The following is a 57671-nucleotide window of genomic DNA, read 5'->3' as shown; positions in this document are numbered from 1 at the left end:
AGGAGCAGCTGACGGCTCTGGGCGACTTCTCCTTCGCCAACTGCGAGCAACATCCCTTCCCCGAAATATTCCTCGAGAAGCTAGCCGGCCACGTGCGCCGTCGCGCCGAGGAGCTCGCGACGCTGCCGGACGTCTCCCGAGAGGAACTGCTCGCCCGCTGCTAGTGCTACTCCGTTCAGCTCGTGACGCTTTGGCGCGGTTGCTGGGGCAGGCGGCAGGGTGGGGCGGCGGTCGTGGTACACTTTTGCGGTTGAAAGCGAGTGGCCCCTTGGCGGTCGTTCGGTCGTTGGCGTAAGGCGCGGCGGCCGAACGGCGGCCCCAACCTACGAAAGCGAACCCATGGCTGATTTCATCGAAGGCAAGCGTCCGGTTATCGAGGCGCTGCGCACCCATGTGCCCCTGAAGTACATCCTCATGGCCGACAACTTGAGTCAGGCCGATTCCATCGTGCGCGACATCCAGCGCAAGGCGAAGAACCTGGACGTGCCCATTAAGAAGGTGTCGAAGAAGAAGCTCGATGAGATTTCCGAGCGCGGCAGCCATCAGGGCGTCATGGCCGAGGCGGCCCCGTTCAACTACGTGAACGTGACGACGATTCTGGATGCGGCGAAGCAGTCGTCCGCCGAGCATGACGGCCGCGCGCTCGTCGTGGTGCTCGACCACATCACTGACGCCGGGAACCTGGGTGCTATCGCGCGCTCGGCTGAGTGCGTGGGTGCTTCCGGCATCGTTATCCCCAACAAGCGCGCTGCCCGCGTGACCGCCGCCACCTACAAGAGCTCGGCCGGGGCCATCTCGCACATTCCCGTCACCCAGGTGGCGAACCTCGTGAGCACCATCGAGCGGCTGAAAGACGAGGGCTTCTGGGTGGCCGCCGCCACCGAGCACGCTTCCGATCTCATCTGGCAGTCGAACCTCAAGGGCAAGATCGCGCTCGTGATGGGCAACGAGGGCGAAGGCGTGTCGCGCCTTGTGTTGGAGAACTGCGATTTCGGCGTGAAGCTGCCCCAGGTGGGGGAGATTTCCTCGTTGAACGTGGCCCAGGCTTCCACCGCCTGCATGTACGAGTGGCTGCGCCAGAACTGGGAATAGGCCGCAGATCGCGTCATGGCCAAGCAGCGGAAAAAGCTCCTCATCGTTGACGGGTACAACGTGCTGCGGTCGGGCAGCCGGTATCGGTGGCAGCCGCGGGCCGATGAGGACTACACCGATGATTTCTTCAACGCCGCCCGCGACCGGCTTATCAACGACGTGGTGAACTATGCCGGGCGCGACATGGGCGCCATCATCGTCTTCGACGCCGCCGACAACGAGTTGTCCCAGGGCAGTCGCACGAAGATCGGCGGCGTCCAGGTGATCTTCTCGCCGGCGGGGCAGTCGGCTGACAAGGTGATTGAGAAGCTGGCCTATGACGCGGGCAAGCGCGGCGTGGAGACCATGGTGGTCACGAGCGACGCCGCCATCCAGGACACGGTGTTCGGCGGCGGCGTCGATCGCATGAGCGCCGACGGCTTCTCCCATGAGATGGGCGAGTACTACGAGGACGCGCGCCTGGACGACAGCCCGAAGGTGGCACGCAAGAACACTGTCGCTGAGCGCATCCCCGCCGACACGCTGGCCCGCCTGAAAGCGCTGCGCGACGGCCGCTAGCGAATGCGAATGCCGTCGTGCGTGCGGTGATCACTGGGGCATTCTCCCAGTTCATCGTCGCCGCAACCAATAATTGCGGGAAATGACAACGCGAATTGGTTCCGTGGCGGGGGAGTTTTCGGTAGGCTCCAAGGCGTTTTCGGAAAGCCGTCGCAGAAGAAAGGCAGCACATCATGAACGTGGAAATCGCCGAGCGCTTGGCCGCACGCCGGAAGCTTGCGGGGCTGTCGCAGGAGGCCCTGGCGGAGAAGCTGGGCGTGTCGCGCCAGGCCGTTTCCAAGTGGGAGCGCTCCGAGTCGTCGCCCGACACCGACAACCTCATTGCCCTGGCGAAGCTCTACGGGGTGTCGCTGGATGAGCTTCTGTACGTGGACGAATCCATTGAGGACGACGTGGCCTTCGAGGCCGCCGACCGCGCGGAGGCGCGCGGCGCGGGCGCTTCCGTCGTCGTCGCAGAGGGGGCCGCTCCGCCAGAGGCTGCGGAAGTGTGCGAGGGGGCGGGCGGTGGCGGTGGCTCCGACGCCGATGCCGACGCTGCTGCCAATGCCGGCGCTGCCGGTGCCGGGGCTGCCGGTGTCGGGGGTGCCGAAGGCATCGACTTCGAAAAGGAGGGCCGCGGCAACGTGCATCTCGGTCCCGACGGCATTCACGTGGACGACGGCAAGGACCATGTGCACGTGTCTTGGGCCGAGGGCGTGCACGTGGTCGACCGCCACGGCGAAGAGGTGCACGTCGGTTGGGACGGGGTGCGCGTCAACACCGCGGACCCTGATGCGGCCGACCATATCTTTACACGCGATAATCCCTTCGGGGCGCCGTTCGACGGCTTCGATGCCGAGCGAGCTAAGAAGTGGCTGAGGTTTCCCTTCTGGGCCTTGGTGATTGTGGCGTATCTCGCCTTCGGCATGCTCAGCGGCATCTGGGGGCCGACGCTGTTTCTGCTGTTCCTTATTCCCGTGTACTACCTGGTGGCCGCAGCGGTCGTGTCCTGCCGCATCGCTCCCATGCTCTGCGGGCTGTATCCCATTGGGGCCATCGCGTGGTTCCTTTGGATGACCTTTGTCGATGTTCACTGGCACGGCCCTGCCTGGGTCATCTTCCTCACCATCCCGCTCGTGGAGGTCATCATCGTCCAGCTCTCCAAATGGTGGAACGGCCGCAAGAGCGGCACTTTCAAAAATAGCGCCATCTAGGCTCCTGCGGTACACTAAGCGGAATTTTTTGGCGCGCCTCTACCTATCTCTCCAGAGATATCCGTGCTATACTCTGGGAAGTATCTCTGGAGAGATAGGTAGACTATGGAACCTATGACATTATTTCACGGTTCGCCTCAAATAGTGGCTCACCCCTTCTATGGCGGTGGCAGGCCCTATAACGACTATGGCCGCGGATTCTATTGCACCGAGCATATTGAATTGGCGCGCGAGTGGGCCTGTTCAGAGGAAGGCTACGACGGCTATGCCAATGAGTATCGCTTCGACGGCCGTGGCTTTAAGGTTCTCGAGCTTTCCTCTCCGGAATATTCGACGCTTCATTGGCTGGCGTTGTTGCTGGAGCATCGCAAAATCGATCTGCGCACTCCGGTGGCTCAAGCGGGCAGCGAGTTTCTTCGTGCCCACTACCTGTTGGATGCGGAATCGTTCGACGTCATCGTGGGGCACCGCGCCGATGACAGCTACTTTACCTTTGCCCGCGCCTTTTTGCGCAACGATATTTCTTTGGAGCAGCTGACGCGCGCTCTGCGTCTTGGTGATTTAGGCCAGCAGATTGTGCTTAAAAGTCCGAGAGCATTCGAAGCCATCGAATTCGTTGAAGCCACGGTGACTCCCAGTGCTGTTTACTACCCCAAGCGGAAAGAGCGCGACGAAAAGGCGCGAGCGCTCTATCGCGAGGAGGCTGCCCGGCAGGGCATCGATGGCATTTACCTGCGCGACCTTTTGCGAGATGAGGTGACCGATCTTGCGGGCCTATAGCGAAGACTATCTGTTCGATGCCATGGAAGTGCTGGGAGAGGCGTTCGATTGCGCGGCCAACCGTGCCGGCCTGAGACTCGGCCAGTTCTTCGAAATGTTCGTAGCGACGGGGGTCGCCGATGCGTTCGGTGCCGGCGCTCCGCGCTATGTGAGCGGTTCGTCGGGCATCGAGCTGGTGCTTGACGTATGCTATCGGGCCGGGTTAGATGTCGGCATTCCCCTCGCCGATATGACGGCCGATGGGGAAGGTCCCGACTATTGGTGCGGTTGGGTTCTAGCTTACTGGCAGTGGGAAACGGGGCGCCCTTTCCGGACCATAGGACGCGTGACGACCATGGAGGAAATTCGTGCGCTATACTGGCCACTTCACGAAGCAGCCGAGCAGAAATTCGTCGAAGTGATCGAAGAGCGTGTGGCCCGGCGGGGCGCTCCTCTGAAATCGTGGCGCGAGCAAAGGGGTCTTTCTCAAGTGGCGTTGGCGGAGAAATCGGGCGTCTCGTTGAGGGCGATTCAGCAGTATGAGCAGCGATGCAAGAACATCAATCACGGCCAGGGAGTATCGCTCTATCGGCTCGCCCAAACGCTGGGTTGCCGCATTGAGGATCTGCTCGAGTATCCGTTGTGACCGATGGCGTTGATGACTTGCATTGCGAAGGGAGCGCAGATGGGTCGGATGATTCGTTGCAGGCTCCGTAAATTCCCTGTTCGTGGGTGGGGCAACCGGTGGTTGTCGGGGATTTTTTGCTCGTTTCTGGTAAATTGACCACATAAGGTGCTAGTGCAACCAGGGTTGAAACCATAGGGTGAAAGGCGAGATGTGACGAACAAGACGCGAAAGGGAACCGTGATGAACGTCGAAATCGCCCAACGCCTTGCCGAGCTGCGCCGCGAGCGCGGCTTCTCCCAAGAGGGGCTGGCCGAGCAGCTGGGGCTGTCGCGCCAGGCCGTCTCCAAGTGGGAGCGGGCCGAGCCGGCACCCGATATGGGCAACCTCATTGCCCTGGCCGACTTGTACGAAGTGACCTTAGACGAGCTTTTGCGCGTGAGCCCCGAGGTGGCCGACGATGTGCGCTTTGAGTCCCAGGAGCGCGCCGAGTCGGTGGAAACCGAAGCCGCCGCCGCGGCTGAGGCGGCGCTGGCAGCTGCGGCGCGGGCCGAGGCGGCGGCCGCAACGGCAGCCGAGGCGCCTGAAGCGCCCAAGGTGGTCGTGGAGGTGAGCGCGCCGGGCCATCGGCCACCGAGTGCGGGCTATGGCCCGGGTGTGCTTCCCCACGGTTCGCCGGCATCGCCGCAGAGCCCGGGTGCCTGCCCTCCTGGCTCCTGCCCACCGGGTTCCATTCCGCCAGCGTCTTCGGTGCCCATTGCGCCGCCACCGACGCCCCAACCGAAAGATCCGCTGCAGTCGTTTCCCTACCCGCTTCTGTGCGCGGTCATCTTCCTGCTTGCCGGCTTCTGCTTCGGCTGGTGGCACCCGGCCTGGGTCATCTTTCTCACCATTCCCTTCTACTATTGGGTGGTGAACACCTTGGAGGCCGACCCGTCTTACCAAGCTTGGTTGGCCGAACGCCAGGATGTCGCGGCGAAAAGCGATTCCTCCTCCGAAGGGGGTGCCCGATGAGGCTGGAGCGGAGTACCTATGTGAAGATCGCGCTCATCGTGCTGCTTTGCCTGGGGGTTTGCGGGTTCTTCGGCGGCTGTCGCGGCATCGTTCCCGGAGGCGGCTCGCTGTTTGCGCCCGGTGGCTTGATGGGCTGTGTGGGCTGGAACGCCATGGGCGAGATCGCCGGATACGCGGGGGATGCGGTCGGCGAGATGGCCGACTATGCGGGCGATGCCGCGAGTGAGGTGGCGGATGCGACGCTGCACAGTGGCGTGCGGGGCGGCGTCGCAGCGACGAACGAGGGCAGCCATTTCGAAATCGATGCCAGCGAGGTAAACGCCATCGATCTGAACTGGCTCGCTGGGTCGGGCTCCGTACGCGTGGTGCCCGATAGCGAGACCGGCGGCGCAATTGTCGTGAACGAGACCATGCACGGCGGCCCGCAACCCGTTATGGCCTGCAGCACGAACGACGGCGTGCTTTCCATCGACTACATGGAGGGTAGCGGTGGCCTGTCGGGATGCTCGCTTGGCACGTGGGGCAGCAAGGACGTAGAGCTGCTTATCCCTGAATCGGCGGCGTCTCTCGAGCGGTTCGTTCTTGAGGCAGCCTCAGGCGAGTACGGCATCGACGGAGCGGATGCCGTGCTGTGCGGGAAGATGGAGCTCGATGTCGCCTCGGGTTCCGTCTCGGTTAGCCGTACGTCGGTGACCGACCTCGAGCTGAGCCTCGCAAGTGGTAACGTCGCTTACGAAGGATCCGTCGCCAAGACGCTGCGCATCGATCAGGCGTCAGGCGAGTTTCGCCTTGGGCAGTGCTCGCCTGCTCCAGAAACCATTGCGGGCTCCCTCGCTTCGGGTCATATCATCCTGGAGCTTCCCGCCGACACGGCACTGAAGGCCAACGTCAACAAGACCTCGGGCAACTTCACGAACGACTTTGCCGAGTCTGCGGGCGACTCCTCCCAACCCTGCGACCTTTCCTTCGACATTATAAGCGGCAACTTGGAGGTGCTCGGCGTCGAGTAAATGGTGTGCAACCCCATAGCCTTCAACAGAAAAGGGGCGACCTGATGGTCGCCCCTGCTGCGCGCAAATACCTCATGGGGTACTGCATTTGTGCGATGCGCTTATAGTCGGGCCTTTCTATCATCCATTGGCAGAGAAATTTGGAGGATGATAAAGAAAGGCGGTAGCATGGCTGACTTTGAAGCCATTGTCGTGGGGGCTGGGTGTGCCGGTTCTGTCGCTGCATACGAGTTGGCCCGATCGGGTAAGTCTGTGCTTCTTATCGAGCGCGGAAACTATGCAGGGGCGAAGAATATGACCGGAGGGCGCATCTATTCTCACTCTTTGGCGAAGGTGTTCCCGGATTTTGAGCAGGAAGCTCCCTTAGAACGCAAGATAACCCACGAGAAAATATCCTTGCTCGCGCCCGATGCCTGTTTTACCGTCGATTTCTCATCGGAAGCGATGCTTGCCCCGAATTCCGATTCATATTCGGTGCTGCGCGCGCCTTTCGACCAGTGGCTCGCGTCGAAGGCGGAGGAAGCGGGAGCGGAGGCCATCTACGGCATTGCTGTCGAGAGTCTTGTGAAAGATGAAACCGGCAAAGTGATAGGCGTGAAGGCGGGCGAGGACGAAATTACGGCTGATGTTGTTCTGCTTTGCGATGGAGTGAACTCTCTGCTTACCAAGCAGGCGGTTGGCGCCGCGCGGCCGCCCGCGAGTGGGATTGCTGTCGGCATCAAGCAGACCATCGAGCTGCCTCCCTCTGTTATCACTGATCGAGTGCTTTCGGGCTCAGATGAAGAGGGAGCAGCGTGGCTGTTCGCGGGAGATGCGACAAAGGGGACATTCGGAGGCGGTTTTGCCTATACGAACAAGTCGTCCATCTCCATTGGCTTGGTTGCAGGGATCGAAGCGACGATGAACCATGGTCGAGCGCCGGTTTACCAGATGCTCGAGGACTTCAAGCAGCATCCGGCGATCGCGCCTCTGATTGCCGGCGGCAAGGTGGTTGAGCACTCGGGGCATATGGTTCCTGAGGGTGGCTTGAGCATCATGCCCCCTCTTGTGGGAGATGGCGTGCTTCTCGCGGGGGAGAGCGCCATGATGTGCATCAATTTGGGATATCAGGTTCGCGGCATGGATTTCGCCATTGCAGCTGGCATGCACGCCGGCCGGGAGGCGGCGCGCGCGTTAAGCGCCGGAGATACTTCCGCGCAGGGGCTGCAGGGCTATACGGCGGCCCTCGAGAACTGCTTCGTCATGCAGGACTTGCGCCAGTTCTCGAAGGTGCCTTCTTTCATGGAAGGCTTCCATCGCATGTTCGATGGGTATCCGCAGGCGATTCGAGACATTATGAACACCATGTTCGTGGTTGATGGCGAGCCGGTTCGGCCTCTGAAGAAGAACCTGAAGCCGGTGCTGGGGCAAATCGGAGTTGTCAATATGGCCCGCGATGCGATGGGAGCGATGAAGGCATTATGAGTGTGCAGCAAATTACGGTGAACGTTGACGGCTATCTGGCGTTAAACAAATACGAGGTCGATGAGGCCAACGCTCATATCGAGCTTGTCGAGGATCCCTCTGACGAGGAATTCGACAAGCTTGTCATGGTGTGTCCGGCGGCCCTGTACAAGCGAGAGCCCGACGGAACGACAAGCTTCGATTATGCGGGTTGCCTCGAGTGCGGCACATGTCGCATCGCCTGTGGGGACACCATAATCGCTCGGTGGGAGAACCCTCAGCCCACCATGGGAGTGGAATACCGTTTCGGTTAAGTCTTTCTTTAGGGGAGAAAAGGGGCGACGTGAACATGCGGAACACCACTAAAGGTTGGCTGTGCGTTTCGGGAGGCATGATAAACCTCTCCCTCTCGTACTTTTCCTATACGCTCGTTATTCTGTTTCTCCCCCTGTTGGCGGAGCAGCTTGGCTGCTCGCTTGCGCAGGCGTCTCTGATTTTTACTACGTCAGCGATTGCCAGCATGGTAGCGAGTATGTTCTTGGGGCCTATTGTGGCGGACCACAACCCTAAAGGTGTGTATCTCTTCGGTGCCGCCGGTACGGCGGTAATGTTTCTGGCGATAGCTTACGCTCCTGCCCTTGAATGGGTGCTAGCTGCGTCCATTCTGTTTGGCGTGGCCAATAAGTGCAATGGTACGCTCTCGTACCAGGTGTTGGCTACGGAGTGGTTTCGGGTGGGCAGAGGTACCGTTGCCACGATGGCCACGGTAGTGTCGGGGCTCTCGAACACTCTTCTAAGTCCGGTTGCTGGAGCTGCGGTTATGCACTTGGGGCTGAGACAAGCTGCTTTGGCGGCGGCAATGCTGCTTCTCGTGCTGACGGCGGTTGTCACGATGCTTATGATTTGCCGGGGGCCGTCATATTACGGCATGGAGCCGATCGACTTCAATTTCGTCATGGGGAAAACGAGGAAAAGGGAGCGACTGCAGAGGGTTGCGGCGTCTTACGAATTCGCCATGCCCACTTCGCGTCTTCTGAGGATCCCGCTTGTGTGGGCGCTTCTCCTCTGCCCGATGCTGATGCTTATGGCCGAGCGATTCTTCTACACCAACGAAGCGGCGATTTATGCCAGCATGGGGTTTGATGTGGCCCAAGCGTCCATCATGCTTTCGGTGGTCTATATCGGGTCGATGATCGTGGTCCCGCTATTCGGCTTTCTCAGCGATCGCTTTGGGCCGAAGAGAATATTGCTGACCTATTGCCTCATCGGGGCCGTAAACATGTTCCTCTTTCCTCTTTGGTGCCAAACAGGATTTGTTGGAGGCGCGATTCTTGCCTTCTTCTACAACGTGGGCACGGTAGGCCTCTATTTCGGCTCGGTGGTCACTACGCCCTTGTTCGGTCTGGAGAAAAGCCCAGTGCTTATCGGGTGGACCCAGGTGGTCACCTCGGCGGGCTCTGCCATTTCTCCCCCGCTGGCCGCTGCCATGTATGAGTGGTCGGGCTCCTATGTGCTTCCTTTGGCCGTGGCCGGTCTGTGCTATCTGGCGGCATTCGCCATCGCGTTCTTCTGCTTGAGCAAGAAAAGCCAAGATTACTTGGAGAAACTCGACGAACCTTATAAAAGGGATGAACTATGCAGCGAACTGAAATAGTAAGGCAAGATGACAAGAACATCATAGACCCCTTTTTGCGCCATACGAAATCGGGGCCGACCGATGTTGCGATTATCGACGGCGCTGAAGTGCTGACATACCAAGAGCTGTGGCGCTTGTCGAAATACGTTGTCCATTCGTTATGGGACTTCGGTATACGGAAGGGCGATCGAGTTGCGTATTTCCTGCCTAATGGCGTTGACCTCATCGTGCTGTATCTGGCCATTCAGGCCATGGGCGCCGTTGCGGTGCCCGTCAATTATCGTTTTACATCCGAAGAGGTAGGCTGTTTGGTCAACGCTTCGGATGCTGAGGCTCTGATCTATGCGCCAGAACACCAAAGCGTCGCCATTGATGCCCGCAAGGGCTTCGATCATGCGGTGCAGATACTCAGCAGCCAGTTTATTCGCGATGCGTTATCTGACATGCGCCAGGGAGGTCAGTCGGATTCCGCCAAGGATTTCGAGGTGTTCCAAGAGGGCGGCCCATCCCGGATTCAATTTACCGGGGGCAGCACGGGAGCGCCCAAGGGCGCCGCTCGTACCCATGCAGCGGATCTCGTCGAGATCCGCGATATCTTAGAGACCATAGGGCTTGAGGATGTCGAGCATCCCGTTGCTCTTGTTCAGGCGCCAATGGAGCATCATGGGGGGCACAGCTGGCTGCTTTCCTGTCTGAGTGCTGGCGCTGCCGTGGTGGTCGCCTCCAAGTTCGATGCCGAGGAGATACTCGGCAAAATCGAGCGATACGCCGTGACCCATATCATCTTGCTGCCCCCCAGCGTATACTGTCGTCTCTCACGCGAGGCCGCGCCCGGCGCTCGCGACCTGTCTTCGGTGCGTATTGTGCAGAGCGCCGCCGGCGCCATGACCCCCTCCATAGTGGAGGGGATATTCCAGCTGTTTCCTGCCTGCGAGATCAACTATGGTTGGGGACAAAGCGAGAGCGGCGTCGGCACTTCGATGCGATTGTCGAGGGAGGAATACGCTTCAGGCACGCCAAAAATCCATTCGGTGGGAGTGCCGATGAGATCTTTAGAAATGATGTTGCTCGATGAGAAGGGGGGAGCCTCCGATTGCGGCGAGGCCGTGGTGCGAACGCCGGCCATGATGGAGGGGTATTACGAACGGCCGGACCTTACGAGGGAAGTACTGCAAGACGGCTGGTTGAGGACAGGCGATGTCTTTGCCCGCGACGAACAGGGCCTGTACTACTTTAAGGCTCGGGTGAAGGACGTGATAAAAACAGGAGGAGAGAACGTCTACGCAAGCGAGGTGCAGGCGGTTATCCTGAGCCACCCCGAAGTGCAGGACTGCGTCGTGAAAGGTGTTCCTGATCTGGTATGGGGGGAGGCAGTGGCCGCCATCGTGCAACCGATGAAGGGAAGCGCTCTGTCGCCGAAAGCGATACAGGACTTTTGCAAAAGACACTTGGCGAGCTACAAAAAGCCGCAGAAGATAGGCCTGGTAGACGATCTGGGGAGAGACGAGTCGGGGAAAGTGGGCGCCGATCGGATGAACGAGCTTTTCTCTTTGGCGGAAAGCTGAGCACGCCTAGCGCGGTAGGATTCCACGTTCGCGGGCGTTCTCTACGGCCTCAACCCGCGAATGCGCATCCAATTTCTGAAGGGTGTTTCGGATGTGCGTTCTCACCGTGTGAACGGAAATATACAGCTGCTGGCTGATGGTCTCCGTGGTACTGCCACGCGCGATCATTTCGAGTATTTCGACTTCTCGTTCGCTGAGAACCGGCAACGCTTCGTCAGTGTCGGCTTTGGAGCGCTTGGGCCGGCACTCAAGGGCATGAATGAGGGATTGGGCGTAGGCGGGGTGCACGTCTTGGGCGACGGCAAGCTCGAGAAGCGGTTTGAGGATGTCGCCCGCAGCGATCACGCTCCGTACAATCTGCTCCTTTTCGGCCAGGGCGAGACTATACTCGATAGACCGGAGTGCCTGCTCGCGCTGTCCCAGCTTGAAATATATGCAGCCGAGAAGCGCCCGTGCGCTTAGGCACCATATCGCAGCACTGTTGGCATCGAAGAGCACCAAGCTGCGCTCCAGCTGCCGCTTCGCCATGTTCATGATGTCTTGACGGTTTGCGTCTTCAAGGGCGAATGCCAGCAGTGTTCGTTGGGCTATTATGAAGCTCATAAAGCTTGTGGTTCCCTGGAACGGGGTTTCGACGATCGATCCTTGCGGGTAGAGAACCTTTGCAGCTTCCGAGTGGTCTCCCTGCTCCAGAAGCACCTTTGCTTTTACCCCCTGGATGTAGGCGCTCCAGTTGCGCTCCGGGCGAGGTGCGGCATATTGCTCGGCCTCGTTGAGAAGCATGAGCGACGTGTCGATGTCGCTGCGCGCCGCTGCAACTTCGGCCAAACCGATATAGGCGAATGGCAAGTACTTGCCCTTTTGCGCGTTCGGAGACGGATAGAGCGCGGTGTTGAAATGGACTTCCGCCTCGTTCAGGTGGTTTCGTTCAAAGGCTATGAATCCGAGAATTGCCCGGGCGAGTCGCCGCTCGGCGTCAAGGGCATTGCTTTGCAGCTCCAGAAGGGCCAGACTGCGCTCCTCTGCCTCGATGAGCGAGCCTTGCAGGAGTAGGACCTCGATGTGCTGGGTCTCTGCAATGGCGGCGTGGCGATTGTCGTGGGCCTTGACGAATTCCGACCGTGCCTCGGCGGCACATTGGGCGGAAGAGCCGGCATCCCCGTTAAGGTAAAACCCAAAACTCTGAGACAAGAGGGCCGATCCTCTGAACCAATTGAGGTCGGTCGGAAGATTGTCGAGAGCATGCTTGCCCTCGTCTATAGCCAGGTCGGCTGATCCGCGATAGCGATAGACCAAGCTTCGTATGGCATGGGCTCTGCCAAGGGCCGGTTTGTCATCGCGGGCGAGAAAGGCCTGCTCGGCAAGGCGCAGCGGACGCTCTATATGGTCGAGGTCCTTAGAATAATAGCTTGAGAATGCCGCCGAAAGGCAGAGATCCGGCTCCTGTGCCAAGACCGAATCCGGCCAACTGAGGAATTCTCGATACCAGGTGAGGCGAGTCTTTTGAGGGCTGATGGACGGAGCGCTCTCAAGAGCATGGGAGTGGTAGCGATCGAGCAGAAGCCATCCGGCCGTCGTGTCTCCCGAGGCCATATGGTACTCAGCTGCCAAGAGGGGTTCTCCGCGCTTTTGATACCACGCGGCCGCTTTTTGCCAAAGGTCCTTCTCGTGGGCGAGGTCGCTGGTGCGACTGAACTGATCTCTGAGGAAAGCACGCAGGAGTTTTGGGTAGGCGAAGGTTGTGCCCTGGTCATCCACGGGGGAGATCAGCCCACGATCCTTAAGCCAAACGATGTATTCGCCAGAATCATCAGTAGAGCGTACGGTGTCGCACAGGGGGGCGGAAAATTCGTTCAGAATGCACGTATCGAGCATAAAGGTGCGAATGCGTGAGGGCAAGGTATCGTAGATGGCGTCATTGAGCCATTCTGTGATGCGGCGATCGCGGGCGCCGATGTTGGAGACGAAGTCGTCGCGATCTTCCGGATCGATGCGTTTTATTTGCAGAAGGGCCAGATGGAGCGCCGCTGGCCATCCGCCCGTGAGATCCATGAGGCGCTCCACGGATGTCTCTTTGAGATCAATCAGATTCTCCCGGAGGAGGAGGCGCAAGTCTCCTCGCGTGAAAGCAAGGTCTAGGGCTGAAATCTCGAAAAGCTGGCTATGGGCTCGAAAAGAAGACAAGGGGAACGGAGGCGTAGATTCGCTCGAAATAATAAGGTGCAATGAAGGGGGAGCCCATCGAATGAGGGCAATAACAGCCTCATGCACCTCGGGATTGGATACGAGATGATAGTCGTTGAGTATGAGGACGTGGTCTCCAGTTATATGGGAGACCTGCTCAAGCGTCCAGGCCAGGTCAAGCGACGAAGCGCCTGGGGGAGGGTCTGATTGATAATCCTGCTTCGACAGCATAGCCAAAAGAGACGAGGCAAGCTTCTGGTAGAACATGGCCACTTCGTTGTCGGACTCGTCGACTTGGAGTCACGAGACGTGCTTGTCGGTATGGTTGGCCCAGCTTGTCAGCAGCGTTCCCTTTCCCCACCCCGACGATGCGACGCAGAGCGTGAGAGGGTATTTCGTTCCTTCGTTTAGCAGGCTTAGCAGTCTGTGACGCGGCACGATGCTTTTTGACTCAAGGGATGTTGGAGGACAACCTCCTATGTTGATAACACTCAAAGTGCTCTCCTCGCGCGACGGTGCAAGCCACCAGCTTGGTTAGTGATGATATCACGAGAACCTAGGGGAGTAGCGCAAATACCTCAAGCGATACCTCATTTGTGCGGTGACCCGACGATCGTCCATTCCTATGATCGAACAGCGAGTTGAATTCGCTCGGCAGCGCATCTGCCGAAGTATCGAGGGCTTTGATCGAAGGGGCGGATATGGCTAAGTCGGAGGAAATACCCGATTTTGGTCTCCTTCACGGTGTGAAGGTGCTTAGCACGGGCACGGTGGCGGCCGAGCCCTATGCCGCCACGCTGATGGCCGAGCACGGGGCCGATGTCGTCCAGGTTGAGAATGCGCGCAGCCCTGAGGGGATGCGGAAAAACGTCGCTTTGGAATGGGCGCAGGATGCACGGTGCAAGCGCACCATTGCTCTTGACATCCCATCGAAAGAGGGGCGGGGTGTCTTCCTTGATCTCATCCAATGGGCAGATATCTGGCTGGAGTCCTCCAAGGGGGGAACCTATAAGAAATGGGGATTCGACGACGAGTTTCTTTTGGAGCTCAACCCTGATCTCGTTATTGTGCATGTCTCGGGCTATGGGGAGATGGGAGAGCCCGACTACGTGCGTCGCCCGAGTTATGACCCGATAGCCCAGGCCTTCAGCGGGTTTATGTACATCAATAGTCCTAGAGGTACGAAGCCCATGGCGGTTTTCCCGGGCATCGGCGATTTCATTACGGCGCTTTTTGCGCTCTGGTCATCGCTGGCGGCTCTCCTGCGCGCCCGCGAGACCGGTGAGGGGGATGTTATCGACTTGTCCCAGTACGAGGCGATCTTGCGCGTTTCGGCTCAGTATCCGGCCGAGTATTTCACCAAGGGCAATCAGCTGGTCAGAAATCCGGATATTGACGGAGATGTGGGCGGTCTCGGGGTCTATGAGTGTAGGGACGGCCGGTATGTGTACGTCGCCCTGAATCCCTCTGCCTTGAAAAGCGACGGGCTTGCGCTTTTGGGATTGACGGGAGATCCCGATTTTGATCGGCAGGACGCAATCGTTGCTGGGACGGCCCGGGATGAGAAGTCGAAAAGAGCGATCGAGGACTACTGTTTGTCCCATACGGCAAGCGAGGTCGATCGTGACTTCAACAAGGTCAATATCGGCTGCTGCAAGATCATGGACTACTCGGAACTGGGAGACAATCCGCACTGCCTGAAGCGGGAAAGCATCGTCGAATGGTTCGATGACGCTTCGGGACAGATGGTGCGGGGAGTGGGCATTGTGCCCCGAGTGGAGCGAAGGCCCGGCCACGTTTGGCGCGGCGCCCCCCGCTTGGGCCAGGACAACGAGGATATCTTGGAGGAGTTGGGCTACTCCTCTGCGGATATAGAAAAGCTATACGCCGAGGGCGTCATTGTGCGCGACTAGCAGGTTGCATGCGAGGCGCCCCCCAGGGCGTCGTTCTACCGCAAAGCTAGTGCCCGTTTTCGGAAGGAGATGCTAAACGCGCAATTGTTCATAGATGTATTGAAAGGAGGAAGCATGATTGAGATTCCCGAAAGTGTGGAGACATGGGAAGAAACCGAGAAGACCATCGGGGAGACCCTGCCTGTGATTTACGGGGCAGACGCGGCGACCCTTGGATGGATTCGCCAATGGAATGAGGTGATCGAAGCTGATTGTCCTCTCTATTATGACGAAGAGTTGGCGCAGCGGCTGGGATACAAGACCATCCCGGCACCTGCCGGCATGGCCATGGCGGTGGGTACGGCCTCATGGTGGGAGCCCGGGGTGGAAGAGGGTCGCGTCGGGCCGCTGTATCCCCTCGCAATGCCCATGCTCGTTCCCACTCCTCGGCACTCGCTTGGCTTTGCGACAGACACCGAAGTAGAGTTTCTGCGTCCCCTCTATCCGGGGGACACTCTTCGCCAAGTCGGGCGGTTGGTGAGCGTGACCCGAAAGCGTCTTAAGGTTGGCGACGGCGCTTTCTTCACTGTGGAAATTGAGTTTATCAACCAGAACGATGAGACTGTCGCCATTCAGCGTGTTACGACCTGGTCGGGCAATCCTGTTGAGGAGGGTGAGTAGTTATGGCGAAGTGGGACGAGCAGCTGACTTTTGAGGAGGTCAAGGTGGGGGATGAGCTTCCCGAACTGGCCCTTCCTCTCACAGTGCAGCGTCTTGTGATGGAGGCCGCAGCGAATCGCGACTTTGTGCCGTTGCATCATGATGATGCCGCGGCTCAGAGGACGGGAGCGCCGGCCATGTTCGCCAACACGTGGTACTACATGGCTCTCAGCGAGAGGCATTTGCGCGAGTGGGTTGGACTTGAAGGCGAGATTCTCAAGATCGGGCCGTTCCGCATGGGCAAATTCGCTTGTCCGGGCGTTGACTTGCATTGCGGTGCGCGCGTTGTGGAGAAAAGGGAGGAAAACGGAAAGAACGTCGTCGAGCTTGATATTTGGCAAGACGACGGCACCGATAAAAACATGTGGGGCAAAGCGTTGGTCGCCTTGCCTGCAAAGCAATCGTAATCAGGGGAAAGGTACGATTCAACTATGTCGAATACAGTAAAAGGGTGGCTTTGCGCCATAGCGGGCATGGTGACCATGGGCGTGTCCCATCTGTGTTACTCGATCATCATCATCTTGATGGCATCGATGGTTGCCGCCGTCGGGTGCTCTGCGGCAGAAGGTGCGCTCATCTTCAGCATTACGGCCATCGGCTCTCTGGTGGCATCGCTTTTCATTGGGTCTCTGCTCAAGGTGCTCAAGACGAAGTACGTCTATGTCATTGGCGGAATTCTCCAGGGCGCGCTGCTGGTGACCATGGGGCATTCCACCAATCTCATGCTCGTCTACGTCATGGCATTTTTGTTTGGCATCGGCAACAAGTTCTGCGGTGCGATGACTCATCAGATTAACGTTACCAACTGGTTTGCCTCTGGGCGCGGGACCATCTCCTCTATGGGAACTTTGGTATCGGGCCTGATTAACGCGATTATGGCCACGGTTACCGGCGTGCTTAGCTCGATGTTCGGGTACCAGACTTACTCGCTGATCGCCGGATTCGTTCTCGCAGGCATTATTGTGGTGCTGGGTCTGCTGTTCGTGTGCGATGCTCCCGAGAAATATGGCATGCAGCAAATTGTGCTGAAGGAGAAGGAGGGCAAAAAGACCCGGACGATTGGGGCGGATTCGAAGGTGTACGAGACGGCTATGCCCATCTCGAAGCTGCTGCGCCAGCCGCTTCTGTGGGCCGTGCTGGTGTGCCCCTTCCTCATGCAGTTCGCCTGCACCATCTATTACAGCAACCAGTCGCTCGTGCTGGGTTCTATGGGCCTGGACGTTGTGCAGATCTCCTATTGCGTGTCGATAGTGAGTATTTCTCAGATGATTCTGGTGCCGTTGTTCGGCGTGCTGTCCGATGTTATCAGCGCTCGCAAGACGCTCATTATCTATTGCGTTGTGGGCGCGGCCAACATGTTCCTCTTCAGTTTGACGTCGCAGATGGGTCTTATCGGCGGCATGATCATTGCCTTCTTCTATAACGCGGGCATGGTCAACCTGTACTTCGGCGCTGTTGTGGCTACGCCTCTGTTCGGCGTGAACAAGTCCGCCACCATCACCGGTTGGTGCAATGCCTCTGTGTCCGTGGCGGCCATGATCGCTCCGGTGTTTGCGGCGGGGCTGTACGGGGCAACGGGCTCTTTCGTTTTGCCGCTGGCCATTGCTGGCTGCTGCTTCACGGTGGTCGTCATTCTTGCCGCCATCGGTATGAGCAGCAAAGCGCGCAAGCATTTGGAGGCAGCCGATAAGCCCTACAAAGAGGCTGAGGCGATTGCAGAGGCGGTTGCTGCTTAGAAGCATTGGCCTATCCGTTCAATTAAAGGAGAGAAAATGGCAAAAGCAAATGATGTACCTCAGTTCGGCCTGCTCAATGGTCTCAAGGTTCTCAGCTGTGGGCAAGTGACCGCAGAGCCCCACGCGACGTCTCTGATGGCGGAGCACGGAGCGGATGTCATTCATGTCGAGAACTGCAAGTCACCCGAGATGACGCGTGGCTTTGCAATCTCATTCGCTCAGGAGAACCGCAATAAGCGAAATCTCGCTATGAACGTTCCCGAGTCAAAGGATGTGTTCGACAAATTGCTTCAGTGGGCTGACGTGTGGATCGAGTCCTCGAAGCCCGGCATGTATGACAAGTGGGGCTACACCGACGAACATGTGCTCGAGCTGAACCCGAAGTTGGTGGTTGTTCACGTTTCCGGTTACGGTCATTTCGGTGATCCGGATTACGTGCCGCGTCCCAGCATGGACGTGATCGGTCAGGCGTTTTCGGGCCTTATGGCGTTGAACGGCGAGAAAGAGCCGTCGGCTCCTCTGGTGAGCAAGCCCGGCATCTGCGACTATCTTACAGGTCTCTATGCGATGTGGGCGGCGCTCATGGGCGTCTACCATGCCCAGAAGACGGGCGAGGGCGATGTGATCGACGTCTCGCAATACGAGTCCTGCCTGAGAGTGCAGGGCTATGGGCCCCTTATGTACACAACGACGGGCGAGCAGTTGAAGCGCACGGGCAACAAAGAGGCCACCTACGCCGGCATCGATGTATTCGAGTGCAAGGACGGCAACTACTGCGTCGTTCAGGTGTCCGGTCGTCCGGCGGCAAAAGCCATTGCCGCGTTGCTCGGTCTTGACGACGAGGAGCACTTCATTGAGGGTCGTCCGACGTTGAATGGTACGCCGCAAGGAGATCGCCTCGATGGGGCTATCAAGGCGTTCTGCCTTGAGCGCACGCCTGATGAGGTTGAGACGCAGCTGAAGGCTATCGGCGTCGCATGCGCGCCCATCAACAACTACGAGATGCTCATGAGCAATCCCCATGTGATCGCGCGCAACGACTTTGTCGAGTGGTACGACGAGGCGAGCGAGCAGACACTGAAGGGCGTGGCCGTGCTGCCCCCCGTGAAGAACAATCCTGGCCAGATTTGGCGTGGCGCTCCGAAACTGGGTCAAGACAATGAGGACATTCTGGAAGAGCTCGGATACTCGAACGAAGAGATCGAGGCAATGTATGCCGAGGGAAAGATTGGAAAGGCGGAATAATTACATGGATTTTTCGTTCACTGAAGAGCAGGAGCTGTTGGCCGAGAACTTGGTGGAGTTCATGGATCGAGAGTATCCTGAAAGCCTTATTAAGGAATGCGATGAGCAGAAGATATTCCCTGTAGAGGCGAATAAGAAGTTCTATGAGGCGGGATTCGGAGCCATCGGCGTTCCGGAGGAGCTGGGCGGCGTTCCTGCAGATATGGTGACGATGTGTCTGGTCACTTCCATTGTGTATCGCTACTCCTGGGCCGGATGCACCTATAGCCCCCTGTCTATCATGAATGCCGCCGATAAGGCGAGTCCGGAAATTCGCACGGAGATGCTCGAGGGTCTTATGAGCGGCGAGAAGCGTCACTCTTTCGGCAATACAGAGCCGGGAGCCGGTTCGGATGCCGCCGGCATCAAGACGTCCTACAAGAAGGTCGACGGAGGTTATGTCATCAACGGGCATAAGATCTACAACACTTATGCCAGCTGTTCCGATTACAACATCATCACCGCAAAGGATCCCGAGATTGATGATCCTTACAAGGCGGTTACGCTGTTTGCGATTCCCAACCCGACGCCGGGCATGACTATTGTGGATTTGCCGACCATCGGGCAATGGCTTGAGCCTACTTGCGAGACGTTCCTGGAGGATTGCTTCATTCCCGATAAGTATCTGTATGGCAAGGAGCATGGCGGCTGGGTCCAGCTTATGAAGCACTTCGAGGCAGAGCGCCTTCTTTGCGCGGCCATGTACCTTGGTCAGGCCGAGACGGCGTTCGCCGATCTTTGCGCCTACGCCAATTCACGCATTCAGTTCGGTCAGCCTATTGGCAAGTTCCAGCTCATTCAGGAAAAGGTGTGCCGCGACAAGATCATTCTTGAGAGCATGCGCAATATGGTGTTCCGTACTGCTTGGGAGTACGACCAGGGCAAGTCTATCCGCATCGATGCGAATATTTGCAAGCTGCTCTGCACTGAAGGCAATTGGCAGATTTGCGACGATGGCATCCAGATCCTTGGCGGTCTGGGCTATTGCACCGACCATCGTATGCAGCGTTTGTGGCGCGATGCCCGTGTCGGCCGCATCGGTGCCGGTTCGAGCGAGATTCTCACGAAGACCATCGCCAAGGACGTGCTTCGCGAGGCTGGCCAATATGGCGGCGGCACGCGCGCGTTGGGTATCTAGGAGGGCACATGCGTATTGTAGTTGCAGTTAAGATTCTGCCGGATAGCAAAGATCTTCGTGCTGGCAATGACGGTGCTCTTGATTTCAGCCATGCTCGCAATGTCGTGTCTGAGTATGATCTGAATGCCATTGAGGCCGCGGCTCAGCTTGCTGCCTCCCAAGAAGGATCGACGGTAAAGGTTCTTTCGGTGGGCCCGGCGTCTATTGACGAGTCGAAGGTAAAGAAGAACATTCTATCTCGTGGCGTTGACGAGCTCTACTTTGCCACGAACGACGCTCTGGAGCATGCGGATGCGCGAGCGACTGCGCAGGCGCTTTCGCTGGCCCTGCAAGACGTTGGTGGCTGGGATGTTGTGATCTGCGGCGATGGATCCGATGATTTCTACGCAAAGCAGGTCGATGCGCAGCTTGCTGCGACCCTTAACGTCCCCTGCGTGAATGGCGCGACTCTTTTGCAGGCAGGAGACGGCTGTATCGTGGTCGAGCGCGTGCTCGAGGATGTGGTGGAGACGGTGGAGGTGCCTCTGCCCGCCGTCATCTCGGTGCAGCCATCGGTTGCCGTTCCTCGGACTCCGTCCATGAAGGACATTCTAGCAGCAGGAAAGAAGCCGATGCACGTAGCGCCGTTGGACGTGGCTTCCGAAGAGACGGTCGAGTGGGTTGAGTGCAAAGTGCCTGAGCCGACGCCGCGCAAGAAGCAGATCTGCCACGTCAGCGACGAGGGCGCCATTGCGAGTTTTGCTGCCAGCCTCAAAGCCGCGCTCTAGAAAGGGGAGAAACGTTGAAAGTGTTAGTTTTAGCTGAGCGTCCGGGTGCGGCAGAAGAGCTTAGCGCCGGTGCGAGGGCCATGGGTGCCGATGAGGTTGCCCTGGTGGCTTTCGGCGACATGGAGATGCCGCCCTCATGCGCTGATCTTATCTATCGCGTGACGGTTCCGGAGGGGCTTTCGCTCGATAACGCCACGGCGACGGTCAATGCGATCTTCGATCATGTACGGCCGGATGTGGTGCTGGTAGAGCCTACGCGTCATATGCGCATTCTTGCTGGCGCCCTTGCGTTCCACGGCGGCACCAGCGCTATTGCCGACGTGATGGAGCTTGACGGCGATGTGGCCTCCAGCATGTATTATGGAGGAGCCGCTATCCTAAAGCGAAAGCCCGGCAAGACCGCCATCTATCTGATGCAGCCAGGTGCTTTCGGCGATAGCGTTGCAGCATCGGGCGCCAATCAGGAAGAACCTTTTGCGTGGGTTGATCCGGGTGCCACAGTTAAGGTGCTATCGAGCGAGCCCATCGAGAAGAGCGGGGTCGACTTGCAGAAGGCCGATGTCGTCGTTGCCGCCGGAAGAGGTTTTGGACTCGAGTCCGATCTTGATATGGCCCGAGCGCTCTGTGACAAGCTGGAGGCTGGTTTGGGCTGCACGCGTCCTTTGGCCGAGGATATGAAGTGGCTGCCGCGGGAGACGTACATCGGTGTCTCTGGGCTCATGCTTGCTCCTAAGGTGTATGTTGCAGCAGGGCTTTCGGGCCAGATGCAGCATATGGTCGGTTGCGATCGAGCCGGAACCATCTTTGCTATAAACAAGGATGCCGATGCTGCCGTATTCGATCAGTGCGACTATGGCATTGTTGGTGACATTCAGACGGTTCTTCCTTTGCTGGTGAACGAGCTTTAGAAAGAACGGTAGACGTCGAAATGGGGAAGTGCCCCTGGTTTATGCCGGGGCACTTCTTCGGTTTTGGGCCGCTTTCTCTGGTATAGAGGTTCGCAATGTCGAGCAACCGGGTGTTCGCCTGTCAACGAAAAGGGGCAGCCTTGAGGCTGCCCCTGGAGTAAGGGAATCGTGGATCCCTGTCGTTGGCTGCTCAGGTGCGGGCGAGCGTGCCTCCGCTGTGGCTTAGCGCTGGCCGAACAGGTCGTCCAGGTTCAGGCCGTTGCCGTAGCCATCGCCGTAGCCGTACCCGTTGCCGCCGTCCTGGCCGTAGCCGTCGCCGTAGCCCCAGCCGTAACCGTAGTCGTTACCGTCGCCGTAGCCCCAGTCAAAGTCCTGACCCTGCTCGGGCATCTGCTGCTCCTGCTGGGCCTTCTGCTCGGCAGCCGCTTTCTGGCTGGCGGCGTCGTCGCCCAGGGTGACGGAAATCTCCTGCTCCTGGCCGTTGCGGTTCACCGTCAGCTTCACGGTGTCGCCGGGGTTCTTCCCACGCACGGCCAGCATGAGGTCGGAGGCACCTTCCACAGACTCGCCGTCCAGGGCCGTGATGATGTCGCCCTCCTTAAGGCCGGCCGCCTCGGCGCCGGAGCCCTGGGAGACGGCGGCCACGTAGGCGCCGGACTCGGCCGCGAGGCCATAGCTGGCAGCCGCCTGGTCGTTCACCGTGGACAGGCTCACGCCGAGCTGGGCGTGAGTCGGGGTCTCGCCGGCGATGATCTGCTGGGCGAGGTTCACCGCGTAGTTCACCGGAATGGCGAACCCGACGCCGGAGTAGTTGCCGGAGTACGAGGTGATCAGCGTGTTGATGCCGATGAGCTTGCCCTCGTCATCCACGAGCGCGCCGCCGGAGTTGCCCGGGTTGATGGCCGCGTCGGTCTGAATCATGTTCGGATAGATAGTGGTCTCGCCGCTGCCGCCGGACTGCATGGACTCGCTCGCGTCCATGATCTGCGAGCGGCTCGTGGCGGACACGATGCCCGTGGCCACCGACTGCTCGAGCCCGAAGGGAGCGCCCAGGGTCATGACCCACTCGCCGACGGTCAGGTTGTCCGAATCGCCGATCTCCATGGGGGTGAGGTCGCTGGCATCCTTGGCCTTCAACACCGCCACGTCGGAGGAGGGGTCGGTACCCACCAGCTCGGCGTCGTAGGTGTTGCCGGCGATGGTCACCTTGTAGGCGCTGCCGCCGTCGACCACGTGGTTGTTGGTGATGAGGTAACCATCCTCGGTCATCACGACGCCCGAGCCGGTACCCAAGCCCTGGAGCTGGCTGCCCGCATCGGCGTAGGTCTCCACGTATACCACGGACGGCAGGCACTTGGCGGCCACGGCCTCAGCCAGGGTTGCGTCATCGTTGGTGTTGATGACAGTCTGGGTAGCGGAAGGGGTGCCCGTGGCCTCGGCGGTGGCGGGGTCGATGATGGCGCCCTGCACGCCGAACGCGAGCATGCAGGCGAGCGCGGCGCCGGCGAATCCGGTGAGGAAGGAGCGGCGGCCGAACTTCGGCTTGGCGGCGGCGGTGTTCTCGACGCTGGCGGCCACGGAGCCGTCGATGTCGAACTCGTAGGTCTGGTTCGCGGCGGAGTCGACGGCGTTGTCACGGAAGGAATGCTTGCCGAAGGGGTTCGGGGTGGTGTTCAAGTTGGTCATTGGTGATCTCCTTCTGAAAGGGGGTCGGTCATGTGCTGGAGTGCACACTATCACGCCCCAGCACGTTCCCGAGACCTCGGCAACCCCTAATCACGACCGGCTCACGCAGATACACCAACGGGAGTAGTCCCCGCGGATTATGGGGAAGCCTCGAATGCACAAAACAGGGTACTTCTCGTAGGATTTTGTGCCGGGAGGGCTTGAACCGTTTGGCGTGAACAGGGAAAACTTTTCGCATTTGTCGCCAATAGCTACGAGAAATGGCTCATTTTGCACATTTCGGATCGATGGTGCTTTTAGACGCTCTTCTTCCAGTGTGATGCGCCCGATGCGGGCGGCCGGGTCATGACCGCGCTCGTAGAGCCGCAGGTTCTGGTTGCGCGTGGTGTCGCGCCAAGGCTTTAGACGGCTTGGTGGTGCGCGTCGGCTGGTGCACCAAGCGGCGCGCCCCTCCGTCGGCTTCTAATACTTCTCAACGAGATCGATGAGTTCCTGCTTGGAATGCAGGCAGGTCTTCTCCAAAATGCGGCGGGTGTGGGTGCGGATGGTGGATTCCGAGACGAAGAGCGCTTCGGCGATGACCTTTGCGGAGCGGCCGCGGGCGAGGTAGGGGAGCACCTCGGCCTCGCGACGGGTGAGGCCGTAGTCGTCGGCGAGGAGCGCGAAGACGACCTCTTCGCTGTTAATAGCTTCGGCCCCATCGATCTCGCCGGTCGCAGAAGTGCTGATGGACTCCGCAACGGGAGAGGTGCTGGCAGGGTCGGCAGCTGCTTTGTCGGTTGCCTTGACGGCTGTTGGGGCAGCTAAGACCGACGATGGATCTGAGACGCTCGAATGCGGATTCGCGTTGCCGTCGCCGGTCGCCTCGCCAATCGCCATTCTCCCTTCTGCCTCCTCGCCCGGAACCGAGCGTTTGGCGTTGTGCCAGAGAAACCATAGCAGGATGACGAGCAGATACACCGCTCCGATGCACACGCCCACTACAGCGTAGCCAGCCACTTCGGGGAGGAGCATGATCAGATACCCGATGCCGATGCCCACGAGCCGTGCGAGAATGGACAGCGCCCTCACCAGGCCCCCTATAACGAAGCCCGATACGGCGTAATCGTAGGCAGCTGTGGCTACCAGGTACCAGATGACCACGTCGAAGACCCCATGTACGGCGCTCATGATTGCGTTCAGCACCACGGGGTGAACATTCCAGAAAAACGGCAGCGCCGCGAACAGCACGATGGCGATGGGGATAAGCAGTTGGTAGACAAGCGACAGGTTTACTCGCCGCTGCAAGGCAACCGTGAAGGCCAAAAGAAGCACTGCAACGACGAAATTCAGCACGAGGGGCAGTTCATGGGCCGTGCTCGCGGAGTTCACGCTGAGCACGGCGGTCTCCCACATAAAGCCGAACAGGCAGGAGAAAACGAGGGCGGCGATGATGAGCGGCACGAGGGTGGTGAGAGCCGCCAGGTAGCGCTGAGACTCGGTTCGGTGGGGCGCGAGGAGGACCGACGGCTGGCTGCTCTCGGTACGGCAGCGCTTCAGGCAGAGAACCGAGGCTATTGGCAGGGGAGCCATGAGCGCAAGGGGCGGAAAGGGAGTGAGGGCCACGAGGGAGTCGACGGCGAGAAAGATGATGGTGGTGAGCAAGAACGACGCCGGGGCATACAGGGCCGTGCGCGAGGGATGCACGCGTCCGAGCACGTCCGCCCAGCTCCCCCATAGGTAGCCGAAGCCGACGCCGCATAGCGTCGAGCCGATCACGAGCGATGCGGAAAGCGCTGGGCCGGCAAACCATATGCCGGCGCCGCCGATAGCCGCGATGCCGACAAGGATGCATCCGCAGAAGGGCCACGGCGAGAGTTTCGCCAGATTTTCCGGCGCCCGCTCTACAAGGGCTGACACGCCTAAGAGCACGGTCATGTTTGCCAAAAACGATACGACGACGATCAACGTATTGTACTGGGGCGTGTCCGCCGCGCCGGTGAGCAGGATGGAGCTGCGGAAGGTGAGCATGCTGCAGGCCCAGAAAAACGCGAGGCCGAGATAGCACAGGTGCAGAAAGCGGGGAAGCGGCTCGATAGCGGCCGATGGTGCATCGCGGACTGCTGTCACGGCCCTGCTCCTCCTTCTCCATTGCCAGTGTGAACTGGGCGTTTCCCTGTCGCGTCCTCTATTATGACTGACTTGCGTCTCGATAAATCATCAGAAACTGATGATATGGCGCATAGCCGACGATTCTAGCATGGAGCGCCAACGGAAGGAGGTGCGAAATGCAAGAGACAAGAGGCGGGGCTGCGCGTGCGACCACGCAAACATCGGAGAGAGAGGTCGTGCGCGATGCCGCACGGGTGAACGTCTGCGCCAAGGCAGCCTACCTGAGCACCATTGGAGCTCTGTTCTCGCGATGGGGCGATGACTATGAAGCGGCGTACGAGGCGGCCCGTGCGACAGCGGCCGATTTAGCGATAGCGCCCGCGACGCCGGTGGGCGCCGTGCGCTGCCGACTCGAGAACGAGGTGCTCACCTTGGGCGCTCCCGCGGCGGCGGTGCCCGTCGAATCGCTTTATAAGCCTTGGGCCGATGGACGGGAGCGCCGCAGAGGGGTCTCGGCTGAGTTTGGTGCGGCCCGGCATCTGCTCCTCGGTGACAGCGCCCAGCACATGCGGGCCCTTTATCGCGCTCTCGAACTTGAGGTGCCGATGGAGTTTTGCGCCATGCCCGACCATGTGACGCTCATGACCGAGGTGGTGGCCCTGTGCGTCGATGCGGGAAACCATGAGGCTGCTCTTGCGCTGTTGTCCGAGCATTTCGACTGGCTGGACGCTTACGAGCAAACCTTGCTCGCCCATGCGGCCGCGCTCTCGTCGGCGCCCCCCTCGGCTCGTACCGACGAGCTGGCTCGCGCTCTGGCCCATGGGCGCGAGCTGGCGGTAGCTCTCGCGGCGGCCGTCCGAGACCTATCCGTGTCCCTTCGGTAAAAACCGAGGACTTCCCCAGACAAGGAGAAAGCAGATATGCAAGAGAAGGAGGCTTTAATGCACTGCAATCCCACCAGGCGAACCTTCCTGAAGGGTACCGCCGCCACCGCTGCGCTGGCTGCTGTGGGCACTTGCTCGGTGGCCGCGTGGCGGGCCGAGCAGGCCGAGGCCGCCGCCACGGGCGCGGCCAAGATTCAGGGCGCATCGCTGTGCAACGGCTGCTCCAGCAAGTGCGGCCTGATCGCCACCGCTCTCGACGGGCGGTTGTGGACCGTCGAGGGCATGAAGGAGCACCCCTATTCCAAGGGAACGCTCTGCGGTCGCGGTCACGGCGCGGCTCAGTGGGCCTATTCCGACGGCCGGCTGACTCAGCCTATGAAGCGCGCCGCCGACGGCAGCTTCGCCCCTATCAGCTGGGATGACGCTCTGTCCGAAATTGGCGCGAAGGTGCAGGAGATCATCGCCGAGGCCGGCCCCGAGGCGCTGGCCATCATCCAAGATCCGCGCCCCTCGGGCAAGTACTACAGCAAGCGCTTCATGAACGCGCTCGGCTCACCCAACGTGTATACCCATGCCGCTGCCTGCAATCTGTCGAAAGAGAGCGGTATTCAGGAAGCCACGGGAGCCCAGAACTTCTCGGTGGACTTCCCCAACACCAAAATGGTGGTGTTCATCGGCCGCAGCTATGGCGATGGCATCCGTCCCTCCTCGGTGAAGAGCTTGGCCGGAGCGGCCGAGGGCGGGGCGCGGGTGGTCATCGTGGATCCGCGCCTGAACAACAGCGGCGTCTTTGCTACTGACTGGGTGCCTATCAGGCCCGGCGCTGATATCGCGTTCCTGCTCGGCATCGCGAACGTGCTGGTGACGCGCGACCTGTACGATCACGCGTTCGTTGAGCAGTCCGCCGTGGGCTTCCCGGAGTTCGCTGCTCAAGTGACCGAGTACACGCCGGAATGGGCCGAGGGCATCTGCGATGTGCCGGCCGATACCATCGTGGAAATCGCTGAGTCGCTGGCCGCCGCCGCACCGGCCTGCGCTATCGAGCCTTCCTGGCGGGCAGCGTTCGGCTGCGCCTATCAAAACTCCTTCGAGACGGCTCGCGCGGTGTGCGCCGTGAATGCGCTTCTTGGCTGCTGGGGACAGAAGGGCGGAGCGCTCATCACCTCTTCGCCCAAGGCGGGCGACGTGGATCCGGTGAAGTTCCCCGAGGTGCCCAAGCCGGCCGCCAAGCGTTTGGGCGACGCCGAGTACCCGCTGGCGCTCTCGGGCACCGGCACCAACCTGGCCGTGCTGAACGGCTGCGCCGATGGCGTCATCCAAGGCGTGTTCTTCTACAACTCCAACGCCGTGCAGGGGTATGCGCAGCCGGCAAAGTGGCGCGAGGCGCTTTCCCAGGCAAAGCTTGTGGTGACTATTGACGTGCAAATGAGCGAGACCGCTTTGGCTTCGGACTACGTGCTGCCCGAGTGCACAGTGCTGGAGCGCCTGGAGCTGCCCGAGTTCATCGGCGGCAAGAAACACTATGTGGCACTGCGCACCCCCGTCATCGAGCGCATCCATCCCGAGACGCGCCCCTGCGACGAGATCTTCACCGGGCTGGCCGAGGCGTGCGGCGTGGGCGAGTACTTCGACTTCACGGTGGAAGAGCTGGCCGACGCGCAGCTGGCCAGCGTGGGCACCTCGCTCGATGCGGTGCGTGAGGCGGGTATCGTGGAATTGGCTGACCCCGGCTTCGCATTCGGCACGCCGACGTTCAAGACTCCGACGGAGAAGTTCCAGTTCGCCTCGGCGAAGGTGGCGGAAGCGGGCTTGAACCCGGTTATCGGCTACGTGCCGCGTCTGGTGGAGCCGGCCGAGGGCGAGTTCTTCCTCATCGGCGGCAAGCAGGGTATCCACTCCCACTCCATGACGCTGAACCTGGAGGCGCTGAACGCCATCTCCCGGGAATATCAGCTTGAGCGGCTCTGGATGGCTGCCTCCGATGCCGCGGATCTGGGCATTGTCGACGGCGATACGGTGGAGCTTTCCTCCAGCGAGTGCTCAGGCCAGGTAGCTGTGAAGGTGACCGAGCGCTTGAAGCCCGGTGTGCTGTTTCTGCCCACCCATTACGGCGGCACATCGCCCTATCTCACTCGGGCCCAGGGCTTTGGCCTCAACATGATGGATTTCGTTCCGCTGCATTTGGAACCCGGCGTAGGCTCCACCATGAGCCAGGAGGTAGCGGTGAAGGTTAGGAAGGTGGAAGGCTGATGGCCCGTTACGGAATGCTCATCAACACGAAGAAGTGCGTTGGCTGCTACGCCTGCCGCGTGGCCTGTCAGATGGTGAACGGGCTCGAGTCCGATGAGGCGTTCATCAAATTCGACGAGATGGAGCAGGGGGTCTACCCCAACGTGTATGCGGAAGTGGTGCCGGTGCAGTGCATGCACTGCGAGGACGCTCCCTGCGAGGCGGTGTGTCCCACCCATGCCACCTATACGACCGACTCGGGCGTGGTGCTGGTGGACGAGGAACGATGCATCGGCTGCAAGTACTGCATGGCCGCCTGCCCCTACGGCGCCCGTATCCAGATTAAGAAGACCGGCGTTATCGAGAAATGCCGCTTCTGCTGGTACGAGGGCGAGCCGGGCAACCCGCCGCGTTGCGTGGGAACCTGCATCTCCGGCGCTCGCCTGTTTGGCGACCTGGACGATCCGCAGAGCGAGATCTGCCAGGAAATCGCTCGCACCAATGCCCAGCCGCTGGCGGGCGACCTGACCACCGCGAAAATCTACTACGTGAGGTGATGATCAATGGTTTGGGGATCTATGATCGCTTGGTACCTGTTTTTGGCGGGCGCATCGGCCGGCGCCTTCCTCACTTCAGCCTTTGTGGAGGCGAAGTATCCCGACAGCGTGAAGATGCGCGTCGCGGGCCGCATTATCTCGCCCATCTTTCTGGGCATCGGTCTGCTCATGCTCATGTTGGACGCCGAGGCCGGGCTGCACAACCCGCTGCGGTTCTTCTATCTTATTATGAACCCGGGCTCGGTGATGACGCTGGGCGTGTACTTCATCTGCGTGTTCATGCCGGTGTCCATTGCCGCGGCGCTGCTTGAGGTGCTGCGTCGCCCGGTGCCGAAGTGGCTCACCTGGACAGGTATCGTATCCGCGTTCTGCGTGGCGGCCTACACCGGCTTTCTACTGGGGGTCGTGAGCGCCTACCCGCTGTGGAACAACGCCATTTTGCCGGTGCTGTTCGTGGTGTCGGCTCTGTCGGCGGGTCTGGCGGCTACGAGCTTGGTGGGCCTTATCACCGATCGTGAGCGCTTCGAGCAGATGTGGCTCATCAAGAAGAGCCACGTGATTCTGTCGGCTATCGAGATGGTGGTGCTTGCAACCATGCTCATCATCGTGAGCTCGGGCAGTCCCGAGGGCGCCGCATCGGTTGCCTCGCTCGTGTCGGGCCAGTACGCGCCAATGTTCTGGGGCGGTCTGGTGCTGCTTGGCCTGGTGGCGCCGTTTGCCATCGAGGGCTACCCGGTGTTTGTCACGCGAAAGGTGGAGACCTCCACCACCTCTATGGTAGTGAGCGTCATCGGCGAGGGCGGTGTCCTTGTGGGTGGTTTCATGCTGCGTCTGCTGGTCATTCTGGCGGCTCTACCGGTGCTGTACCTGTAGCGAGATGGCGGCGCTGCCGGTGCTGTGCTCGTAGCGCGATGGCGGCGCTCGCCGGGTGATCGGGCGCCCCGGGGCTTTCTCCCATAGGCGACGCGTCGCCTGCGGCAAGGCCGTGGTCCTTCCGGGATCGCGGCCTTGCTCTTGCTGTGGCTTGGATCCTTTGCCGGGGCAAGGCGCTGCGGTCGCGCTGGGGGCTACTCCTCTTCCAGTGTGATGCGGTCGATGCGGGCGGCCAGGTCGTGACCGCGCTCGTAGAACTGGAGACTCTGGTTGTGGGCGAAGTAGCGGTCGCACCCGTGGTCGTTGATGAAGGCCATGCCGGCGCGGCTCACGGACAAGTCGGTCACCAGCATGAGCATCTCCTGGCCCTCGCCGAAGGCCTCTTCCACGAACTTGAACACGTTATCGAGGGCGGCCGTCGCCTCGTCGATGGCCGCGTCCAGCTCGTCGAGCCGCTCGTTGAAGCGCTCGCGCAGCAGGTTGAACGTGGCGCCCTCGGGCGTATCGGCTCCTGTGCGCAGCACCTCGTCAAGAAGACTGATGGTTCGCTCGAAGGAGCGGTAGCGCTCGTCGGAAAGCAGGCTCGCGGCCCGTTCGGTGTCGCGGGTGCGTGCCAGCTCGGTGGTCGTGGCGCGGATGAGCGCGCTCGCATCGGCGTCTTCGGCCACGCCTTCGGCGGCCAGGCGCTCCTTCAAATCGGCCAACACGCTATGAGCGAACGCGGCTGCTTTCTCTTCCATAACCGCCTCGCGCAAGCAGCTCACCGTGGCGTCCACGATAAGCCCCATGACGGCCACGCGCTCGTCGAAGGGCGCCGCCGCGGCCCGCTCGGCCAGGCCGGCATCGGCGCTGCCGTTCAAGATACGATCGATCTGATAGTCGCTGCGGTACTTCGTGAACAGGTCGTAGTACATGGCGAATCGCTTTGCGATCTCGCCGTTTTGCACATACTGCTCCACGAGCAGCTCATCAACGGTGAGCCCCTGGGCCTCGTAGAGCTTGATCATCGCCGACAGGTCGTCCCAGCCGCGGGCCGTCACGAACGACGCGCCGTCGGGCGTGGCCTCAACGGCGTAGAAGTGGGACCGCTCGATGTCCAGGTAGGTGATGACCGCGGGATGCACCTCGGTCGATACGGCGAACTCGCGCCACACATCGAAGTCGGGCTCAACCTCGATGCGCTTGAGGCGATCCCACGTGGCGATGTCGAAGTCGTGGGCCGTGCGGTTGTACTCGGGCGGGTTGCCGGCCGTCACGACGATCCAGCCGTCGGGCACGGCATGGCGGCCGAAGATCTTGTATTGCAGAAACTGCAGCATGGCCGGCGTGAGCGTCTCCGATACGCAGTTGATCTCGTCGAGGAACAGAATGCCCTCGCGGCGCCCCGTGGCCTCCATCGCCTCATAGACCGAGGCGATGATCTCGCTCATGGTGTATTCGGACACCTGGTATTCCACGCCGTCATAGGTTTTCGTCGCGATGAACGGCAGGCCTAGCGCGCTTTGGCGGGTATGGTGGGTCATGGAGTAGGACACGAATCCCACTTCCAGTTCTTGGGCGATTTGCTCCATGATGGCCGTCTTGCCGATGCCCGGCGCGCCCAGCAGGAACACCGGACGTTGGCGCTCGGGCGGCAGAAGATAGTTGCCGAACTCGTCTTTAGTGAAATAGGCAATCATGGCGTTTTTGATCTGCTGTTTTGCTTCGCGGATGTTCATAGTGGCTCCTCTTCTAGCACGAAGGTTTCATCCAGGATAACTTTCATGGCCCAGGGGGGCACGGGCGCCGAGGCTGCGGCATCGTCGGAATCGAGGAACACGAAGGCGGTTTCATAGGCGGGACGACGTGCAGGATAGGTGCCCTGGCCGTCGGTGAAGTAGATGAGTCCGCCCAGGTCGTTCAGCTCGCCGGACGCGAGCGCCTCGTCCACGTAGGCGAACACGGGACGGAAATCGGTGCCCCCCAGGCCCTTGATGGTGGGATTTTCCAGATAGTCTTCCAAATCGCGCAGGCAGGTGATGCGCGCGACGTCGGTAATGGCGGCGTCGCACTGCACGATGAGCACGTTCATGCGCGAGAAGAAGCTCGTCTCGTCGGCCAGGATGGAATAGGTGCGCTCGATGAACCGCCGCACGAGGCCGTCTTTGGTGGAGGCCGAGGTGTCGATGGCGATGACGAAGTCGCGGATGCGCTTCTCCTCGGCAAATTCCACTGGTTCCACGAGTGGCAGGTTGCCGTATAACTCAAGGCCGTAGGTGTAGAACACGTAATCGAACTCGTCGTCGTTCACGCGGATCTGCTCGCCCATGCGGGCGAACTTGCGCAGGAAGGCCCGATAATCGTGCTTTTCGCGGGTCACTTTGCGCAGGTTCATGGCGAGATTCGATCCCTCGATGCCCCACAGCTTCGCGTAGGCGTCCAGCTGGATGCCCATCTCCAGCGCCGCGTTTTCCCATTGCTCGCGGGAGCGGTCGAGCTGCACGGTGTCGGCGAAGCGCTCGCCAATGGCGCGGGCGGCGTTCTCGGGCGCGTCCTTTTGGGTGATGTCGGCGGCGTCCATCGCTCGGTGCGCCTTGTGGGAATAGGGAACGTCGGCGGCCTCATCGGGGATGTCCATGTCGGTGCCGGAAGTATCGGCCTTGGCGGCGGGAGCGCTCGTGCGACCCTCGCCTTCGGTTGCCTCGCCCGTCTTGCCCGATGCGTCTTCTCCTTCGGCAATGATGACGGCATGCCAGGGGCGATGGTCGTCCACGTGGAAACGAGCGCCGAGGCGGGCGAGCTCGTCGTCGGTTGCGCCGGCGGCGCGTTGGTCGCGCAGGGCGGCGTAGACACGCTCGGCAGTCATGAGGCCGGCCTCTTCGGCCATGCGCTCCAGCTCGGGACGCGAGGCTGCCGCTTGTGGCGTGCGCGTGGCGGGAAGATCGAGCTGATCGATCACCGATTCCACCACCATGTCGCAGGCGATGTCCCACAGATCGGGATCGATGCCCTCGCCAGGGTAGAGGTGCAGAAACACACAGTGGAGCACCGTGTGCAGGTAGGCGCGAGAAGCTTCGGCCGGATCGGCGGCGTAGGTGCGCGCCCAGGTGACGGGGTCGAACCGCAAATGCGCGCCATCGGTGGCGAGCGTAGCGCCGGGGATGGGCAGGGGCGCGAGTCGGGCGAACGCCGCGCTCATGAAGCGCAGGCTCACGAGGAGCTCGTTGCGCACCAGGCCGAGCGCGTCGAGGGCCAGCGCCTCTATCTCGCTTTCGTGCACGGCCCCTCCTTTCGCGACTCGAGCTACAAACATTTCGACATTTTTGGTCACAAAGTCGAGTTCTGGGTTTTTCTCCTGCCGGAAAGACTCACTCACTTATTGATATTCGATATATTTGGATAAGATCCAATACTGTTGTGGGTTTCGCTGTCCGTAATTCCCTCTCAAAGAAACCCAGAAGTCGATTTTGTGACCAAAAATGGCGATTCTTTTGTCATTGTGCCTCTTTGCGCTGTAGTGTAGCATGGGGATTACGCGGGGTAAACAGCCCTTGGGCATCGAAATTGGGAAGGTGCACAAAATTATGGACGCCACTGCTCTGGTCTTTCGCGACGCAACTTCTTCTCTTGACGATCTCATTGCGCGGGTGCAAGAAAATCCGCTTCATTTAACTCTGGCCGACGTGACGATTGAGGAACCGGGGCACCCCATCGAGGGGGAGAACTGGCGGCCCCAGCTGGCTCCCTACAAGCCCTGGGTGCACGATGCGGCCCTCGATGAAACCGAGGAGCTTGATGGCACCGACGGAGATCTGCTCATCGTAGGTGCGCTCGGCATGGGTATAACTGATGAGGAGCGCATGGGCATTATCGGCAGTGCTGTGCGCGGGGAAGAGGGGGAGGGGCCAACAGCAAGCGCAGTCGGACAGGCCATCGGAGAGGCGGCTGCTGGCACTGGCGCAGCAGCGGCGGCAGCGCCAGCGCGCAAGCTGTCGCCCCACGAGCTGTGGACCTTGGGGCAAACGCCGCGCTGGCAGCCGAAAGAGGAAGCGAAGGATCCGTCTTGCGAAAATGCGCGCGAAACCCAAAAGCGTGAAACATCGCAAAACCGTGAAACGCTTCTAACAGCTCGTGAAACATCGCTATCCGACCGTGAAACATCGCAAAGTGAAGAGACGTACTTTGCCACCAACGTTCCCATAACGGTGCGACGCGATGGCGAGGGCTACGCGGTTTCCGCCGTGCACCTGGGAAAGCTTGCCGAGCACGGTCTTCGGGCCGACGGCTTGATCGTTGTGGTGCCGTCGTTTATCGACGATGTGCCCGTGGTGCGCATCGCCTCAGAGGCTTTTTCCCGACGCTTTACGAGTGGCGCCCAGGTTCGCTTGCTAGTGGTGCCTGACACCGTGGAAGTGGTGGGCTCTCAGGCGTTCAATGCCGTAAGTGCCGAAGTGGTGTACCTGGGCGCGGGCGTGCGCACGTACGACCCGTCCCCGCTGGACATGGCTCTGCCCAACCCTCGGCTCGAGGCGCGTCGCTACCTGGTGAGCCCTGTCAACAAATGCTATGCGATAAAGGAGGATTGTCTGCTCGAGCGTCTGGGCGGTGGGCACAGCGAGAGGTTGGGCGCTGGCGATGCGCGCCTTTTCTCGAGCGAGACGATGGCCCCCTTCCGCCTCATCTTCGCCTCGGCACCTTATGCCGAGCATTTTGTGGTCCCTGATGGCGTGCGCGTCATGAGCGCCGCCGCCTTCGCGAAAGGATGCCCGCCGCCGCGCGTCATCGATGTGCCCGACTCGCTGGAGCGCGTGGACGGCTCGATGAACCCCGAGACGCTTTGGCGGGCCAGCGATCCAGCGGCGCTTGCGCGCATTGTCGCGCGCTGCGGAGGTCGTGTCACTGATTTTCAGGCCGTGGAAAAAAACCAGTGCTGGTACGGGTTTGCAGAAGGAAACGACCCCGCAGAAAAGGATGGCTTCGCGCGGGAGGACGGCGTTGCGAAGGAGCCCAGCGTCGCTGCGGAAAACGGTTCGCGTGAGGCTCATCTGGTGGCGGGTCCTCCGGCCCCCGATTCCCCCTCGCGCCAGTTCTCGTCGGCGGCCCATGCCCGCATGAGAGGCGCGACGGCGGTGTCGGCTCGCGAGGCCGCGGCGAACGCAGCGAGCGCCATGGTGGCGCCGGTTTCTGCCACCGATCGCCTGGCTTTGCCGCGCGAGGTGGAAGGCGCACCGCTGACGCTCATCGCCGAGCGCGCGCTCATCACGGCGCCAGCGACGTTGGTCATCCCCGATACGGTGCGTGAGGTGCGCGATGACAACGCCTGCAAGGGCACGCGTAAGCTCATGCTTCCCGAAGGCTTACGCACCATCGGTGCCCACTGCTTCTGCTCGCGCACGCTGGTCGGCCCCGTGCTCATCCCCGCGAGCGTCACCAGCATCGGCGAGGGCAGCTTCGAATACGCCATCGTGCGCCTGGCTGCGGCTGATGCGGTGGTGCATATCACGTCCGACCAGCTCATAAGTTGCTTTTTGGAAGACGTCGAGGATGGCATCCCCTTCGACTTCGCCCGCTACGATGACCAATTGCTGGTGGGGCGCGGCTTGCCTGATCATCTGGGAGCCCTGCTCCACCGCGTGGCGGCGCCTTTCCGCTTGGCGCCCGAGATGCGCGATCGCATTGTGGAAGCGCTGCGTGAGCGCGCTGCGGAGGCCGTGCAGTATGTGGCGCGTGAGGGGGACATCGCCATGGTGCGCGCTCTGGCCGATGCCGGGTTCTTGAACGATGTCGAGCTGTTCGATCGCCAGATCGAGCGCCTGCGCGCCAGCAACCGCACCGACTGTGTGCTGTTCCTCATGAACTGGCAGCACGACCGCGCCGAGGCCACGCGTGCCACCGCCCCCAAGCGCGCCCGCGACCGCTTCGCGCTATAGGTGCTGTGAGGGAGGCGAATCTATGGATCGCAAACTGTTGCAATATTTGGTGGAATACCTCGTCGAAGAGGGCAAGGCGCATGGGTGCGCTCTGCCGCCCGCGGCGGCCGATGCGGCTCAGGGCGGCCTGGCAAGCGCTTCGACCGAGGCGCTGTGGCTTGCGTTCCGATCACTTGTAAACGTGCGGCCTCCGTGGCCCGCGCCCGGCGAGTTCCTCGCGACCCAGGACGAACTGCTGCAGGGGCTCATCGCCGAGGCGGGTGTGGCGACCTTGGCCGACACGACCCCGTCGCCAACCGACCCGCGCCTACGCTTGTGGCGCGGCGACATCACCACCTTGGCCGCAGACGCCATCGTGAACGCCGCCAACTCCGGCATGACCGACTGCTGGGCGCCGCTACACTACTGCATCGACAACGCCATCCACACTTTCGCCGGTGTGCAATTGCGTGCGGCTTGTGCGAACCTCATGGCAGCGCAGGGGCACCCGGAGCCAACGTCCCAGGCCAAGGTGACCGACGGCTACAACCTGCCCGCGCGCTACGTTATCCACACGGTGGGGCCCATCGCCAACGGACGTCCCACCGATACGCACCGCCGTCAGCTGGCCGAGTGCTATCGCGCGTGCCTGGACGCGACGGCCAAGGCGGGGCTTTCCAGCATCGCTTTCTGCTGCATCTCCACGGGTGTGTTCGGGTTCCCGCAGGAAGAGGCGGCCTCCATCGCCGTCGCTACGGTGCGCCGCTGGCTTAACGAGCATCCCGATGTGCCCATGACCGTGGTGTTCAACGTCTTCTCCGAAACCGACGAGTCGCTGTACCGCCCGTTGCTCGGACTGTAGGTGGCATCGTAACGCTATACTGTCTTCACTCGAATCCGATGAAGAAGGGAGCGGCGATGTTGGAAGTGCGCGTGGCGCGGCCCGATGAGTTCGATGCGGTGCTTGCGTTCTACACGACGATGATCGACGAGATGCAGGGCACCGATTTCGACGTGCAGTGGCAGCATGGCGTGCATCCCTCGCCGGCGTTCTTGCGTGAGTCGTTGGAGGCGGCCCAGCTGATCGTGGGGCTGCTGCCTGCGGAAGGGGTTGAAGTGGTCTCCGAAGGCGGTGAGTCCGAGCCCATCATTGCCTCGGCCATGGTGGTTAATCATGAAGGCGCCCCCGGTTACAACGCCGTTCCCTGGGCCGTGGATGCTGCGCCCGAACAGGTAGGCGTCCTGCATGTGGTGGCCACGTTGCCGGCCTTCCACGGCCGGGGCTTCGGTCGCCAGCTCGTGAATGGTGCCGCTGACATCGCCCGAGCCCAGGGCCTGGTGGCTCTACGCCTCGACACCTTCCCCCACAACGTACGCGGCCGCGGCCTCTACGAGTCGTGCGGTTTCGAGGACAAGGGCGAGTGGACCGTGCACTACCCGGCCCTCGGCGACATCCAGGTGGCTATGTACGAGTTGGCGCTGTAGCGTTCGCAAACGCATTCTCGCGCAAGTCTTCAACGGTGCCGTGACAGTTCGGCGCAGGCGGGGTTGTTGCGCGGCGCTTGCGGCGGCCGTCTTTCTAAAATAGGGAGAATCCCCTGATTGGAAAGAGGCGACCTATGGCGGCGAGCGCAGCAGATACGACTTCGAAGACGGAGGCGGCTTCGGCCGTTGCAGCTGCGTCGCCCGCAATAGCTCCTACCTCATCGGCGCCCGCAAAACCCGCAGGCGCTTCCACGCCCCATACCGATCACGCCCTGCACGGCCGGGCGCTGGCGCTCGTGTTCTTCGGGCTTCTGCTCGCCATGTTCATCAGCTCGCTTTCCGAGACCATCGCCTCCACGGCGCTGCCCACCATCGTGGGTGACTTGAACGGCGTGGAGATCATGCAGTGGGTTTCCACTGCCTACATCCTGTCGTCGACGTTGGTCATGCCCATCTACGGCAAGCTGGGCGACCTTGTCGGCCGCAAGCGGCTGCTCATGGCGGCGCTCACGCTGTATGCGGCGGGCAAGGTGGTGTGCGGCCTGGCCGTGAACATGGAGATGCTCATCAGCGGCCGCCTCGTCTCCGGCCTCGGGGGCGGCGGCCTCATCATCTTGTCCCAGGCGACGCTCTCCGACGTGGTGCCGCCGCGCAAACTCGGCACCTACATGGGCGTCATCGGCGCCGTGTTCGCCGTGTCGAATGTGCTGGGCCCGCTTATGGGCGGCTGGTTCATCCAGGTGACGGGCTGGCGCTGGATCTTCTGGTTCACGGTGCCCGTGGCCCTGCTTGCCGTGGTGGTACTCGGACTCACGTTGCCCCGCGACGCCCGTGCCCTCGGAAAGCACCCCCTCGATTGGCCCGGCATGATGGCCATGACCGTGGCCGTGACCTCGCTCGTGCTGGCCATGGCCTGGGGCGGCACGCTTATTCCCTGGGGCAGTCTGCCGTTTATGGGCCTTGTCGCTCTGGCTGTGGCTGTCGCTGTGGTCTTCGTGCTGTTGGAGCGCCGCGCCGTCGAGCCCATCATCCCCATGGGGCTCTTCCGCAACCGCAACTTCGTGCTGTGCTCGGTAACGGGGCTTCTCCTGAACATCAGCTTCATGGGAGCGCTCAACTACCTGCCCACCTACTTCCAAATCGTGGACGATCTGTCGCCGGAGGTGGCCGGTCTCGTGTGCACGGCTACCAGCGTGGGCATCCTCATCACCTCCATGGCCACCGGCTGGGTGGCGTCGAAGACGGGGCGCTACAAGGGGATGCTCGTGGCCATGTGTGTCGTGAGCACGGTGGGCCTATTCTTGCTGTCGCGCATGCGGGTGCACGAGGCGCTGTGGGTGCCGGTGCTGTATCTGTTCGTACTCGGCTTCGGCATGGGGCTCGGCATGCAGCTGCTCGTGCTCGTGGTGCAAAACGAGTTCCCCCACGCCATGGTGGGCACCGCCACGGCGGCGAACAACTTCTTCCGGCAGATCGGCGCTTCAGTGGGCACGGCGCTCGTGGGCGCGCTGTTCACCATGCGCCTTACGGCCGACGTGGCCGGCAAGCTCACCCATGTGGACAATCTGTCGCTCGCCACGCTGACGCCGCAAATCGTGGATGCGCTGTCCAGGTCAGCCCAGTCGGTCATTGCTGTCGGTTACTCCGACGCGCTGCTGCCGCTGTTCCTCTGGTTCGTGCCGCTCATGCTTGCGTGCCTCGTGATGATGCTTCTTCTGAAGCGCCACCCCCTCGCCACCACCATCAACCACGGCGGCGCGGGAAAGTAGGACGCTTGTGGCCAAAAACGGCTCGCGAACTGCATGCGAAAGTGTCTCTAGAGCATTTTTTGGTCAAAAAATCTGCGCTGGCTGCGTCAGCGGCTTGCGGTTTCGAAAGTGCGGTTTCTCTTGATCATAGTTTTACCTGGTCAGAACATTATTGAAAAGGACGCGCGAATGCGTAGATGGTGAAAGTCGGGGAAAGAGGGCTGAAAACCGCAGTTAGCGCGTCTTTTTTGGCCATCTGGCGAATGCGGCTGAAAGGCGCTGGGGTGCAATCGGCTTGGGCACAGAAAGAAGCCCCGAAATGGCACTTTTAAATCAGAAATATCATTTCGGGGTCAAAGGTGCGCGAGCGAGAATGTTTGCCTGCAGGTTCGCTCGCTAGCTTACCCGCAGGCCTCGGGGTCGAGGCGGTAGCCGATGCCCCAGACGGTTTCGATGATGCGGGGTTCAGTGGGGTCGTCCTCGATCTTGGCCCGCAGCTTCTTGATGAACACGGTGATGGAACTGGTCTCGCCGACGAACTCCGGTCCCCAGGCCGCTTCCACCAGCTGCTCTCGGGAGAGCACGGTGCCGGGGCTTGCGGCCAAGGTCGCCAGGATCTTGAACTCTTTCGGGGTCAGCGGTACGTGCTCGCCGCCCAAAGTAGCGCGGTGCTGGGCCATGTCCAGGGAAAGCCGTCCGACGGTGATGGTGCCGGTGGACGGCATGGCGGCGGTCGGGCGCATGGCGGCGCGGCGCAGGTGGGCCTCGATGTGCATCATCAGCTCGCGTGGGTCGAAGGGCTTGACCATATAGTCGTCGCCCCCGGCTGCGAACCCGACGCCCTTGTCCACGATGTCCCCTTTGGCCGACAGGAAGATGACCGGTACCGTGACGCCCCGGGCGCGCAGTTCGCGGCAGGCGGTGAAGCCATCCATCTTCGGCATCATGACGTCCATGATGATGAGGTCGGGCGCATCGCGAGCGACGGCGTCCAGCGCATCGGCGCCGTTATCGGCGTAAGCGAATTGCCACTCGGCGCCTTCCACCATGTCGCGCACCACCCGGGCAATGCGCGGTTCATCGTCCACGAGCAGAATCTTCGCCATCGTCGTCCTCCTTCGCGGTTGTCGGCGGTTGCGCCTCGGCGCCGCCGCGGCCTTTACGATTCCTCGTCCTCTTCCTCGATCACGGGAACGTAGGGAATGCGCACGGTGAACGTGCTGCCTTCCTTCACCCGGCTTTCCACGGTCACGGTGCCGCCATGCAGCTCGGCAAGATCGCGCACTACGGCCAGCCCCAGCCCCGTGCCCCGATAGCGGCGGTTGGCCGACTGCCCGGCCTGCTTGTGCAGCTCGAAGATCTGGTCCAGCTCCTCGGGTGCGATGCCCATGCCGTCGTCGGCGACCCGCATGACGATCCAGCCGGTGGGGGCGGTGTCTCCGCCGTCGGGGGCGTGCGTGTCAGTAGGGTTGCCGCGGTCGCGGTCCGCTGCTTCGCCGTTTTCGAACCCTATCGTCAGGCGCACGAAGCCGCCCCGATGGGTGTACTTGATGGCATTGTTCACCAGGTTCTCCAGAATGCGCCGCAGCTTCTCCCAATCGGCCATGGAAAGGGGCACATCCGGCGCCACCGTGCAGGTGAGCCGCACGTCTTTGCCCTCCGCGATGGGGGCGAGCGATTTGCGCACGAACTGGGCCAGATCGACGAAATCCACGGGTTCGGGCAAAAGCTCGTCCTTTTTAGCAGCGTGCTTGGAAATGACGAGGATGTTGTTCACCATGTTCAGCAAAAGTGTGGCGTTCGACTCGATTTCGCTCACGGCTTCGCGGGTCTTCGGTGCCAAGCTGTCGTCGCCGTTTAAGATGCGCGCGTAGGCCAAAATGCTGGTGAGCGGTGTGCGCAGCTCGTGGCTTATGATGGCGAAGAACTCGTTTTTGTAGGCCACCTCCTCGCCGAGCCGATCGAGTGCCGCCTTCAGCTCGCGCTTCTGGTAGTTCAACATATCGTTCAGCACCATGAGATCGTCGGTTTTGGAACGCACCTGCCCTTCCAAGTCGGCGTACAGTTTCTCCAGGTCGCGGGCCATGCGGTCGAACTCACCGGCGAGCTCGGACAGCTCGTCGCGGGGCCGCTCGCCAGGGTTGGGCACCGTCAGCGTGTAGTTGAAATCGCCCTTGCCGACGGCGCCCGCCGCCGTGCGCAGCTCATCGATGGGCCTCAGCACCAGCCGGCTGGTGACGAAGTACAGCCCGGCGAAGGCGGCTACCATCATGAACAGTACCATGATTGCCTGCTGTATCATGCTGTCTTGAATGCCGGCGGCGTAAATGTCCATGGGTTCGATGATGGACATGGCGCCGCCCACCTCGCCTACCTGCATGCCCTCTTTCGCGTAGCCGTACTGGTCTAGCTCGCCTGCCGGGTCGCCGTGGCATTCCAGGCACGACTCGGTCACGTACAAAGGCTCGGTATAGCGAAACACCCGCGTGCCGTCGCCGGCGTCTACCACGCGCCAGAACGCCTTGCGTTCCGGGTCGGCGTTGAAGGCGGCCAGAGCCTCCTGCTCGAAGGCGTCCGGCGCATTGGCGGCTTGGCGGGGCGTGTCGTTGGTGAAGCGGATGGAGTAGTCGGTTTCCGTGGTGAACAGCATGGAGATGGACTTCGCCGCCACCACGCACACGAGGTGCTTCGTACGGAAGGTGCCGTCCTCGGCACGGTTGATGACGTCCTGATTCATATCGACGAAATCCCATGCTGCGCGCATCTCGGAGGCAAGTACCTCGGCCTTCTCGCGAGCCTCGTTCTCGGCTTGGGCGTTCTGCAGCGACAGGTTCCACAGGATGTCGACGGCCATGAGCGCAACCATAATGACGCCGATGGAAACGGCGATCTTGAAGCGTATGCCATAGCGGAACGGGCGCCCCGGGTGGTCGTTAGACATGGTGTCCCCTCCTCGTCAATCTTCATATTATGCCCGATGGAGCTGCATGCAGGAGACTTCGGTGGGGAAGGTAATTCTTTTTTAATATTTGCCCCGAAGTCTTAATGAAAAGTTCCGCTGGCCGCCATTGAAGTGACGTTGAGTCAACGGCAGAATAATAGCCAGCGAGTGCGAGGGTTTCGGCCGAGGAGGGCCGCCCGATGCGACAGCAAGGCGGTAGGAGATCCGCCGAGAGCGGGGGTTCAAACGTCTTTTCGCCGCAGCTCGCGAGAAAATCCTATCTGAGGGAGGAGAGTTCTATGACGAAGAACAGCGAACGCGCCATTGACGCCAAGCTCACCCGTCGCGCCTTCGTGGGCGCTGCGGCGGCTACGGCAGCTGTGGGCCTGGCCGGATGCGCTCCGGCGTCCACCGACGAGGCGCCGACCAAGGACGAGGGGGAGGGTCTGGCCTTCACCGGCGAGGACGAGTTCGCCGACTGCCAGCTCGTCTACGGCTGCTGCTCGCCGGAGTGCCAGCACCATCTGCTGAAGGGCTACGTGCGCGACGGCAAGCTCGTGAAAGTGGAGAGCGGCGAGGTGAACGAGAGCCCCGCTTGCGCCCGCGGCTTCGCCCGCGTGGAGCTGTGCAACTCCGACAAGCGCCTGACCAAGCCCCTCAAGCTCGTGGGCGAGAAGGGCTCCGGCGACTTCGAGGAGATCACCTGGGACGAGGCCTACGATCTCATTCAGGAGAAGATCCAGTACGCACTGGACAACGGCGGCAGCCAGTCCATCATCGTGCAGGACGGTACGGGCAACTTCAGCTCGCTGACCGACTCCATGAGCACGCTCGGGTCTTGGCTCGGTGGTACTACGGCTATCACCGGTAACTCCTGCTGCGCTGGTATCGATTCGGGTCTTGGCACAATTCTGGGTAGCCGCACCACGCCTTTGCGTAATGAGATCGAAAAGGCGAACTACATCATCGCCTGGGGCAACAACCCGGTCGTCACCATGACGGGCTATTTCGGGCGTTTCCAGAAAATGATGGACAACGGTGGCACTCTTTGCACCATCGACCCGTTCCTTTCCGAGACGGCTGACAAGTCCCAGGAGTGGATCCAGCCCTGGCCCGGCACCGACTCTGCTGTGGCCCTGGCCATGTTGAAAGTGGTTATCGACGAGGGTCTCACCGACGAGGAGTACCTCATTGCCCACACCACGGCCCCCTGCCTCATCGACAAGAAGACTAACGCGCCGGCCTTCACCGACGCGTCCGACGACACCACCTACCAGGTGTACGACCCGACCACCAAGGCACTCGTTGCCCACGACGCCGCTGGTGTGACACCGCCGCTCACCGTGGCGGATACCGAGATCGCCAACGACTATGTGACCATCTACGACCTCGTCAAGGCCGAGGCTGACAAGTGGGGCAAGGAAGCCGTCGAGGCCGAAACGGGCTGCTCCTACGACGACATTGCCCGTATTGCCCGCGATTATGCCAAGGCCGACAAAGCCATCATTGTCCAGAACATGGGCGGATACCAGCGCACCGAGAACGGCGCCTATGCCACGGCGACCCAAGTCTACTTGGCCCTGTTCTGCGGTCATATTGGCCACGAGGGTGATGGTATGTATGATATTGGCGGATCCGCAGAACTCGTTCCCTCCGGTGCGGCCTTCGAGAGCAATCCCGATGCCGGTAAATTCGAGCCGATCCCCTTCCCTCATTTTGGTGAGATGGTGCTCGAGGACAAACCGACCAAGATCAACTTCATGTGGGTCGCTCAGGGAAACCCGGTGGCCCAGATGCCGAACACCAACATGTGGAAGAAGGCTTTGGAGCATATTCCCTTCGTGGTGAAGGTGGATCAGTTCATGAACTCTACGTGCCTGTGGTCCGATCTAGTGCTGCCCAACACGGCCTTGTTCGAGACGCCTAATGTCACTCATTCGTCTCGTTCTGCTGTCATCCAGATCAGCGAGGCTGGCGTTACTCCTCCGGGTGAGGCGAAGACCGACCTGGAGATCACCGCTGAGGTGGCCAAGCGCTTCGGCTTCGAGAAGTACTTCAACGAGGATCCGTCGGTGTACATTTCCCGCGTGCTGGAAGGTTCTGGCGTCACCTATGAAGAGCTGGTAGAGAAGAAGGGCGTGAACGCCTGGGATCTCGTGCCGGGTTGGATTGCCTACAAGGACGGCAACTTTGACACCTCCACCGGCAAGGCTCATCTGTGGGTGCAGGCCTGGGTCGACGAGGGCTTCCCACCCATCGCCTGCCACCAGCGTCCCGTCGAGCATCCGCTCAACGCCGATAGCGAGCTGGCGAAAAAGTACCCGCTGGCGGCCGTGCAGCGCAAGACGCGCCATCAGGTGCATACTATTTTCAACAATCTGGAGACCATGCTCTCCATGGACGGCCACAAGCCGCTGATCGTGATTCATCCCGAAGATGCTGCCGCTCGCTCGATTGCCATGGGCGACGACATCACGGTGTACAACGACCGCGGTGAGCACTCCGGCGTGGCTCTTGTCTCCGAGAACGTGAAACCGGGCGTCGTCGTGCTACAGAACGGCTGGGATGACACCACCGCTTCGCCGACGAGCAACGTCACCAACAACGCCTGGCCCACGCTCGGCACTATCCATTGCTGCAATTCCACGCTCGTTGAAGTGAAGAAGGGGGCGTAAATCATGACTCAGGGATTTTTCGTTAACTCGGCGAACTGCTACGGCTGCAAGAGATGCCAGGTGGCCTGCGCCAACGAGAAAGTGCTCACGCCCGGTGTGTTCATCCGTCGCGTACGCGAGGTGGAGAAGGCCGGCGGCCACGCCTTCGTGTCCATGGCCTGCAACCACTGCGACGAGCCGGCCTGTGTGGCCAACTGCCCGGTGGGCGCTTACCAGAAGATGGACAACGGCCTGGTCGTGCAGGATCACGAGAAGTGCATCGGCTGCAAGACCTGCATTGAGGCTTGCCCCTTCCACGCGCCTTGCTACGACGAGGCGACGTCCACGACTTACAAGTGCGATGGCTGCGCCAATCGTCAGGCCCGCGGGGATATGCCCGTGTGCGTCATGACGTGCCCGAGCTCCAACCTTACGTTGGACGAGATGGACAAGCTGCCCGAGGGCACCGACGTGAAGGATCAGGCGGCGACGAAGCCGAACCTGAAGGTGGTTTTGGACAAGGATCTCGATGCGACGGCGTTCGCCGACATCGACGCTGCGACGGGGCTCATTGATCCCGGCATGGAGCAGGCTTAAGCTCGCGAGGCGCATCTGGGTGTAAGATTGCTTGCATACCAGGCATTCGCGGTAATGGCAGAGCGTGGCGCTCGACTCGTACTGGGTGCCACGCCTCATGGAGGTGCGCGGGGAATTCCACCCTCCCTTATTTCCCCGGGCACCTCCTCTCAACACAAGGGAGGTTGTCTTCGTGTTCTACCTGGCATGGAGAAATATCACGCGCCGGCTGGGCTCTTCTGTGCTCACGGCGTTTATTGCGTTTATGGCCGTGCTCGCGCTGACCGCCTCGATGATTGTGGTGACGTCGCTGGAAGACGGCGTGCGCCTGTCCCGGGAACGGCTGGGGGCCGATATCATGGTGTTGCCGGCCGGCGCCTCGGGCAATGCCTCGGAGGTGCTCTTCTGCGCCGAGCCGGTGAACGTGTATCTGCCGGCGTCGGCCGCAGAGGCCGTGGCCGCCACCGAGGGCGTGGCCGCCTCGACGCCGCAGTTCTTCACCCAGACGGTGGATCAGAGCTGCTGCTCGGTGGTGGGGGTCACCCGCGTCGTGGGTATTGATGCAGCGACGGACTTCGTGCTGGCGCCCTGGATCGTCGGCGGCGCGGAAGGAGCCGAGGGCGGTGCTTCGGCCGAGGCCGACGACTTCGGCTTGGGCGACGACGGCATTCTGCTGGGCTCGGCGGCTCCGGCCATCGAGGGCGGGCAGGCTTCCATTTTGGGTTCGGTCTTCCACGTGGCCGGCACCTTGGCGCCGACGGGCACCAGCGTGGACGAGACCATCTTCATGGACATTGACGCGGCACGCACCATCGCGGCGGCGAGTCCCTATTTGGAAAGTGTATGGGGCGATGCCGATCCCTTCAACGCCGTTTCCTGCCTCATGGTGAAGGCGGCCGACGGGGCTGACATAGACGCCCTGTGCCAGGCGCTCGTGGATGCAGTGCCGGGTTCGGTGGCCGTGCGGACGGCGGACATGGTGTCGGGCGCGTCCTCGCAGCTTGCCGTGGTGGAGGCCATCGCCGTGGCGTTTCTCATCGTGCTCGTTATTCTGGCGGCTTTGGCCCTGGCCGGGCGCTTCTCGGCCCTGGCGGCCAGCCGCATGCGCGAGCTGGGGCTTTTGCGCACCTTCGGCATGAGCCGGGGCCGGGTCGTGGGGTGCTTCGCCTGCGAGATCGGGCTGGTCACGCTGGTGGCGGCCGTGGTCGCCGTTGGGATCGCCTGCTTGGTGGCCGGGTCGGTGGTCGGCACCTTCCACAGCGAATTCAACATGCCCGGGGCGGTGGTTCCCGCGAGCTCCTACGGGACGGCGGTGGCGGCGGGCCTGCTGTTCGCCGTGGTCCTGACCGCTGTGGCGCTGGTGCAGCCGGTCGTGCAAATGCTGCGCCGCGACCCGCAAGAGACGTTGACGAGGGGTGATATGTGATGGAGCCGTTGATTGAGCTTAAGGGCGTGGTGAAAGAGTTCCGCAGCGTGCCGCCCGTGCGTCCGCTGGACGGGGTGTCGCTGGCCGTGGCGCCGGGCCGCATCGTGGCGGTGACCGGCGTGTCGGGCAAGGGGAAGTCCACGCTGCTCAACGTGATGGGCGGCCTTCTGCGGGCCGACGAGGGATCGGTGCTCTACCACGGTACCGATCTTGTGCGGGCCTCGGCCGCCGAGATCGATGCCGTGCACCGCTGCGGCATCGGCTTTGTCTTCCAAAGCCCGTACTTGTTCCCGGCGCTGACGGCCCGGGAGAACATGGTGATGGCGCTGCGGGCCGCCGGACAGCCGGTCGACGGGGGCGCCATCGACGCCATGCTTGAGGAGGTGGGTCTGACCGATAGGGCCGATCACTTGCCCGCCGAACTTTCCGTGGGACAGAAGCGGCGTCTCGTGCTGGCCCGCGTTCTTCTGGCCAAGCACGATCTGCTGCTGGCCGACGAGCCCACCAACGACTTGGATGCCGACTGGTCCGATGAGGTCTTCGGTCGCTTCCGTGCGTTTGTTGCCGAAGGCGAGCGCTCGGTGGTCGTTGTCACCCACGACGAGGCCTACGCGCGCCAAGCCGACGAGGTGTACGTGCTGGAAGAGGGGAAGCTTGCGCGCCGTGAGGAGGTAACTCCATGCTGACGCGAAGGACGTTCGCCTCGTTGGCAGGGATAGCTGCGGGATCGGTGTTGCTGGGGGCTCTGCCAGGGTGCGCCGGTTCGGAAAAGGAGCCAGAGGCGGGGCAGGCTACCCGTTTCGCGGATGAGGGCGAAAACCCGAATCCCGGCGAGGGCGGTAAAAGCGAGATGCCTTCAGCATCTGAAAGTGCTTCAGCTGCATCCTCGGCGGCTGCGCTTGCTCCGGGATTGTTGTGCGTGGCTGAATACGCGAACAATACGCTCGCGGTCGTTGATCCCTCGACGGGGGAGATCCTGCAGCGCATCGCCGCCGGGCAGAATCCCGCCACGGCTCTGGTGGCTGACGGCTGGGTGTATGTGGGAAGTTCCGGCGGTGGCGAGGTGACGGCCGTAAGCATCGCTGATCCGTCGCAGGTGACGCCGATCACAGTGGGCAAGCAGCCGCTCGGGCTGTGCTATGACGAGGCGCGGGGCATCCTCTATGTGGGAGATTATTTCGCTTCCAGCATCCATCTCGTTGATACACAGCTGAAATCCCTGGTCAAAACCGTGAAGCTCAACGCTTCCGGCTACCATAACCGAACGGATCCGCCCGATTGTTGCCGCATCGATCCTGGCACGGGTCGTCGTACGGTGGCGCTAGCGCTGGCGCCCGAGGGGGATCTGCTGTACTGCGCGAACTATGGCACCTTCGACGTGGCCCGCGTCGATTTGGAGGCTGCAGCGGAAATCGAAGCTTTCGATGGCGTCGTGGGCCCGCGTCAGATTCTCGTGTCTGCCGACGGAGCGCAGCTGCTTCTGGCCGGCGTGGGCGGGGAGGGCGAGCAACAGGTAAATGACCTGTACGTGCTCGATCGCGCTTCTGGCAAGCGGGTGCTGGAAATACCTGTTGGGCAGTCCGTCGCCGGGGTGGCCCAGGCGTCCGACGGCTCGGCGGTGTGGGCCATCGCCCGCGACGACGGGGAGTTGGTGGCCTTCGACGCCGATTGGAGCGAGACGGGGCGGCTGCCTTTGGGCGTGGGCATCGACACGCTCGTACTTGCTCCCGACGAGAAGACGCTGCTGGTGGGCAACAGCATCGGAGGCCAAGTGCATGTGATCGATGCGGCAACGATGGCATTGATGAATACGATTGAAGGATTGGCGAGCCCCAAGGGCATCGCCGTCATCGCTTGAAAGGGGAACTCATGAAGAACTTGTCTTTGCTGGCGCCGATTGCGGCGCTCGTCTGCGCCGTTGTGATATGCGGAGCTGTGCTTTTGTGGGCGCCGGTGTGCGCGGGAATGCTTGAGCTGGCGAATGGCAATATGGTGCCCATGCGCTGCACCTACACGGCGAAGGTCGAGCTGCTGCTTGCCCTCATCCTGGCCGTTGTGGCGGTGGTGGCGCTTGTGACGAAGCGACCCATGACCGTGGCTTTGGTGCTGCTGTCGCTCGCCATCGTGCTGCTCACCTTTGACACGCCGCTTTCCATCGGCGTCTGCAAGAGCGCCGACATGGCCTGCCAGACTACCGCACTGTGGCTGCGCATCGCCGGCGCCGTATCCGCCGTGGCCGCCCTCGCCGGCGCCCTCATCAACCCCGATCGCAAACGCGTGACAGAGTAGGGCGCCCTTGCCTGCGTATCTGAAAATTTTGCAATAATTGACTCAACCTCACTCCTGCTTTAACATGCTATATCACCAAAGCGATATAGCAAGGGAGGTTGCCATGAGCGATTGTCTGCGCTTGTATCATGGGTCGCCGATTCGGGTTGAGCGGCCGCTCTTTGGCGTGGGCAATCCCTACAACGACTACGGTTTGGGCTTCTATTGCACGGAGTCGTTCGAGCTTGCCTGCGAATGGGCCTGCCCGAAGGCAAAGGACGGGTTCGCGAATGCCTACGACCTTGAGCTGAAGGGCTTGCGTGTTGTGGATCTGGATGCCGAGCCCTACGGCACTATCGAATGGCTGGCCGTGCTCTTTGCCAACCGGCAGTTCGACGTGGCGACGAACCTCATGGAAGCCGCCAAGTCCTATGTGGCGGCTCGCTATCCGGCAGAGCTGGGCAGCGCGGATGTGGTCATCGGCTACCGGGCCGACGACTCCTACTTCTCGTTCGCCCGGGCCTTTCTGGAAAACCGCATCAGCCTTGGGCAGCTTGAACGGGCCATGAAGCTCGGCGGCCTGGGCCGCCAGGTGGTCGCGGTGAGCGAGGCCGCTTTCGGGGCCCTCACGTTTGCGGGGGCAGAAGTGGCCCTAGCGTCTCGGTGGCACGAGAGGCGCATGCGGCGGGACGAGAGGGCCCGGCGCGATTTCGATCGCATCCTGCACGAAGAGCCCTTCGACCCCGCTGGCGTGTACATGCTCGACCTGATGAGGGAGGGCTGAGAGGTGGGGGAGTACCATTATGCGGTCATCGAGCTGCCGTCCTCGCCCTATGCCCACGACCTGCAGGAGGTGCTGGCGTTCGTCTTCGATATCGGCGTGAACCTCGCCGGGTGCACGGGTGCCCAGGTGGCCCACGCGTTTTTGGCATCGGGCCTCGCCGAGGAATTTGAGAAGCAGAACCCGGTGTACGTGGCCGGGAAGTCGTCCTACGACCTGCTGCGCACCATGCTGCCGCTGCTTCCCTGCGAGGAGCTGCCCGCGCCGAGTCTCCGCTACGACCGCACGCCGGACTTCTGGGTCGGGTGGGTGCTCGCGCACTACCAGATGGTCACGGGGTGCTCGTACCGATCCATCTTCGCGACGGCCACCTACGACGAAATTCGCTCCATGTACTGGCCGCTGCACGAGGCCCCCGAGGGCAAGTTCGTCGCCGTTTTCGACGAGATGCGCACCGAGCGCGCGGGGGCCACTAACCTCCGCATGCTGCGGGAGGCGGCCGGCCTCTCCCAGTCGCAGCTGGCGAAGGCGTCCGGCGTGGGGCTGCGATCCATCCAGCTCTACGAGCAGCGACAGAAGGACATCAACAAGGCCCAGGGCATAGCCCTCTACCGCCTGTCCCGCGCCTTGCGCTGCACCATGGAGCAGCTGCTGGAACGGTAGAAGGGGACGCACGCTGGCAGCCCCTGGCGATTCTGCACTCACTGCGTTCAGAATCGCCTCTGCTCTTACCGTCCCTCGGACTCGAAGCGCTCCACGAGGGCGATGAGTTCTTGGCGCTTGTGGATGTCCAGCTTGACGTAGATTCGTTTGGAATGAGTGCGCACCGTGTTCTCGGAGACGAACAACAACTCGGCGATGTGGGCCACAGTGTTGCCCCGGGCGATGAGCTCGGCCACCTCGGCCTCGCGGGCCGAAAGGCCGTAGAACTCGCGCACCGCTGCCATCTGCTTCGAGAAACAGTCGCGGAAGGCGGCGCCTTCGCGTGCGAGCAGCGCGCTGCTAGACGGTGCGCTCTTGGGGGTCGTTTCTGTAGCACCTTCGCCCTGCTCGCCGCACTCTTCCTCATGCGCTTCACCTTCTACATGAGCCACCTCACCGTAGGCCTCGGCGTCTAAATCTGTCAAAAAATTTTTTACAGTTTATGGGAAAATCTGTTAAAAATTTTGACAGATTGCCGCAGTGAGAGCGAGTGAGATCGCCTAAGCCTCTAAAAGCACTTTTCCGTTGAGGTTCTCTATCCAGGTGTGCAAGATGCGGCCGTCTTCCACGTCCATCTTGGCGATGGTGCGGCCGAAATCGCTGCGGGGGCGGTACACGGCGCCGGGGCACAGGTAGAGGCCCGCGGGCCGCGCGTCGGGGCCCGTTTTCAGCTCGGGCACGTGGGTGTGGCCGTGGATGATGACGTCGGGCAGGGGGTCGCCGGGCGCGAGTGCCGCCGAGCCGGCGAAACTCACGCGCACGTCGCCCGGCTTGTGGCCCACGAGGAAGCGCACGCCTTCCAAAACCGGGTGCGCGAAATGGCCCACGGCGCTGCCGTACTCGTCGAAGTCGTTGTTGCCAAGCACCGCCGTGACTGGCGCCAGTGTTTCCAGCTCGCGCAGAACGGACGGCCCGCCGATGTCCCCGGCGTGAATGATGTGGTCGCAATCCGCCAGGGCCGCATAGGCGCGCGGGTCCAGCGAGCCGTGGGTGTCCGAGATGATGCCGATGCGCACAGCCGGGCTCCTTTCGAGAAATGCCATGGCCCTCCATCGCTTGTTTGCCTATCCAGCCAGCGATAGGTGCGGGCGCGAAGGCCGGTTCCTCCCTATAATAGCGCGTGGAAGATATGACGCGCCCGACGCGCAGAGGAATCGCACGAGGAAAGAGATCCGTCGCTTATGGAAACTGTTGCCCGCCTATTCGAGGAGAGCCGCGAGAATCGTTCGGCCGACGCCCGGTGCTGTGGGATGGCCGATAAGGAAGGCGCCGCGGGGCGCATTCCCTTCTCGGCAGAGATGTTCCCGCCGAAAGGCCAGCTCACGTTAGATGCGGCCCGAAAGGTTGTGGAAGGTTTGCGCGCGGCGTCGCCGGACTTCATCTCGGTGACCTGCTCGGCTGGCGGCAGCGGCAACGGCAGCGACGGTCAGACGGCGGCTATCGCCGAGCTCGTCCAGAAGGAGGCGGCCATACCCGCCGTCGCCCATTTCACCTGCGTGAGCGCCACCCGTGCTTCGGTGGACGATGCTGTGGAAGACCTGCGCGCCGCCGGCGTGAAAACAGTGCTCGCCCTGCGCGGCGACCTTGTGCCCGGCCAGCAGCCGGCCGACTTCCGTTATGCCTGCGAGCTCATCCCGCGCCTGAAGGAGGCGGGGCTGTGCGTGGGCGCGGCGGCCTACCCCGAGGGACACATCGACTGTCTGGATCCGCGCGAGAACATCCGCCATCTGCGCGCGAAGCAGGACGCCGGCGCCGACTTCTTCATCACCCAGCTGTTCTTCAACAACGATGACTTCTACCGCTTCCGCGAAGCGGCCGAATCGGCGGGCGTTACCGCGCCCATCTCCTGCGGCATCATGCCGTTTCTGGGGAAGTCGCAGATCCAGCGCATGGTGTTCCTCTGCGGCAGCTCGCTGCCGGCGCCCATCATCAAGCTTCTGGCGAAGTACGAGGACGACCCGGCCTCCCTGCGCCAAGCCGGCATCGAATACGCCTGCAACCAGCTGGTCGACCTCGGCCGCCACGGCGTCGACGGTCTGCATGTGTACGCCATGAACCAGCCCGACATCGCCTGTGCCGCTGCCGAGGCGGTCGCCGCTGCCGGACTTCGGTGAACACCGTGGTTGTCTTTTACGCCATCTCGAGAGCCGTGCCGAAGGCGCTGTGCCTAAGAGCCTCCGACGTTGTTGGAGGATGGTGACGCCGTGGAACTGAAAACGCGCGTCGATAGGGAAGAGGCCCTGGCGTTTCTGGGCCATCGCGGCCAGGAGCTGGGGGATCTGCGCGAAAGGCTGGAACGCGCGGCTTGCTTGTGCGAAAAGGAGCTCGTCCCGCGCGGGGTGTACCGCGAGATGGACGCGTCGGAAGCCCTCGCCCTGTTGCCGGGCCTCGATATCGCTCGCCATGTGGGAGGCTGCACGCGCGTGGTGCTGCTGGCGGTGACGCTGGGGACGCAAAGCGAGATGCTGCTGCGTCGCGAGCGCGCCCTCAGCGCGACGGACGGCCTGCTCGTGGATGCCTGCGCATCGTCACTCGTGGAACAGGCGGCCAATGTGCTGAACGGGCATATCGTGGAAGAGGCCGCGGCGCGAGGTCTGGCCGCCACTACGCGCTTCAGCCCCGGCTATGGCGACCTGCCGCTGAGCTGCCAGCCGGCTTTTCTCGTCGCAAGTGGCGCCGATCGCGCCCTGGGAATCTGCGCCACGGCGGCCCACCTTCTCGTTCCCGCCAAATCCATCACGGCCGTCATCGGCCTGTGCCCCGGGCGAGGTTTCGTCCGGGAAGGAGCGCGCTGCTCCACTTGTCCTGTTGCCGATTCATGCGCCCTGCGTGCCCAAGGAAGGACCTGCTATGGCAACCCCGCGTAAGCTCACCGTGACCGACGACCGCTTGGCCGAGGCTCTGGCCGGGCGCGCCTACCTGCTGTTCGACGGCGGCATGGGCACGCTTGTTCAGGCCGCTGGCCTCCATACCATCCACGAGGTGCCGGACCTGCTGAACCTCACGCATCCTGAGGCCATCGTGGCCATCCAGCGCCAGTACGTGGAAGCCGGCGCCGACTGCATCACCACCAACACCTTCAGCGCCAACCGCCTGAAGCTCGCGAGCACCGATGCCACGGTGGCCGAGGTGTACGCGGCGGCTGCGGCCAACGCGCGGGCGGCCGGAGCGCCGCTCGTGGCCGGCGACATCGGACCGACCGGCGCCTTGCTCGAGCCTTTGGGCACCCTCACCTTCGACGAGGCCTTCGATATCTTCTCCGAACAGGCCTGCGCCGCCGAGGCGGCGGGCTGCGATCTCATCGTCGTGGAAACCATGGCCGACCTGCTGGAAGCCAAGGCTGCCGTGCTCGCTGCGGTGGAAAGCACGACGCTGCCGGTGTTCGCCACCATGACCTTCGGCGAGGACGGCCGGACCTTCCTCGGCACGACGCCGGCCATCGCCGCCACGACGCTGTCGGCTTTGGGCGCCTCGGCCGTGGGGCTCAACTGCTCGCTGGGGCCCGTGGAGTTGGCGCCGCTCGTGGAAGAGCTTGCGCCTCACGACCGCGCCCTCGTCATGGCCCAGCCCAACGCCGGACTGCCGCGCATCCAAGACGGCGAAACGGTCTTCGATGTGGGACCCGACGAGTTTGCCCGGGCCATGGAAGCGATCCTGGACGCCGGCGCTACCGTTGTCGGCGGCTGCTGTGGCACCACCCCAGCCCACATCGCCGCCCTCAGCGCCCTTCTCGACGCCCGCCCCCTTCCCGCAGTCGAGCCTTCCGCCCCCCGTGTCATCCTGAGCGAGCGAAGCGAGCCGAAGGATCTCCCCGCGCCCTCCATCCCCAATCCCCTCTATCGCCCCGCGTTCGCGGTGACCTCGGCGCAGCAGATGGTGTCGCTGCCCGAGGGCGAGGCGCGCATCGCCGTCATCGGCGAGCGCATCAACCCGACGGGGAAGAAGAAGCTGAAAGCGGCTCTGCAAGCGGGTGATGTGGACTACCTGGTGGCCGAGGCGGCCGCCCAGCAGCGCGCCGGCGCCGATATCCTCGATGTGAACGTGGGCGTGCCGGGTCTTGACGAGCCGGCGCTCTTGTCGCAGGTCACGCGCGCGTTGCAGGCCACCGTGCCGCTGCCGCTGCAGCTGGACTCATCGGATCCGGCCGCCATCGAAGCCGCGGCTCGCGCCTATGCGGGCCGCCCCATGGTGAACTCCGTGAACGGCAAGGCCGACAACCTCGCCACCGTGCTGCCCGTGGTGGCGCGCTACGGTTGCACGGTGGTCGGCCTCACGCTGGACGAAAACGGTATCCCTCCCACGGCCGAAGAGCGCCTGGCCATCGCCGAGCGCATCGTGGCCACCGCCGAGTCCTACGGCATTCCGCGCGAGGACGTGGCCATCGATTGCCTCGTCATGGCCGCGGCCACCAACCAAGACGAAGTGCGCGAAATTCTGCGCGCCGTGGCCCTGGTGAAGGAGCGCCTCGGCGTGCGCACGGTGCTCGGTGTGTCGAACGTGAGTTTCGGCCTGCCGGCGCGCCCCCTCGTGAACAGCACCTTCCTCGCCGCTGCCTTCGGTGCCGGTCTCGATATGCCCATCCTGAACCCCCTGAACGCCCGCTACCGCGACACCGTGGCCACCTTCCGCATCTTAAACGGCCAAGACGCCGGCTGCCGAGCGTTCTTGGAAGCCTACGCGAATACGGCCGATCCCTACGAGGCCGCCGCCGGCATTTCGACTGCGGGCGTGGTCGGCGGCTCCATCCCCGTTGGGGGCGACCTTGGTCGCCCCTCCTCAAGCAAGGCGACCCCACTTGAGGAGGGCGGCGCAAGCACCGCCCCTACGGATGGGGCGCGCAACAACGACGTTGCTGCCGGAGTCTTTCCCGTAGGGGGCGACCTTGGTCGCCCCTCGGTCCCAAGCGGCTGTCCCATCCCGATAACGGAAACCTTCGCCGACGTGGCCGACGCCGTTTCCCGCCTAGCCGAATGCGTGCTGGAGGGCCGCGGCACGCCGGTGGCGGCGGCCGCCGAGCAGCTGCTGGAGACCCACGACGGTCTGGCCGTCATCAACGACATCTTCGTGCCCGTTCTCGACGTCGTCGGCCAGAAGTACGATGAGGGCGTGTTCTTCCTGCCCCAGCTCATGGCCTCCGCCGAGGCCGTCAAAGCCGGCTTCGATCTCATCCGCGACCACACCCAGGCCGCCGCAAGCGCTCCCGGAACCACCAACGCCGCGGGCGACCGCGCCATTATTGTGGCCACGGTGCAGGGCGACATCCATGACATCGGCAAGAACATCGTGAAGATGCTCCTGGAAAACTACGGCTTCACCGTCATCGACCTCGGCCGCGACGTCGCCCCCGAGGCCGTCCTGGCCGCCGCTCGCGACACCCGCGCGCGCCTCATCGGGCTCTCGGCGCTCATGACCACCACGGTCGGCGCCATGGAGCGCACCATCCAACTCATTCACGAGCAGCTTCCCGGCACCGCGGTCATGGTGGGCGGCGCGGTCATCACCCAGGAGTTCGCCGACCAGATCGGAGCCGATTTCTACGCAAAGGACGCCGCCGCTTCCACCCGCGTCGCCTCGGCCTTCTTCGATGACTAATTCGCGTAGATGCCCCCACAGACCGCCGATCGCGCTATCATAAGGCCGTTCCAATTCCACCCTCACCGAAGCAAAGGAGCCTTAATGGGGAAGAAGGACGTTGAAGCCCTCGAGATCACCATCGACGAACTGCCCACTTATCTGCACACGAACCACGCCGTCTACATGGAAGTGGCCGATGGGCTGTATTACCTCACCGATGTGAATGACCGCTATTGGCGCGCCCAGGACACCAACCAGTTCAACGAGAAGGGCCACTACGTCGACGCGAGCCCCCTCGTCCCCACGATCGCCGAGTTCCTCGAGCTGCCCTTCTGCGACGGCAGGTCGGTGACGGATCTGTTCGCCGAGGCCACCTTCTACGCATCCGGCGACGGCAAGGACATGCCCGAGGATTTCTAAGCGCCGGCGCGTGTTTTCCGAAGCGGTCTGTCTTTTGTTCTTACGACGTTCAAGAACCCCGAGGTGTCGAAAGGATGCCTCGGGGTTTGTGCTATGATGCCCTGCGAACTATCTTGGCCGCGAACAATGCGGCGACACGAGAAGAGAAAGAAGGAATCATGGCAGAAGAATGCTCGCACGAGTGCTCCAGCTGCGGCGTCTCCGGCTGCGGCGACCGCACCGCTGAGGCTGGTCCGTCCACCCTGGCGCCCAACAATCGCACCAATGTCAAGCATGTGATCGGCGTCGTGTCCGGCAAGGGCGGCGTGGGCAAGTCCCTCGTCACCAGCCTGCTCGCCTCCGAGATGAACAAGCGCGGCCACAAGGTGGCCATTCTGGACGCCGACATCACCGGCCCGTCCATTCCGAAGTCCTTTGGCGTCGACAGCCGCCTTACCGCTGACGCCGACGGCATCAACCCGGCGAAATCCGCCAGCGGCATCGAGGTCATGTCCGTGAACCTCATGCTGCCCGAGGGCGACATGCCCGTGGCCTGGCGGGGACCTGTCGTCACCGGCGCCATCAAGCAGTTCTGGCAGGAGGTGAACTGGGGCGATGTGGACTACATGTTCGTCGACATGCCTCCGGGAACTTCCGACGTGTTCCTGACGGTTTTCCAGTCGCTGCCCGTGGATGGCATCGTCACCGTGTCGGCTCCCCAGGAGCTCGTAGCCATGATCGTCGGCAAAGCCGTGAATCTGGCGAAGTCGCTGGAGGTGCCGGTGGTGGGCCTCGTGGAGAACATGGCCTACTTCAAGTGCGACGAGTGCGGCAAGGAGCACCACATCTTCGGCGAGCCCCAGGGCGCGGCCGTGGCCGAGAAGTACGACATCCCCGCCGTGGCCACGCTGCCGATGGACCCGACCTTCGCGCGCCTGGTGGACGAGGGCAAGGTGGAGGCCTACGAGGTGGAAGGCGCCCTGGACGGCATCATCGACCAGATCGTCGCCACCTGCGAGGCCGAGTAAAGCCGGCGCTGCGAGGGGCGCGAGCGCCGCGCGAGGACCGCTAGCGGGAATTTCCAAAATTCCTGAAAAAAGTTCTTGCGCACCGCTGCCGTTATGCTAATATAGTCCTCGCACTTTTTCGGGGCCTTAGCTCAGCTGGGAGAGCGCATGGCTGGCAGCCATGAGGTCAGGGGTTCGATCCCCCTAGGCTCCACCAACCTTTCAAGCCCGCCGTTAGGCGGGCTTTTTTGTTCAGGCTCGTGAGCCTGCACGGCGCGCGAAGCGCGGCGGGCAAAAAACCACCCGCTATGCGGGTGCGCGTCGAAGGCTCCGCCCTTGCGTCAAAACGCCGCCAGTCGGGATACGATACGGGTGTTC

Annotated in this window: 50 protein-coding genes, 1 tRNA gene and 1 pseudogene (1 of these 52 running past the window's edge); 42 read left to right on the top strand and 10 right to left on the bottom strand. The window is 61.9% G+C overall.

Going from position 1 to position 57671, the window contains the following annotated elements; genetic code table 11:
* The 12 genes from GO707_RS03600 to GO707_RS03545 form a co-directional block, all read left to right on the top strand.
* Nucleotides 1–164, top strand: the final stretch of a protein-coding gene (locus GO707_RS03600; protein ID WP_114538658.1) for a HipA domain-containing protein. 1018 nt of this gene lie to the left of the window's left edge; only the last 164 of its 1182 coding nucleotides appear in the window; its start codon lies beyond the left edge, outside the window; it ends in the stop codon at nucleotides 162–164.
* A 175-nt stretch (nucleotides 165–339) separates the two neighbouring features.
* On the top strand, nucleotides 340–1092 hold the full coding sequence (gene rlmB / locus GO707_RS03595; RefSeq protein ID WP_114538659.1) for a 23S rRNA (guanosine(2251)-2'-O)-methyltransferase RlmB: 753 nt from the start codon (nucleotides 340–342) through the stop codon (nucleotides 1090–1092).
* A 15-nt stretch (nucleotides 1093–1107) separates the two neighbouring features.
* Complete coding sequence (locus GO707_RS03590) at nucleotides 1108–1650, top strand: NYN domain-containing protein (RefSeq protein WP_114538660.1); 543 nt, start codon at nucleotides 1108–1110, stop codon at nucleotides 1648–1650.
* Between the two features lie 173 nt (nucleotides 1651–1823).
* Complete coding sequence (locus GO707_RS03585) at nucleotides 1824–2843, top strand: helix-turn-helix domain-containing protein (RefSeq protein WP_157012131.1); 1020 nt, start codon at nucleotides 1824–1826, stop codon at nucleotides 2841–2843.
* Between the two features lie 105 nt (nucleotides 2844–2948).
* Complete coding sequence (locus GO707_RS03580) at nucleotides 2949–3623, top strand: DUF3990 domain-containing protein (RefSeq protein WP_157012129.1); 675 nt, start codon at nucleotides 2949–2951, stop codon at nucleotides 3621–3623.
* Nucleotides 3610–4248: a helix-turn-helix domain-containing protein gene (locus tag GO707_RS03575; protein WP_114538663.1), complete on the top strand. Its 639-nt coding sequence runs from the start codon at nucleotides 3610–3612 to the stop codon at nucleotides 4246–4248. The genes GO707_RS03580 and GO707_RS03575 overlap by 14 nt, the downstream gene beginning before the upstream one ends.
* A gap of 192 nt (nucleotides 4249–4440) precedes the next feature.
* On the top strand, nucleotides 4441–5241 hold the full coding sequence (locus GO707_RS03570; RefSeq protein WP_335878740.1) for a helix-turn-helix domain-containing protein: 801 nt from the start codon (nucleotides 4441–4443) through the stop codon (nucleotides 5239–5241).
* The gene (locus GO707_RS03565) at nucleotides 5238–6251 is read left to right on the top strand and encodes a DUF4097 family beta strand repeat-containing protein (protein WP_114538665.1); all 1014 of its coding nucleotides are present in this window, start codon (nucleotides 5238–5240) and stop codon (nucleotides 6249–6251) included. The genes GO707_RS03570 and GO707_RS03565 overlap by 4 nt, the downstream gene beginning before the upstream one ends.
* Nucleotides 6252–6419: 168 nt before the next feature.
* Entirely contained in the window at nucleotides 6420–7715 is a 1296-nt protein-coding gene (locus GO707_RS03560) for an FAD-dependent oxidoreductase (RefSeq protein WP_114538666.1), read from the top strand.
* Nucleotides 7712–8008, top strand: a complete 297-nt coding sequence (locus GO707_RS03555; protein ID WP_114538832.1) for a ferredoxin family protein — start codon at nucleotides 7712–7714, stop codon at nucleotides 8006–8008. Before GO707_RS03560 ends, GO707_RS03555 begins: the two co-directional genes overlap by 4 nt.
* Nucleotides 8009–8043: 35 nt before the next feature.
* Complete coding sequence (locus tag GO707_RS03550) at nucleotides 8044–9348, top strand: MFS transporter (protein WP_227069950.1); 1305 nt, start codon at nucleotides 8044–8046, stop codon at nucleotides 9346–9348.
* A complete protein-coding gene (locus GO707_RS03545) occupies nucleotides 9330–10895 on the top strand; it encodes a class I adenylate-forming enzyme family protein (RefSeq protein WP_114538668.1) in 1566 nt (521 codons plus the stop codon). Before GO707_RS03550 ends, GO707_RS03545 begins: the two co-directional genes overlap by 19 nt.
* A gap of 6 nt (nucleotides 10896–10901) precedes the next feature.
* On the opposite strand, the gene GO707_RS12850 is transcribed toward GO707_RS03545, so the two are convergent.
* Nucleotides 10902–11063: a response regulator transcription factor gene (locus GO707_RS12850; protein ID WP_371317473.1), complete on the bottom strand. Its 162-nt coding sequence runs from the start codon at nucleotides 11061–11063 to the stop codon at nucleotides 10902–10904.
* Between the two features lie 147 nt (nucleotides 11064–11210).
* Nucleotides 11211–12947 (bottom strand): annotated as a pseudogene (locus tag GO707_RS12845) (winged helix-turn-helix domain-containing protein); the annotation flags it as partial.
* A gap of 833 nt (nucleotides 12948–13780) precedes the next feature.
* On the opposite strand from GO707_RS12845, the gene GO707_RS03535 reads away from it, so the two are divergent.
* From GO707_RS03535 to GO707_RS03500, 8 genes are all read left to right on the top strand, one after another.
* Entirely contained in the window at nucleotides 13781–14992 is a 1212-nt protein-coding gene (locus GO707_RS03535) for a CaiB/BaiF CoA transferase family protein (RefSeq protein WP_114538670.1), read from the top strand.
* A 114-nt stretch (nucleotides 14993–15106) separates the two neighbouring features.
* On the top strand, nucleotides 15107–15652 hold the full coding sequence (locus GO707_RS03530; RefSeq protein WP_181815484.1) for a MaoC family dehydratase: 546 nt from the start codon (nucleotides 15107–15109) through the stop codon (nucleotides 15650–15652).
* 2 nt (nucleotides 15653–15654) lie between these two features.
* Entirely contained in the window at nucleotides 15655–16098 is a 444-nt protein-coding gene (locus GO707_RS03525) for a hotdog family protein (protein ID WP_114538672.1), read from the top strand.
* 24 nt (nucleotides 16099–16122) lie between these two features.
* On the top strand, nucleotides 16123–17427 hold the full coding sequence (locus tag GO707_RS03520; protein WP_157012120.1) for an MFS transporter: 1305 nt from the start codon (nucleotides 16123–16125) through the stop codon (nucleotides 17425–17427).
* Between the two features lie 36 nt (nucleotides 17428–17463).
* Nucleotides 17464–18672, top strand: coding sequence for a CaiB/BaiF CoA transferase family protein (locus tag GO707_RS03515; RefSeq protein ID WP_114538674.1), 1209 nt, complete (start codon nucleotides 17464–17466; stop codon nucleotides 18670–18672).
* 4 nt (nucleotides 18673–18676) lie between these two features.
* Entirely contained in the window at nucleotides 18677–19849 is a 1173-nt protein-coding gene (locus GO707_RS03510; protein ID WP_173111560.1) for an acyl-CoA dehydrogenase family protein, read from the top strand.
* An 8-nt stretch (nucleotides 19850–19857) separates the two neighbouring features.
* Entirely contained in the window at nucleotides 19858–20616 is a 759-nt protein-coding gene (locus GO707_RS03505; RefSeq protein WP_114538676.1) for an adenine nucleotide alpha hydrolase family protein, read from the top strand.
* A 14-nt stretch (nucleotides 20617–20630) separates the two neighbouring features.
* Nucleotides 20631–21524 carry an electron transfer flavoprotein subunit alpha/FixB family protein gene (locus GO707_RS03500; protein WP_157012117.1) on the top strand — a complete coding sequence of 298 codons (894 nt, stop codon included), beginning with the start codon at nucleotides 20631–20633 and terminating at the stop codon, nucleotides 21522–21524.
* Between the two features lie 222 nt (nucleotides 21525–21746).
* On the opposite strand, the gene GO707_RS03495 is transcribed toward GO707_RS03500, so the two are convergent.
* Nucleotides 21747–23210: a S1C family serine protease gene (locus tag GO707_RS03495; protein WP_198161000.1), complete on the bottom strand. Its 1464-nt coding sequence runs from the start codon at nucleotides 23208–23210 to the stop codon at nucleotides 21747–21749.
* Nucleotides 23211–23672: 462 nt separating this feature from the next.
* Entirely contained in the window at nucleotides 23673–25319 is a 1647-nt protein-coding gene (locus GO707_RS03490) for a helix-turn-helix domain-containing protein (protein ID WP_288220397.1), read from the bottom strand.
* Nucleotides 25320–25477: 158 nt separating this feature from the next.
* Here GO707_RS03490 and GO707_RS03485 point away from each other — a divergent pair, with 158 nt between their 5' ends.
* The 4 genes from GO707_RS03485 to nrfD are packed head-to-tail and all read left to right on the top strand — an operon-like array spanning nucleotide 25478 to nucleotide 29844.
* Nucleotides 25478–26185: a molecular chaperone TorD family protein gene (locus tag GO707_RS03485; RefSeq protein WP_157012115.1), complete on the top strand. Its 708-nt coding sequence runs from the start codon at nucleotides 25478–25480 to the stop codon at nucleotides 26183–26185.
* A gap of 57 nt (nucleotides 26186–26242) precedes the next feature.
* A complete protein-coding gene (locus tag GO707_RS03480) occupies nucleotides 26243–28435 on the top strand; it encodes a molybdopterin-containing oxidoreductase family protein (protein WP_157012193.1) in 2193 nt (730 codons plus the stop codon).
* Nucleotides 28435–28971: a 4Fe-4S dicluster domain-containing protein gene (locus GO707_RS03475; protein ID WP_022738487.1), complete on the top strand. Its 537-nt coding sequence runs from the start codon at nucleotides 28435–28437 to the stop codon at nucleotides 28969–28971. The genes GO707_RS03480 and GO707_RS03475 overlap by 1 nt, the downstream gene beginning before the upstream one ends.
* 6 nt (nucleotides 28972–28977) lie before the next feature.
* Entirely contained in the window at nucleotides 28978–29844 is an 867-nt protein-coding gene (gene nrfD / locus GO707_RS03470) for an NrfD/PsrC family molybdoenzyme membrane anchor subunit (protein WP_022738490.1), read from the top strand.
* A gap of 194 nt (nucleotides 29845–30038) precedes the next feature.
* Here nrfD and GO707_RS03465 read toward each other — a convergent pair whose 3' ends face one another.
* Together GO707_RS03465 and GO707_RS03460 are read right to left on the bottom strand one after the other, a co-directional pair.
* A complete protein-coding gene (locus tag GO707_RS03465; protein ID WP_114538679.1) occupies nucleotides 30039–31562 on the bottom strand; it encodes an ATP-binding protein in 1524 nt (507 codons plus the stop codon).
* Complete coding sequence (locus tag GO707_RS03460) at nucleotides 31559–33103, bottom strand: vWA domain-containing protein (RefSeq protein WP_227069857.1); 1545 nt, start codon at nucleotides 33101–33103, stop codon at nucleotides 31559–31561. Before GO707_RS03460 ends, GO707_RS03465 begins: the two co-directional genes overlap by 4 nt.
* A 304-nt stretch (nucleotides 33104–33407) precedes the next feature.
* On the opposite strand from GO707_RS03460, the gene GO707_RS03455 reads away from it, so the two are divergent.
* The 4 genes from GO707_RS03455 to GO707_RS03440 all read left to right on the top strand — a co-directional run bounded on the left by GO707_RS03455 (nucleotide 33408) and on the right by GO707_RS03440 (nucleotide 38986).
* Nucleotides 33408–35753, top strand: a complete 2346-nt coding sequence (locus GO707_RS03455) for a leucine-rich repeat domain-containing protein (protein WP_114548211.1) — start codon at nucleotides 33408–33410, stop codon at nucleotides 35751–35753.
* 22 nt (nucleotides 35754–35775) lie between these two features.
* Entirely contained in the window at nucleotides 35776–36594 is an 819-nt protein-coding gene (locus GO707_RS03450; protein WP_157012112.1) for a protein-ADP-ribose hydrolase, read from the top strand.
* Between the two features lie 56 nt (nucleotides 36595–36650).
* Nucleotides 36651–37217, top strand: coding sequence for a GNAT family N-acetyltransferase (locus GO707_RS03445; protein WP_157012110.1), 567 nt, complete (start codon nucleotides 36651–36653; stop codon nucleotides 37215–37217).
* A gap of 134 nt (nucleotides 37218–37351) precedes the next feature.
* Nucleotides 37352–38986 (top strand): MDR family MFS transporter, encoded by a 1635-nt coding sequence (locus tag GO707_RS03440; RefSeq protein ID WP_157012107.1) that lies wholly within the window; start codon nucleotides 37352–37354, stop codon nucleotides 38984–38986.
* 380 nt (nucleotides 38987–39366) lie between these two features.
* Here GO707_RS03440 and GO707_RS03435 read toward each other — a convergent pair whose 3' ends face one another.
* Together GO707_RS03435 and GO707_RS03430 are read right to left on the bottom strand one after the other, a co-directional pair.
* Complete coding sequence (locus GO707_RS03435; RefSeq protein WP_157012104.1) at nucleotides 39367–40071, bottom strand: response regulator transcription factor; 705 nt, start codon at nucleotides 40069–40071, stop codon at nucleotides 39367–39369.
* 53 nt (nucleotides 40072–40124) lie between these two features.
* Nucleotides 40125–41906: an ATP-binding protein gene (locus GO707_RS03430; RefSeq protein ID WP_157012101.1), complete on the bottom strand. Its 1782-nt coding sequence runs from the start codon at nucleotides 41904–41906 to the stop codon at nucleotides 40125–40127.
* A 299-nt stretch (nucleotides 41907–42205) separates the two neighbouring features.
* Between GO707_RS03430 and GO707_RS03425 the strand changes: the two genes are divergently transcribed.
* The 8 genes from GO707_RS03425 to GO707_RS12695 all read left to right on the top strand — a co-directional run bounded on the left by GO707_RS03425 (nucleotide 42206) and on the right by GO707_RS12695 (nucleotide 50274).
* Nucleotides 42206–44581, top strand: coding sequence for a molybdopterin-containing oxidoreductase family protein (locus GO707_RS03425; RefSeq protein WP_157012098.1), 2376 nt, complete (start codon nucleotides 42206–42208; stop codon nucleotides 44579–44581).
* 3 nt (nucleotides 44582–44584) lie between these two features.
* Nucleotides 44585–45157, top strand: a complete 573-nt coding sequence (locus tag GO707_RS03420; RefSeq protein WP_157012095.1) for a 4Fe-4S dicluster domain-containing protein — start codon at nucleotides 44585–44587, stop codon at nucleotides 45155–45157.
* 172 nt (nucleotides 45158–45329) lie between these two features.
* Nucleotides 45330–46562, top strand: coding sequence for an ABC transporter permease (locus GO707_RS03415; protein ID WP_157012093.1), 1233 nt, complete (start codon nucleotides 45330–45332; stop codon nucleotides 46560–46562).
* Entirely contained in the window at nucleotides 46562–47248 is a 687-nt protein-coding gene (locus GO707_RS03410; RefSeq protein ID WP_157012091.1) for an ABC transporter ATP-binding protein, read from the top strand. Before GO707_RS03415 ends, GO707_RS03410 begins: the two co-directional genes overlap by 1 nt.
* Nucleotides 47242–48420, top strand: coding sequence for a YncE family protein (locus tag GO707_RS03405; protein WP_198160999.1), 1179 nt, complete (start codon nucleotides 47242–47244; stop codon nucleotides 48418–48420). Before GO707_RS03410 ends, GO707_RS03405 begins: the two co-directional genes overlap by 7 nt.
* 11 nt (nucleotides 48421–48431) lie before the next feature.
* Complete coding sequence (locus tag GO707_RS03400) at nucleotides 48432–48851, top strand: DUF4418 family protein (protein ID WP_157012087.1); 420 nt, start codon at nucleotides 48432–48434, stop codon at nucleotides 48849–48851.
* Nucleotides 48852–48954: 103 nt separating this feature from the next.
* Nucleotides 48955–49614 (top strand): DUF3990 domain-containing protein, encoded by a 660-nt coding sequence (locus GO707_RS03395; RefSeq protein ID WP_198160998.1) that lies wholly within the window; start codon nucleotides 48955–48957, stop codon nucleotides 49612–49614.
* 3 nt (nucleotides 49615–49617) lie between these two features.
* Nucleotides 49618–50274, top strand: coding sequence for a helix-turn-helix domain-containing protein (locus GO707_RS12695; protein ID WP_157012083.1), 657 nt, complete (start codon nucleotides 49618–49620; stop codon nucleotides 50272–50274).
* Nucleotides 50275–50339: 65 nt separating this feature from the next.
* Here the strand turns inward: GO707_RS12695 and GO707_RS12840 are convergent, their stop codons facing one another.
* Both GO707_RS12840 and GO707_RS03380 read right to left on the bottom strand, forming a co-directional pair.
* Nucleotides 50340–50738, bottom strand: a complete 399-nt coding sequence (locus tag GO707_RS12840) for a helix-turn-helix transcriptional regulator (RefSeq protein WP_418655105.1) — start codon at nucleotides 50736–50738, stop codon at nucleotides 50340–50342.
* Nucleotides 50739–50813: 75 nt separating this feature from the next.
* Nucleotides 50814–51356: a metallophosphoesterase family protein gene (locus GO707_RS03380; RefSeq protein WP_157012081.1), complete on the bottom strand. Its 543-nt coding sequence runs from the start codon at nucleotides 51354–51356 to the stop codon at nucleotides 50814–50816.
* A 138-nt stretch (nucleotides 51357–51494) separates the two neighbouring features.
* On the opposite strand from GO707_RS03380, the gene GO707_RS03375 reads away from it, so the two are divergent.
* The 6 genes from GO707_RS03375 (at nucleotide 51495) to GO707_RS03350 (ending at nucleotide 57510) form a co-directional block, all read left to right on the top strand.
* Nucleotides 51495–52427: a methylenetetrahydrofolate reductase gene (locus tag GO707_RS03375; RefSeq protein ID WP_232325570.1), complete on the top strand. Its 933-nt coding sequence runs from the start codon at nucleotides 51495–51497 to the stop codon at nucleotides 52425–52427.
* 90 nt (nucleotides 52428–52517) lie between these two features.
* Nucleotides 52518–53180, top strand: a complete 663-nt coding sequence (locus GO707_RS03370; RefSeq protein ID WP_157012079.1) for a vitamin B12 dependent methionine synthase — start codon at nucleotides 52518–52520, stop codon at nucleotides 53178–53180.
* Complete coding sequence (locus GO707_RS03365) at nucleotides 53164–55905, top strand: homocysteine S-methyltransferase family protein (RefSeq protein ID WP_157012077.1); 2742 nt, start codon at nucleotides 53164–53166, stop codon at nucleotides 55903–55905. Before GO707_RS03370 ends, GO707_RS03365 begins: the two co-directional genes overlap by 17 nt.
* 84 nt (nucleotides 55906–55989) lie before the next feature.
* Entirely contained in the window at nucleotides 55990–56307 is a 318-nt protein-coding gene (locus GO707_RS03360) for a CDP-alcohol phosphatidyltransferase (protein ID WP_157012075.1), read from the top strand.
* Between the two features lie 158 nt (nucleotides 56308–56465).
* Nucleotides 56466–57314, top strand: coding sequence for an Mrp/NBP35 family ATP-binding protein (locus tag GO707_RS03355; RefSeq protein WP_157012073.1), 849 nt, complete (start codon nucleotides 56466–56468; stop codon nucleotides 57312–57314).
* Between the two features lie 120 nt (nucleotides 57315–57434).
* Nucleotides 57435–57510 (top strand) — tRNA-Ala (locus GO707_RS03350).
* The last annotated feature ends 161 nt before the right edge of the window (nucleotides 57511–57671 follow it).

The organism is Adlercreutzia rubneri, from assembly GCF_009755265.1.
Lineage (GTDB): Bacteria > Actinomycetota > Coriobacteriia > Coriobacteriales > Eggerthellaceae > Adlercreutzia > Adlercreutzia rubneri.
Note: the sequence above shows the minus strand (reverse complement) of the source record. Positions and strands in the feature narration are given on the sequence as shown.

Bases quoted from the DNA above. Each gene is read 5' to 3' on its own strand.
- GO707_RS03475 (WP_022738487.1), top strand. From the start codon at position 28,435: ATGGCCCGTTACGGAATGCTCATCAACACGAAGAAGTGCGTTGGCTGC.
- GO707_RS03535 (WP_114538670.1), top strand. From the start codon at position 13,781: ATGGCTAAGTCGGAGGAAATACCCGATTTTGGTCTCCTTCACGGTGTG.
- GO707_RS03375 (WP_232325570.1), top strand. From the start codon at position 51,495: ATGGAAACTGTTGCCCGCCTATTCGAGGAGAGCCGCGAGAATCGTTCG.
- GO707_RS03440 (WP_157012107.1), top strand. From the start codon at position 37,352: ATGGCGGCGAGCGCAGCAGATACGACTTCGAAGACGGAGGCGGCTTCG.
- GO707_RS03455 (WP_114548211.1), top strand. From the start codon at position 33,408: ATGGACGCCACTGCTCTGGTCTTTCGCGACGCAACTTCTTCTCTTGAC.
- GO707_RS03590 (WP_114538660.1), top strand. From the start codon at position 1,108: ATGGCCAAGCAGCGGAAAAAGCTCCTCATCGTTGACGGGTACAACGTG.
- GO707_RS03555 (WP_114538832.1), top strand. From the start codon at position 7,712: ATGAGTGTGCAGCAAATTACGGTGAACGTTGACGGCTATCTGGCGTTA.
- GO707_RS03355 (WP_157012073.1), top strand. From the start codon at position 56,466: ATGGCAGAAGAATGCTCGCACGAGTGCTCCAGCTGCGGCGTCTCCGGC.
- GO707_RS03395 (WP_198160998.1), top strand. From the start codon at position 48,955: ATGAGCGATTGTCTGCGCTTGTATCATGGGTCGCCGATTCGGGTTGAG.
- GO707_RS12850 (WP_371317473.1), bottom strand. From the start codon at position 11,063: ATGATCGCGCGTGGCAGTACCACGGAGACCATCAGCCAGCAGCTGTAT.
- GO707_RS03520 (WP_157012120.1), top strand. From the start codon at position 16,123: ATGTCGAATACAGTAAAAGGGTGGCTTTGCGCCATAGCGGGCATGGTG.
- GO707_RS03435 (WP_157012104.1), bottom strand. From the start codon at position 40,071: ATGGCGAAGATTCTGCTCGTGGACGATGAACCGCGCATTGCCCGGGTG.
- GO707_RS03465 (WP_114538679.1), bottom strand. From the start codon at position 31,562: ATGAACATCCGCGAAGCAAAACAGCAGATCAAAAACGCCATGATTGCC.
- nrfD (WP_022738490.1), top strand. From the start codon at position 28,978: ATGGTTTGGGGATCTATGATCGCTTGGTACCTGTTTTTGGCGGGCGCA.
- GO707_RS03410 (WP_157012091.1), top strand. From the start codon at position 46,562: ATGGAGCCGTTGATTGAGCTTAAGGGCGTGGTGAAAGAGTTCCGCAGC.
- GO707_RS03545 (WP_114538668.1), top strand. From the start codon at position 9,330: ATGCAGCGAACTGAAATAGTAAGGCAAGATGACAAGAACATCATAGAC.
- GO707_RS03425 (WP_157012098.1), top strand. From the start codon at position 42,206: ATGACGAAGAACAGCGAACGCGCCATTGACGCCAAGCTCACCCGTCGC.
- GO707_RS03515 (WP_114538674.1), top strand. From the start codon at position 17,464: ATGGCAAAAGCAAATGATGTACCTCAGTTCGGCCTGCTCAATGGTCTC.
- GO707_RS03560 (WP_114538666.1), top strand. From the start codon at position 6,420: ATGGCTGACTTTGAAGCCATTGTCGTGGGGGCTGGGTGTGCCGGTTCT.
- GO707_RS03530 (WP_181815484.1), top strand. From the start codon at position 15,107: ATGATTGAGATTCCCGAAAGTGTGGAGACATGGGAAGAAACCGAGAAG.
- GO707_RS03585 (WP_157012131.1), top strand. From the start codon at position 1,824: ATGAACGTGGAAATCGCCGAGCGCTTGGCCGCACGCCGGAAGCTTGCG.
- GO707_RS03380 (WP_157012081.1), bottom strand. From the start codon at position 51,356: ATGGCATTTCTCGAAAGGAGCCCGGCTGTGCGCATCGGCATCATCTCG.
- GO707_RS03550 (WP_227069950.1), top strand. From the start codon at position 8,044: ATGCGGAACACCACTAAAGGTTGGCTGTGCGTTTCGGGAGGCATGATA.
- GO707_RS03580 (WP_157012129.1), top strand. From the start codon at position 2,949: ATGGAACCTATGACATTATTTCACGGTTCGCCTCAAATAGTGGCTCAC.
- GO707_RS03445 (WP_157012110.1), top strand. From the start codon at position 36,651: ATGTTGGAAGTGCGCGTGGCGCGGCCCGATGAGTTCGATGCGGTGCTT.
- GO707_RS03480 (WP_157012193.1), top strand. From the start codon at position 26,243: ATGCACTGCAATCCCACCAGGCGAACCTTCCTGAAGGGTACCGCCGCC.
- GO707_RS03365 (WP_157012077.1), top strand. From the start codon at position 53,164: ATGGCAACCCCGCGTAAGCTCACCGTGACCGACGACCGCTTGGCCGAG.
- GO707_RS03565 (WP_114538665.1), top strand. From the start codon at position 5,238: ATGAGGCTGGAGCGGAGTACCTATGTGAAGATCGCGCTCATCGTGCTG.
- GO707_RS03505 (WP_114538676.1), top strand. From the start codon at position 19,858: ATGCGTATTGTAGTTGCAGTTAAGATTCTGCCGGATAGCAAAGATCTT.
- GO707_RS03485 (WP_157012115.1), top strand. From the start codon at position 25,478: ATGCAAGAGACAAGAGGCGGGGCTGCGCGTGCGACCACGCAAACATCG.
- GO707_RS03430 (WP_157012101.1), bottom strand. From the start codon at position 41,906: ATGTCTAACGACCACCCGGGGCGCCCGTTCCGCTATGGCATACGCTTC.
- GO707_RS03450 (WP_157012112.1), top strand. From the start codon at position 35,776: ATGGATCGCAAACTGTTGCAATATTTGGTGGAATACCTCGTCGAAGAG.
- GO707_RS03495 (WP_198161000.1), bottom strand. From the start codon at position 23,210: ATGACCAACTTGAACACCACCCCGAACCCCTTCGGCAAGCATTCCTTC.
- GO707_RS03400 (WP_157012087.1), top strand. From the start codon at position 48,432: ATGAAGAACTTGTCTTTGCTGGCGCCGATTGCGGCGCTCGTCTGCGCC.
- GO707_RS03525 (WP_114538672.1), top strand. From the start codon at position 15,655: ATGGCGAAGTGGGACGAGCAGCTGACTTTTGAGGAGGTCAAGGTGGGG.
- GO707_RS03360 (WP_157012075.1), top strand. From the start codon at position 55,990: ATGGGGAAGAAGGACGTTGAAGCCCTCGAGATCACCATCGACGAACTG.
- rlmB (WP_114538659.1), top strand. From the start codon at position 340: ATGGCTGATTTCATCGAAGGCAAGCGTCCGGTTATCGAGGCGCTGCGC.
- GO707_RS03420 (WP_157012095.1), top strand. From the start codon at position 44,585: ATGACTCAGGGATTTTTCGTTAACTCGGCGAACTGCTACGGCTGCAAG.
- GO707_RS03405 (WP_198160999.1), top strand. From the start codon at position 47,242: ATGCTGACGCGAAGGACGTTCGCCTCGTTGGCAGGGATAGCTGCGGGA.
- GO707_RS03510 (WP_173111560.1), top strand. From the start codon at position 18,677: ATGGATTTTTCGTTCACTGAAGAGCAGGAGCTGTTGGCCGAGAACTTG.